Origin of the sequence: Stenotrophomonas sp. (assembly GCF_031995405.1) — a bacterium.
Classification (GTDB): Bacteria; Pseudomonadota; Gammaproteobacteria; order Xanthomonadales; family Xanthomonadaceae; genus Stenotrophomonas.
In genome coordinates this window covers 1-48,168 of record NZ_DAMAGC010000021.1, presented here as the reverse complement: position 1 = coordinate 48,168, position 48,168 = coordinate 1, and the positions used below count along the sequence as shown (strand labels likewise).

The following is a 48,168-nucleotide window of genomic DNA, read 5'->3' as shown; positions in this document are numbered from 1 at the left end:
CGCACGGCCTCCACCCTGCCAGCCCGTTTGTGAATCGGCATTTCGCTGCAATCGGCACGCGCACGCGCGCTTAACCACCTGTACGCAGCCGTCGATTACCGCAGTGGTTAGGGACGGGTGAGCGCGGAGTAACACACGCATTCAACCGGCCCGGATTTAACCGGATGCGAACGAAATCTCAGGGGTCGCTGGCGTTTTTTTCGCCTGAGCGCGAACTGAACAGAAGCCACCCCGCCGCAACACCGAACAGCGCACCGGCCACTTCCAGCACCACGCGCGAACCGAGCTCGTTCGGATCGTGGACGGTCGCCAGGAACAAGCGCGCGTACAACGGCGACTCCAGCCGCATGATGCCCATGTAGAACAGCTTCCACGCGTCGATGCCGGCCGAAGCGATCACCGCGATCACGCAGGCCCAGCCGATCGCGTGCCCGGCGTTCCAGCCAACGGCGCGGCACAGCCACTGCCACAGCGCGTACACCAGCAGGCCGACCAGCAGCGCGATAAGGCCCGCTTCCAGCGTTCCGAGCAATCCAAAGTGCAGCGGCAGGTTCATCGTGGTCCGGGCGGTCGGTGAGCGCACAGTGTAGCGGCCCACCCTGGCGCCACGGGGGTCAACGCACAGGGACGTCGTAGGCGGTGTGCGGGTCCGGCTCGGGCGTGAGGGTGTAGTGCCACCATTCCTGCGGGTAATTCTCAAAGCCCTGGCGGCCCATCACCTGGCGCAGCTTCTGCCGGTTGAGGTACTGCTGCGGGGTGACGTCGGGCGCGTCGGTATGCGCACGCGGGCCGAAGAAATCGAAGTCGGTGCCCATGTCCAGCGCGGTGCAGGTGCCGCTGCGGCAATCCACCAGGGTCAGGTCCACGGTGGCGGCGCGACTGTGCCCGGAGGTCTGGGCGATGTAGCCGCCGAGCAGCGCCGGCTTGTCCAGGCCCGGATACTGCTGGGCCTTGCGCGACTGTTCCAGCGGATCGTTGGTCCAGTCCACGAAGGCCTGCACCGACTGCGCGGGGCGGTAGCAGTCGAACAGACGCAGGCCGTAGCCGTCGGCACGCAGGTCCGCTTCAACCCTGGCCAGCGCGGTGGCCGCAGGCTTGAGCAGGTAGCACTTGGCGGCGTCGTAACCGGGTACACGGCGGCCGGTGAAATTGTTGGCCCCGGCATAGCGCAGGTCCAGGTCGATATCCGGGGCGAGGCTGCGGATGTCGACCATGCCGGCCTGTTCGGGGGTGCGCACCAGTGCGATCTGCACCGGCTGGGCGGCCGCGCCGACGGCGACGAACAGGGCGATCAGTGCCGCACTACGGGCAATCGCCGATACGGGTGAACTGCAGGTCCTGGTAGTCATAACTGAAGTCGATATCCGGGTCGATGGCACGCAACGTAAGCGTTGAGGGTGTGCCCGGCCCAACCTGCAGCCAGGGCTCGGCATCCGCCCCGAGGGTATCCCACTGCACCAGCCAGCGGCTACCGAGCTGCATCACCCGGCCCTGGAGCCTGGGCGATTTGTCCACGCTGAAGCGGAGGTGCCCACCTTGTGGGCACAGGCTGGCCGGCCCCAGCCACGGGTCGCGGTAACGGCCCTGCCAGGCGCGGGTAGCGCGCGGGTCCGCCGGGCGTCGCGCGCGCGTATCGGGCCGCACCTGGCCGGCGTCGGTGCGCTGCTGCTGTTCCTGCTGCAGCAGGCGTGCGTAATCGAGGACACCGCGAGCCTGCGCCGGCGCGGTGTAGTGCTTCAATGCGGCCTGCATCAGCGCGGTGCGTGCATCCTCGGCGTCACCGTTGATCAGGATCACCACGCCCACCTTGCGGTCCGGCAGCAGCGCCAGGGAGGAGTACATGCCCGACAGCGTGCCGGTGTGGGCCACCTTCCACTGCCCGTCCATGTCCGACAGGCGCCAGCCGTAGCCGTAGGCGTAAAAATGCGCGTTGTCCCACTGCCGCTGGCGCGCACCGAGCGGCATCGGCATGTGCGCGGTCCACAGCGCGCGCCGTTGCGCCGCACCCAACCAGCCCGGCACCACCGCCGGGTCCAGCAGCACCTGCATCCAGCGGGTCATGTCCTTGAGGCTGCAGCGGATGCCGCCGGCGGCCATCGACGGCAGGTCCGGGCTTGTATCGCCATCGGCCTGGACCACGACGTTGCGCCCGTCGCGACGGGTATGCGGTTGGGCGACGTTGCCGACCTTGGCCACCGACCACGCACCGACCTGGCAGCGGTCCATGCCCAGCGGCACGAACACTTCCTCGCGCAGCAACTGGTCGTACGGCTTGCCGGCGGCCGCCGCGGCCACTTCACCGGCCACCACATACATCAGGTTGTCGTAGGCGTAGCCACTGCGGAAGCTGGTGACCGGCTTGAGGTGGGCCAGCCCGGCGATGATGTCCTGACGGGTGAAGGCGTTGGGCTCGGGCCACAGCATGAGATCACCGGCGCCCAGCCCCAGGCCGCTGTTGTGGATGAGCAGATCGCGCACCTGCATCTGCCTGGTTACCCAGGGATCGTGCATGCGGAACTGCGGCAGGTACCTGATCACCGGATCGTCCCAGCGCAGCACGCCGCGGTCGACCAGCCGCGCCAGCAGGGCGGCGGTCATCGCCTTGCTGTTGGAGGCGATCTTGAACAGGGTGTCGGGGTCGATGGCTTCGCCACGGCCGCTACGTCGTTCGCCAGCGGTGCGCTGGTAGATCACCTGACCGTCTTCCACCACCGCCATCGCCAGGCCCGGCAGTGCGTACTGCTGCCGGGCCTGGTCGAACATCGGATCGAACGCGGCCGGTGACGCGGCGGCCATGCCGGCGGCCATCGCCAGCACCGCCGTCCACGTCGCCTGCGTCATGCCGGTCATGTGCTCAGTAGTTCCAGGTCACCGTGAGCTGCGCATAGCGCGGCGACTGGAAGCCGGTGCCATAGCCATACAGCGGATTGGGCGTCCCGATGCTGTCCTGCGGCTCGTAGTCCTGGTCCACCGAGACGATGCGCTGCTGGTTGAGCACGTTGTAGACGGCCAGTTTGACGTTGATATCCAGTGGCACCGGGATCTTGTAGGCCACGCTCATGTCCAGGTCGTAGGTCCAGGGCGTGCGCCCGTCACCTCCACGCGGGGAATGCACGAACACCCGCTCGGACGGCACCGTGGCCTGGCAGTTGGACACGCACACGTAGTAGCTGTGGAAATCGGTGGCGTCGAACGGGTTGCCGGCACCGAAGCGGGTGATCGGGCTGCCGGACTGCACGCCCAGCGTCGCGGCGATCGTGAGGTTCTCCGTCAGCGCATAACTGCCGCGGAACTTGAACTGATGGCGGCGATCGTTGGCCAGGTAGCCGTAGCCGCGATAGTTGACCCACGGGTTGTCGAAGTTCTCGGTGCGGCCGGAATCGGCGAAGTCGGTATCGGAGTTGACCGGTCCTTCGGCGTTGCCGCGGCCGTAGGCCAGCGTGTAGGACGCATTGAAGCCCCACGTGCCGTCCCATGCACGATCCACCTGCAGCTCCAGGGCCTTGTAATCGCGCTTGGGCTTGACCCAGCCGCGCTGGCCGACGTAGTTGCCGTCGTCGTCATACAGCGCCCAGCCTTCGCGGGCGGTGTCGATATCGATCCAGGCATCGTTGCTGCCGTCGCAGTCGCTGTCGCCCCACACGGTGTTGGTGCGGCCGGGGTTGCCCATGATCCAGACGCCGTCGATCGCCCCGCACTGGCCGGTCGCGGTGATGTTCATGTCATCGATGGCGTTGTGCAGGCGCCGGTAGGTGACGCTGGCGCCGACCGACCACGATGCGCTGAGCATGTGCTGGAAGCCCAGGATGGCCTCATCCTGGTAGACCGGATCCATGTCGCGGTTCACTTCGGCGCGCAGGTCCGGCACGCTGCCGTCGCCCTGCGAGTTGTCCACCGGCCCGATCTGGCCGCCCAGGTTGGGGACGTTGTTGGGCGCGCCGCTGTAACCGAGGAATTCGTACCAGGTGCGCTCGTCCAGGAAGCCGCCGGCCTGTTTGATGTTGATCACGTTGGCCACGGGCAGGAAATACCGCCCCAGGTTACCGAACACCTTGGTGGTGCCATCGCCGCGCAGGTCCCACGAGAAGCCCAGCCGGGGCGCGATCATGTCGTCGATCTTGATGTAGCTGTCGCCGTCGCCGCCCTTGTTGTCGAAGCCCTCCAGGCGTGCGCCGATGTTGAGCAGGAAGTTCGGCGTGACCTGCCAGTTGTCTTCGAGGTAGTACGCCGAGTTGATGGTCTCGAACGATCCGGCCACTTCGTAGCGGCGGGTGCGCGCGACCAGTCCGCTGGCCGGTACCACGCCCCCGTTGAGCGAGCTGCCCGGGGTGCGGTAGTAGATGTCGTAACGCAGTCCACCCGGGCCGGGGTAGGCACGCTCGTAGTCGGAGGTGTTCTCTTCGCGGTCCATGCCGAAGCGCAGCAGATGGTTGCCGAGGGTCCATTCGAAATCGGCGCGGGCGGCCTTGCGCGTATCCAACGCCGATTCCAGCTGCGAACTGCTGGTGCAGCTGCGGTCGCCCTGCAGGTCGGTGGGTACGCCCTGGCTGGCGGTGCGGTTGTCGAACACGCGGTTGCAGTTCTCATCCATGAGGCTGCTCTGGGTGCGGTTGCGCTTGTTCTCGCCGTACATCAGCTTCATGGTCAGGTCGTTGTTGACCTGCCAGCTGTAGGTACCCGACCAGTTCTTTCCCCCTACCGTGTTGTAGACCTGGTTGGTGCGCTCGCCCACGGCCAGGCCGGTGTCGTAGTCGTACCGGTAGACGTCGGTGACGGTATCGCTTTTGTCGGAGAAACCGAACAGCGACAGCATCTGGTTGTCGGTGATCTGCCAGTCCAGCTTGCCGCCCCAGAACGGATCGTCGGCGGTGCCGCGGTTGAGCACGGTGCCGGCATCATTGGTGGAGTTGGGGGTGTAGTCGCGCGCTTCGTACATGCCGAAGAAGAACAGCTTGTCCTGCACCAGCGCACCGGAGGCGAACACGTTCAGCGCACTGCGCGAATAGTCATCGCGGCTGGCGGTGATGTAACGGCTGTCGTCGCGGTCGTAGCGGTCGCGCGCCTGCGACTGCCACGCACGCGGCTCCAGTACCAGTTCCGCGCCGGCCTTGAAGTCGTTGCTGCCCGAGCGCGTCACCGCGTTGATGACGCCGCCGGTGCTGCGCCCGAACTCCACCGAGTAGCCGCCGGTCTTGACCTGGAACTCCTGGTAGAAGGAGAACGGCACCGAGGAGAAGCCCACGCGGTTGTAGAAGTCGGTGACGTTCAGGCCGTTGATGTAGACGGTGTTCTCGGCCACCGAGGAACCGCCGAAGGAAATGCCCTGCCCGCCCAGCGATCCCTTGCCCTTCACCGCACCCGGTGCCAGCAGCGCCACGGCGGTGATGTCGCGGTCCACCGGCAGCCGCGAGAGTTCTTCGCGGGTGATGTTGGTGGCCGATTCGGTCGACTTCACATCCACCATCGACACCACCTGCGGCGCACGCACCTGCACCGTGCCCAGGGTGCTGACGCCACTCACCGGCACGTTCACCGTGGTGGCGCTGCCCAGGCCGACATTGACCTGGCCAACCCGCGCCGGGGCCCCGCCAGCGACGGCCACCTCCAGCTCGTAGGTGCCCACCGGCAACAACGGGATGCGGTAGCTGCCATTGGCCTCGGCCTTCACCGAACGCACGAATCCGGTGGACGGATTGCGCACGGTGACCGTCGCGTTGTCCAGGCGCTGCCCCGAATCGGTGACCAGCTTGCCAACCACTGCGCCGTCCTGGGCCATCGCCATGGGCGCGACCGAGCCCAGGCAGGCCCCCAGGGCAACGCACAGCGCCGCCCGCTTCAATCGATGTGCATTCATTCCCTGCTCTCTCCTGCAGATATGGAATCGTGGGTACCGCCGTTTACCGCGTCGCCTCCAGTGGCACCACGTGCGACTGGAAGTCGTAGTTCCATTGATCGAAGTACAGGTTGCCGCCGTCCCACTCGACCTCGCCGCGCTGCGAGTCCACCGTGTCCGAGCGGAAATGCTGTTTGGCCGGTTGCGGCGGCTGCTGGAAATCGTCGTTGAAGGCGATGCGGTAGGCATCAAGCCCACCGAAGTAGAAATCGCGCAGTGCCGGCTGCGGGCTGTCCAGGCGGCCGGTGGTGACATCCATCGGCATCCAGCCATACGGCGCCAGGTACAGCGCGCCCCAGTCGTGCAGGTTGTTGTAGCCGACCGCGTCATCGGCGTAGACCATGCCCGACTGCCAACGCGCGGGGATGCCATTGAGGCGCAGCAGGGCGATCAGCAGCAGCGTCTGCTGGCCGCAGTCGGCGTGGCCGGCGTGCAGGGCGTAGTCGCTGATGTTGGAAATCGTGGCGTACTCGCGCGCGCCGGCCCAGGGAATCTGGTCCACCGCGTCGAACAGCTTCTGCGCGATGCGGTATGGGTGGGTTTCAGTGCCGACCACGCGCTGCGAGAACGCGCGCAATGCCGGGGTGAACAGCACATGCGGCGCGCGTTCGGCCAGGAACGGCTGCAGCGCCGGGTCCTTCGGCGTAGGCAGGACCTTGGCCGGATCGATCGGGATGTGCCGGGCGTACACGGTGACCGTGTAGCGGATCTGGAATGCAGTGGGCGTGCCGGCCACCGCCGTGCGCTCCAGGTAGGCGGTGCGCTGCAGGGCGCTTTCCGGCGCGATGCGCGCCCCCGTCGGGGTACTGGCGATCCACTGGATGTCTTCCTGCTGGCCGGCGATCGCGCGCGGATACGGAATCCAGGCGCGGACGGTCTTGCCCGCAGGTACGGCATCGGCCTTCACCACCAGCGACTGGGTCACCTCCACGCGACGCGGCACCACGCTGGTGGCCCCGCTGGCGCGGGCGGCCGCGACGATCTCTTCATGGTGGGGGCCGAGCGTCTCGAAGGGGCCGTCGGTTGGCAGTGGCGCATCGGGCGCACGCCGGGCGCGTGCTTCGGCGCTGATGCGGAACAGGTTGGACGGCGCGCGCTTGAAGTAACGACGCTGGCCATCGATGTCCAGGTGTTCGATCAGCCCGGCCGCGTCCCAGCGCGCGAACTCGGCATCGCGCAGGTCCGGGATCTGTCGGCGCAGTTGCGCCTTGGCCGCGTCGGCATCCAGGGTGAAGTCCAGGCGCATGCGGCGCATGCGCTCGCGCTGGAAGACGAAGTCCTGGCGAGTGGCATCGCCAAGCGCGGCATCGTGCAGCGCCGCATCGATCTGCGCGTCGGCGCTGGCGAAGGCACCGCGGTCGACCTGCGCGATCACCTCCGGCAGCGAAGCGCCGGCCCAGGCGCACAGCGGCGCCAGCGCCAACAGCAGACAGGCTGTGGCGCGCCAGCGGGCGAAACGGAGCGAACGCGGTTTGCGTGAAGCGAAATCCACGGCGACACTTCCCAGGTGCGGGTGGTAATCGCTGTGTAACACGGGCCCGATAGCCGGTCAATAATTTATTCTTGCTTTCGATGAAAAAAGGAATAAATATTCCTGACGCTTCCGAGGAGGGTGACCGCTTGAGGATCCTGGCTTCCCCCAACCGCCTCGCGCGGTCATCCTGGCTGGCCGGCGCACTGCTGGCCGCCCTGCTTGTCACCGGCCATGCCGCCGCCGAGGCCCCACGTGCCCAGGCCGACGCCGACCTCGGCGGGGTCATCGGCCTGCGCGAAGCCTATCTGGCGCCCGGCTTCTGGGCGCAGCGCGCGCCCAACGCCGACCAGCCCATCCTGGACCGCGCCGGCGTGGCCGCGCAGAACGCGCGGATGCGTGCCGAAGACCGCTCCATCCATGATCTGCGCGCCCTGCCGGCACAGCTGCCGCGTGCGCGGGTGCTGGCCGCGATCGACGCCCTGTCGACCTGGCCCTCCAAACCGCTGTACGGCGTGGACGGTCAGGACATCAGCGCCGCCCAGCGCAGCGCGACCGTGGCCAACCTCGCCCTGGACGCGGTTCCGACCCAGCGCCCGCTGCAGTACGGCCTGGTCACCCACCGCGCCGCGCTGCGCGCGTTTCCGACCGCGCTGCGGGTGTTCACCACACCGGGCGATACCGATATCGACCGCTTCCAGGAATCGGCGCTGTTCCCCGGCGACGCGGTGGCGGTGCTGCATGAGAGCGCCGATGGCCGCTGGCTGTTCATCACCAGCGAGCGCTATTCGGCGTGGATCGAGAAGCGCTTCGTCGGTCTCGGCGATGCGGCCAGCGTGCTCGGTTACGGCCAGCGCGGTCCATACCGCGTGATCACCGGCGCCACCGCCTTCACCGCCTATACCCCGGAGGAGCCGCGGGTGTCGCGCCTGCAGCTGGACATGGGCGTGCGCCTGCCGGTGATCGCCGACTGGCCGCAGGACAAGACCGTCAACGGCCAGCAGGCGCATGCCGCCTACGTGGTGCAACTGCCCGTGCGCAATGATGATGGCCGCCTGGCGCTGGTACCGGCGCTGCTGCCACGCTCGCAGGACAGCGCGCCCGATTACCTGCCCCTGACCCCGCGCAACCTGCTGACCCAGGCGTTCAAGTTCCTCGGCGAACGCTACGGTTGGGGCCACGACTACGACACCCGCGACTGCAGCGGCTTCGTCTCGGAGATCTACCGAAGCGTCGGCGTGCTGGTGCCGCGCAATACCAGCGCCCAGGCGGTCAGCCCGGCGCTGGACCGGATCGCCTTCGATCCGAAGGAGGGGAAGGCCAGGCGCACGGCGGCGGTGAACCAGCTGCAGGTCGGCGACCTGGTCTATATCCCGGGCCACGTGATGGTCGCCATCGGCCATGTCGACGGGCGCACCTGGGTCATCCACGACACCGCTGGCGGCAGTTGGAACGGGGCCGACGGTACGCGCGTGCAGGCCCATCTCAACGGCGTGTCGGTGACCCCGCTGGAGCCGATGATGGCCAGCGACACCGTGAGCTACATCGACCGCATCACCAATATCCAGCGCCTCCGAGCCAAGACTCCTGAATGAAAATCACCGATATCGAACTGGGCATGCTGCGCGTGCCGCTGAAGACCCCGTTCAAGACCGCACTGCGCACCGTGGACACCGTCGAGGACGTGGTGGTGCTGGTGCGCACCGACAGCGGCCACACCGGTTACGGCGAGGCCCCCGCGACGGCGGTGATCACGGGCGACACCCACGGCTCGATCATCGAGGCCATCGACAGCTTCATCAAGCCGCGCCTGATCGGCCAGGACGTGGCCAACCTCAACCGCGTGTGCGCGCTGATCCAGACCGCGCTGGAGCGCAACACCAGCGCCAAGGCCGCGGTGGAAATCGCGGTGTACGACCTGTGGGCGCAGCTGCACGACGCGCCGCTGTACCGCATGCTCGGCGGTGGCGATCCGGTGATCACCACCGACATCACCATCAGCGTGGACTACATCGACAAGATGGTGGCCGATTCGCTCTCGGCCATCGATCGTGGCTTCGAGTCGCTGAAAATCAAGGTCGGCAAGGACATCGGGCTGGACATCGAGCGGGTCAAGGCGATCCATGCGGCCGTGCAGGGCCGGGCATTGCTACGGCTGGATGCCAACCAGGGCTGGACCGCCAAGCAGGCGGTGCACGCGATGCGCGCCCTGGAAGAGGCCGGGGTGGTGCTGGAACTGCTGGAGCAGCCGGTCAAGGCGGCCGACATCAGTGGGCTGAAGTACGTCACCGACCGGGTCAACACGCCGGTGATGGCCGATGAGAGCGTGTTCAATCCCGGCCAGGTGGTCGACCTGATCCAGCAGCGCGCGGCGGACATCATCAACATCAAGCTGATGAAGACCGGCGGCCTGTCCAATGCGATCCGCATCGCCGACATCGCCGCGATCTACGGCGTGCCCTGCATGATCGGCTGCATGATCGAGTCGAGCATCAGCGTGGCCGCGGCTGTGCACCTGGCGGTGGCCAAGAGCGATGTGATCACCAAGGTGGACCTGGACGGCCCCTCGCTGGGGCAGTTCAACCCGGTCACCGGCGGGGTCAACTTCAACGAATCGGAGATCACCATCAGCGATGCGCCGGGCCTGGGCATCACTGAAGTACGCGGGCTGGAGATGATCACGCCGCCGCGGTGGTAGCCCCGACATCCACGCGGTTGGCATCACCGCGTCCACCTGCCCGGGCGCGCCGACCCGGGCTGGAGCCACCCCATGGATGGCTGCGCTTTCGCGCGCTCCCGCCCTGTGCAGCCGACCAACAGTCGGCTCTACCGGGTGCATTGCGTATTCTCTCCCTAACGGACCTGACGCCCTTTCCATGCCGCCCTTGGTGAAAATCCGCTCCGAGCGTGACCACATGTCGGCGATCGAACGCCGCATCGCCGACTTCATCCTCGACAACGCCCACCTGCTGCGCGACTACTCGTCCCAGCAGCTGGCCAGCGCGTTGGGGATCAGCCAGTCCAGCGTGGTCAAGTTCAGCCAGAAGCTGGGCTTCAAGGGCTATCCGGACCTGAAGTACTCCATCGGCGAGGCGGTCGCCCGTGCCGGCAGCGATACCCAATCGCGCCCGCCGGCACCGGCCGATGTGAATGGTTACGCGCAGATCGCCGAACGGCTGCGGCTGGGCAAGGCCGCCGCCGAGGAAGAAACCCGGCTGGCCAATCCGCAGCCCGACGTGGAAGCCATCGTGCAGCTGATCGACACGGCGCCCAAGCTGTTCGTCTACGGCCTGGGCGATGACGGCCTGTACGCCCGCGAGTTCGCCATGCGGCTGTCGCTGCTGGGCATGCTCACCGTGCACCACGCCGACCCGATCCTGATGATGGCCAACCTGTCGGCCGCGCGCGCCAACGATGCGATGCTGGTGTTCTCCGAGTTCGGCAAACTGCCGCAGCTGTTCCAGCTGTCGCGGCAGTTCCAGGACATGGGCGGCAAGGTGATCTCGATCACCCGGCACAGCGCCAACCCGCTGCGCGCGCACGCCGATGCCTCGCTGGTGGTGTGCGCGCACGACCCGGCGTCGCACGTGGCCCAACTGCTGTACCGTGCCTCGTTGCAGTCCCTGCTGGACTTCGTCTTCGTGCTGTTGTGCCATGCCAACCCGGACCGCCACCGCCAGCTCGGGGTGAACCTGGAACGGATCGAACACCTGATCGACACCTGATCGACACCTGGTCTTTTGGAGTCCGCCACGATGCTGCCGTTGTTCCGTTCCGTTTTCGCCGTCGTGCTGGCCGCCAGCGCCCTGCCCGCCACCGCGCTCACGCCGGCGGTGGGGCCGTTGCAGGACCACCGCCAGATGATCGTGGTCACCACCGAGGGCTGGGATGCCACCCGGGGCCGGTTGCAGGCCTATGTGCGCACGCCGAAGGGGTGGGCGCCCCACGGTGACGCATTCGACGTGGCCGTGGGCCGCAACGGCAGCGCCTGGGGCGTGGGCGTACTGCCGGCCCAGGGCGTTGCCCCGCATCAGCCCGGCGACCCGGTAAAGCCCGGAGACCCGATAAAAAAGGAAGGCGATGGCCGCAGCCCGGCCGGCATCTTCAGCATCGGCCCGGCCTTCGGCTATGCGCCCAAGATCGCCACCGCACTGCCCTACCAGCCGATGCAGGCCGGCAGCTACTGCATGGACGTCCCCGATTCGCCGTACTACAACCGCATCGTCGATGCCGAGGCGGTGGGTGCCGACGCCGTGGAAGGCTCCACCGAACCGATGCGGCTGGATCTGCACAACAAGGGTGATGTGCGCTATCGCGAGGGCTTCGTGATCGAGCACAACCCCAAGGCCGAACCGCGCCGCGGCAGCTGCATCTTCGCCCACCTGTGGCGTACGCCCGGTGAGCCGACCGCAGGCTGCACGGCGATGCAGCCCGAGCACATGCGCAGCCTGCTGGCCTGGCTGGACCCGGCCCAGCGTCCGTTGTTCGTGCTGCTGCCGCGCGCCCAGTACCAGCAGCTGCAATACGACTGGAACCTGCCGGCACAGCAGGAAACCACGCGATGAGCGCCCCGGCCGATCCGCAACTGGAACGCGCGGTCAGCCGCTGGCAGATCGTGGGGCTGTCGATCAACGATGTGATCGGCAGCGGCATCTACCTGCTGCCCGCCGCCACCGTTGCCCTGCTCGGGCCCTTCAGCCTGTGGGGCGTGGTCGCCGCCGGCGTCGTGGTGGCGCTGCTGGTGCTGTGCTATGCGCAGGCGGCCAGCTATTTCGACGAGCCCGGCGGCAGCTACCTGTACGCACGTGAGGCGTTCGGGCGGTTTGCCGGGTTCGAGATCGGCTGGATGATCTGGCTGACCCGGATCAGCTCGGCGGCGGCGCTGAGCAATGCGCTGGCCGATGCGGTGGCACGCTTCTGGCCGTGGGCCGGGCATGACCTGGGCCGCGTGACGATCATCGTGGTGTCGCTGGGCTTCCTTACCGCCGTCAACGTGGCCGGGGTGCGCTCGGCCGCACGCACCGGGGTGATCCTGGTGATCGGCAAGCTGGTGCCCTTGCTGTTGTTCGTGGCGATCGGCGCGTTCTACGTGGACATGGACCTGGCCTTCTCCGGGGCGCGCCCGGACCCGCATGACCTACAACGCATGGGCGAAGCCGCGTTGCTGCTGCTATACGCCTACGCCGGGTTCGAGAACATTCCGGCTGCTGCCGGCGAGTACAGGAATCCGCGCCGCGATATCCCCTTCGCCCTGATCACCATGATCGTCAGCGTCACCGTCATCTACGGGGCGGTACAGCTGGTCGCGCAGGGCACCCTGGCCGGCCTGGCCAGTTCCCCGACACCGCTGGCCGATGCGGCCTCCCGCTTCGGCGGCGAAGCACTGGCGCTGATCCTCACCATCGGCGCCACCATCTCCATCCTCGGCACCAACAGCAACACGATGATGATGGGGCCACGCTTCCTGTTTGCGCTGGCCCGCGACGGCTACGGGCCCAAGCTGCTGGCGCAGGTGCATCCGCGCTTCCGCACGCCGGCCGCGGCGATCATCACCCAGGGCCTGATCGCGCTGGCGCTGGCACTGTCCGGTTCGTTCGTGCAGTTGGCACTGCTGTCGATGACCACGCGCCTGTTCGCCTATATCGGCACGGCCGCTGCGGTGCTCGTGCTGGCACGGCGTTTCCGCGACCGCCCCGGCGCATTGAAGCTGCCCGGTGGCCCGCTCATCCCGATCCTCGCACTGCTGTTGTGCGTGGCGTTGTTCGTCAGCGCCAGCTGGCAGAACATGGCCGCCGCCGGTATCGCCTTCGTGGTGGGCGCGGTGATCTACAAACTCCCGCGCAAGGAACCGCTGGGCTGAACCGCGCCTGCGCGGTGAATGGCACTTGATCTGTCATTCACTCCGCCGGTCCGCTGCCTTAACCGGCATCTGGATAGGGTGGAGGCTCACCCAACCGGAGCTACCACATGCCTACTGATTATCAGATTCCCGGCCGGGTGCCGGAAGACGGCGTGCCGCGGCAGGCCGTGTCGGACTACTGGCGTGAGCGCTTTCCGAGCGAGCCGTATTACGACAACACCCAGTTCTTCGATGACTACGAGCCGGCGTACCAGCTCGGCCACCACTCGCGCGCCGACGATGTCATCCGCGCGTACGAGCAGGTGGAAGCCGAGTTGCAGACGCGCTGGGCGCAGGAACACGGCAAGAGCAAGCTGACCTGGGAACAGGCCCGCAATGCAGTGCGCCGTGGGTGGGATGAATCCACCGCGCTGCGCCAGGCGCACTTGGACAAAGGCGTGCCGCGCGGTACCTGAGGCAGCGCGCGAGACGCCTGACAGCGTTACTCGCTGCTCGGCAGCGGCGGAATGCTGCGCTCATCGGCACCCGTGGCCATCAGGTCGCGGGTGTTTTTCTGCACCGCCACCGCGCCAAACAGGCTCAGTGCGAACGCCATGCCGTAGAAGCCCTTCTCGCTCAGCAGCAGCGTGGCGTTCCAGAGCCCCACCAGCAGCAACAGCAGCGACACCAGCAGTGCGAACCAGCACAGCGCGTAGTACAGGCCACTGACCGGAATGCCTTCGACGCGGTCGCGCACGCTCTTCTGCAGCGACACCGCCGCGAACAGGCCGAACAACAGCAGGGTCAGGTAGTAGCCCTTTTCGTTGAGCACCATCTCCGCATTGAACAGACCGACCAGATAAGCCGCCGCGCCCAGCAGAAGCGCGGCCCACGAGGCGGCGATGAATGCCGGGGAGGGTTTATGCACCTGTTGCTTCATTGATCCAACTCCATTTGATGGCGGCACGCCGCACTTGCCACCCCACGGGCGGCCCGCGGCAACGTTAGCCGATCCCGGCGCGCGCGCCTACGGGGGATGACGTATGGTCCACGCCGTGTTGATGGGCATGCTGTACAACCATGGCTGGCCATCGCATCCCCCTACGGAGATCCCCAATGACCCGCAAGCTGCTGCTTTCGCTCGCCGTCACCCTCACCCTGCCGCTGTTCACCACCGCCTGCGTGGCCGCCGACAAGGCCGCCGCCCCCGTGCTGGAAAAGGCGCAATGGCCCTTCGCCGCCACCGAAGTGGCCAGATTCGACGAGCCCTGGGCGATGAGCTTCCTGCCCGACGGCAGCCTGCTGGTCAGCGAGAAGGCCGGCACCTTGGAGCACGTGGACCTGAAAACCGGCAAACGTGCTGGCATCAGCGGCCTGCCCAAGGTGGCCTACGGCGGTCAGGGCGGGTTCGGCGACGTGCTGCCGCACCCGCAGTTCGCCCGCAACCAACTGCTCTACGTCAGTTATGCCGAACCCGGCGAAGGCGACATGCGCGGTGCCGCGGTGGCGCGCGCGCGTCTGGCGCTGGCGCCCGATGGCAGCGGCAGGCTCGAAGACCTGAAGGTGATCTGGCGGCAGACGCCCAAGGTGGACGGCAAGGGCCACTTCGGTCATCGCCTCGCCTTCGGCCCGGACGGCAAGCTGTGGATCACCTCCAGCGAACGCCAGCAGTTCGACCCGGCCCAGGACATGGGCAGCAACCTCGGCAAGATCGTGCGCCTGAACGACGACGGCAGCGTGCCGGCCGACAATCCGTTCGCCTCCCAGGGCGGCGTGGCTGCACAGGTGTGGTCGCTGGGCCATCGCAATGCGCTGGGCATCGCCTTCGATGCGCGCGGCAAGCTATGGGTGCACGAGATGGGGCCGGCCGGTGGCGATGAGCTCAACCTGATCGAACGCGGCGCCAACTACGGCTACCCGATCGTGTCCAACGGCAACCATTACGACGGCCGCGAGATTCCCGACCACGTCACCCGCCCGGAATTCGCCGCGCCGAAGGTGACCTGGACGCCGGTGATTTCGCCGGCCGGCTTCATCATCTACAGCGGCACGCAGTTTCCGCAGTGGAAGGGCAGTGGCTTCATCGGCGGATTGTCGTCCAAGGCGCTGGTGCGCGTGGCCTTCGACGGCGACAACGCGCACGAAGCCGAACGCTACGACATGGGCGAGCGCATCCGCGAAGTGGAACAGGGTCCGGACGGCGCGATCTGGCTGCTCGAAGACGGCAAGAACGGGCGCCTGCTGAAGCTCACGCCGAAGGCGTGAGGCCGATACGCCCGCCCTTCCCGGTGATGACGAGGGAACGGGCGGGCGGCGCCGGTCAATCCTGCACGGTGATGACCTTGACGTCCGAACGGGTGCAGTCCTTGTCCAGGCACTTGCCGCCGATCCAGACCTGGCCCTTGCCGATCATCGCGCCTTCCCAGTTCACGAACAGCCCATCGAAGGTCTGCGCGGCAATCGCCTTGGCGATCTCCGGGGTGATGATCTGGCTGTACTCGCGCTTGAACGTGGCCGCATCGGCCACCTGGCGCTTCTTGCCGCCCACATGCACCAGCAGCGGATAGCGCATCAAGGCCGCCACGGCATCGGCATCGTTGGCGGCCACACCGCGCTGCAGGTCGTTGAACAGCGTCTCGTACGCGTCGGCATCGCCGAGCAGTTTGTCGATGCGCTGGCGGGCGTCGCCTTCGCCCTCTTCGGTGTCGATGGCATCGGACGCATCGGGGCTGCCATTCGGCGGTGCCTGCGTGGCGGCATCCGGCGCAGGTTCGGCACCGGCATTCACCGCATCGGGCGACAGGCCGGCGGCCGGGACGTCCTGACCGGGCGTGGCGGTGGTCGCCGGTGGCGAGGTGGCCGGTGCAGCAGCGTCCGCCGCGGGCGGTGCCGGCTGCGAGCAGGCAGCCAGCAACAGGGTGGGTAACAGGATTCGGGTCACACGCATGTTGGGCTCCATCGACGTCGCGAGGGCGCCAGCGTAACCGCGATTACGTCAGCCGCCGATGATGGTCATTCAACCCGCCTGCCGCCGGTGTCGGCAGCGACCAACCGTAGAGCCGACCGTTGGTCGGCTGCTTCTGCGGGCGTAATCACGCGTCCAAGCACGGCAGCCGACCAACGGTCGGCTCTACGTCAGCCTGCCAGCAACTCGAAGATCACCGGCTCACCGCTGGCCGAGGAGGCGCACACCCACAGCTCGAACTGGCCCGGCTCGGCGCGGAACACGCCATCGCGGCCGGTGAAGCCCAGCGCGTGGCGATCCAGCGTGAACTGCACCTCGGTGCTCTGGCCGGGCTGCAGCGCGACCTTGCGGAAATCCTTCAGCTCACGCACCGGCCGCACGCGGCTGGCCACGCGGTCGTGGATGTACAGCTGCACCACTTCTTCGCCGGCCACGGCACCGGTGTTGGTCAGCGTGGTGGTGATGGTCAGGGTGTCGTCCCAGCCCAGTGTGTCGCTGCTCAGCTGCGGCACGCCGTAGCCGAAAGTGGTGTAACCCAGGCCGTGGCCGAACGGGTACAGCGCCTCGTTCGGGATCTCGCGCCAGCGCGCCTTGAACTCGGACATGGTCGGCAGTTCCGGGCGACCGGTGCGCGGGTGGTTGTAGAAGAACGGCTGCTGGCCGGACACCTGCGGGAAGCTCACCGGCAGGCGGCCGGACGGGTTGTAATCGCCGAACAGCACATCGGCCACCGCATGCCCGGTCTGGGTGCCCAGGTACCAGGTGATCGCCACGGCCTGCGCATTGCGCACCGCGCCCTGCAGGGCCAGCGCGCGACCATTGCGCAGCAGCACCACCAGCGGCTTGCCGGTCATCGCCACCGCTTCGGCCAGCGCCTGCTGCGCGGCCGGCAGGGTGATTTCCACGCGCGACTGCGCTTCACCGCTGTAGCGCTGCGGCTCGCCCAGCGCCAGCACCACCACATCGGCGCGCAGTGCGGCCGCCACGGCCTGCTCGATGCCATCCTGCACGGCCACTTCCAGGTCGCAGCCGGGCACGATTTCCAGCAGCGACGCATCGCCGATGGCCTCACGCACGCCGGTCTCCAGACTGACGTAACGCGACTTGTCGCCGAACAGCGTCCAGCAACCTTCGATGTTGTCGCGGTCCTGCACGAACGGGCCGATCAGCGCGATCTTTTGTCCGGTCTTCTTCAGCGGCAGCACCGCGTCGGTGTTCTTGAGCAGCACGATCGAACGGCGCGCGGCATCGCGCGACAGTTCATCGTGCGCGGCGATATGCGCGGTGGATGCTTCGCGGTCCAGGTCCAGCGAACGATAGGGGTCGTCGAACAGGCCGATCGCATCCTTCAGGCGCAGGATGCGGCGCACCGATTCGTCCAGCGTGGCCATCGGAACCTCACCGCTTTCGATCAGGCCCGGCAGGTGCTCGGCATAGAAGCCGCTCTGCATGCTCAGGTCCAGGCCGGCGGTGAACGCCTTGGCGGTGGCGTCGCGGTCATCGGCGGCATAGCCGTGCGCGACCAGCTCCATGTCGGCGGTGTAATCGGAGATCACCACGCCCGGGAACTTCCACTCCCCGCGCAGGATGTCGGTGAGCAGTTCGGCGTTGGCACTGGCCGGCACGCCGTTGATGTCGTTGAAGGAGGACATCACCGTCAGCGCGCCCGCCTCGAAGGCGGCCTGGAACGGCGGCAGGTGCACATCGCGCAGGGTCTGCGGCGAGATGTCGACCATGTTGTATTCCATCCCGGCCATCACCGCACCATAGGCGGCGAAGTGCTTCGGCGTGGCCAGCAGCGCATCGGCGGCACGCAGGTCCGGGCCCTGGAAGCCGCGCACGCGAGCCGCGGCAAAGCGGCAGCCCAGCACCACGTCTTCACCGGCGCCCTCGGCGCCACGGCCCCAGCGCTGGTCGCGGGCGATGTCCACCGCCGGTGCGTAGGTCCAGTGCAGGCCGGCGGCCGTGGCTTCCACGGCGGTGGCGCGGGCGGTGCGCTCGGCCAGGTCCGGCTCGAAGCTGGCCGCTTCGCCCAGCGGGATCGGGAACACGGTGCGCATGCCGTGGATGACATCGGCCGCCAGGATCACCGGAATGCCCAGGCGGCTTTCCTCCAGCGCGACCTGCTGGATGCGGCGGCCGGCTTCCACGCCGACGCCGTTGAACAGCGATCCCACCTTGCCCTCGCGCACCTGCTGCAGCACCTGGTCGGCGTTGAGCACGTTGGCTTCCGGGTTCACGTCCGGGGCAAACGGCCGGACCATGTCGGCGAACACACCCAGCTGGCCGACTTTTTCTTCGACGGTCATCTTGGCAATGAGGGTTTCGATACGATCGGCGGCCACCGGCTGTCCTTATGAAAACGTTTACAAGGCCGGGATTCTAGCGTTCCCGGACCCGTTGTGAATGATTTTGGCGTTCATTTTTCTTCCCCCGGGGAAGAACCCCGTCGCCGCTAGCGCGGCAACAGGGGCTCAGGAGCTTACTCCGGCGCGGCCAGGCGCTGCTGCCCGGCCATCAACATCGCATCGCTGGATTCCTGGAACACCCGCAGCCCAAAGGCCGGGAGGGTCGCCAGCAGGTGGTCGAACACATCGGACTGGATGCCCTCGTACTCGCCCCAGGCGGTGGTGCGGGTGAAGCAATAGATTTCCAGCGGCAGGCCCTGGGTGGTGGGCTGCAGCTGCCGTACCAGCAGCGTCATCTCCGTATGGATGCCCGGATGCTGCTGAAGGTAGCGCTCCACATACGCACGGAATGTCCCCAGGTTGGTGACCCGACGCGCATTCACCGCCGCCACGCCCCTGGCCTGCAGCCCGGCGTTCCACTGCTGCAACTCGGCCTGCTTGTCGCGCAGGTAATCGCCAAGCACCGCGAACTGCTCCAGCTGCGCCAGCATCGGCGCATCGACGAAGCCGACGCTGTGCTGGTCCAGGTACAACGCACGCTTGATCCGGCGCCCGCCCGCTTCCTGCATGCCGCGCCAGTTCTTGAACGACTCGGTCACCAGCTTCTTGGTCGGGATGGTGGTGATGGTCTTGTCGAAGTTCTGCACGGTGACGGTGTGCAGGGCGATATCGATGACATCGCCATCGGCGTTCTGGCTGGGCATCTCGATCCAGTCGCCCAGCCGCACCCGGCCATCGCCACTGATCTGCACGCTGGCCACCAGCGACAGGATGGTGTCCTGGAAGATCAGCATGAGCACGGCGGTGGCCGCGCCAAGGCCGGTGACCAGGTAGCGCAGTTCAACGCCGGCCAGGGTGGCCACGATCGACAGCCCGGCGATGGCGAAGATGACGATCTTGGCGACCTGCAGGTAGCCCTTGATCGGCTTGTTGCGTGCGTCCGGGCGGCGCTCATAGATGTCGTTGGCCGCGTCCAGCGCGTGCGAAATCGCCAGCGTCACGGTCAGGATCGCCCAGGCCTGGCAGGCCCCGATGACGAAGGTGACCAGTGCCGGCGGAAGGTCCGGCACCACGGTGATGCCGGCGGCGATGACCTGGCTGGGCACCACGTTGGACAGCCGCGAGATCACCCGCAGCACGTTGCTGCCGCGGTTGCCGTGGGCGGCGCCGCCCGGCAGGCGGTTGATCAGCCCCCGCAGGCCGCGCAACAGCACCTTCTTGGTGACGAAGTTGGCCAGCCAGGCGGCCAGCGCCAACGCGGCCAGCACCAGCAGGGTGTAGGCCCAAGGCCAGGGTTCCAGGGTCTGCTGCAGGCTGTCCAGCCACCGGGTTGCCACTACCGCATCCAACATCGTGTATCGATCTCCGTTCGGGGTTATCAGGGGGTTGCAGGATCCTGCGCGCTGCGCTCGATGATCACCCCGACCGCGCGCGCGCCGCGCACCGCACCGGGCTTGCTCAGCTTCAGGCGAAGCCACTGCACATTGAATTCGCGCAGCACGATCTCGGCGATGCGCTCGGCCAGGGTTTCAACCAGGCCGAAGTCGGACTCGCGCACGAACTGCTCGATGCGCTTGCTCACGGCCTTGTAGTTGAGGGTATCGGCGATGTCGTCGCTGGCCGCCGGGCGACGGTTGTCGAAGCCCATTTCCAGGTCGAAACGCAGGGTCTGGCGGATCCGCCGTTCCCAGTCGTAGATGCCGATCAGGGCATCGATCTCGAGCCCTTCGATGAATACCTTGTCCATAGCCATGCCACGTGGAAGATGCCGGACATGGTAACGGGCCGGCCCCGAACGTGCCGGGAACCGGGGGCCGGCGCCGTGGTGCAGCGCCCGGAGCGGAAAAGACAAAGGGCCCCTTTCGGGACCCTTTGCTTACTTCTTGTCCCCGGGGGGAGATGGATTCCCATCCGCGAGTCCCGGTGGCGCGTAGGGCGAAAATTACGGGCCCGGCGCGGCCGCGTCAACCTTTGTTGACGCAAAACGGGACCGGGCGCGTGGTTTGCGACGCGTCAATTGAACGCGGCAATCGAATGATGAAAAACGGTACCTAGAACGTCCGCACAACGGCCGGATTCCCGATGCCCGCCATCTGGCCACGCTCGTAGTCTCGATCGTCACCAGGGACCAGGGATGCCGACACCATGCAGATCGAGGATCCCGTGAAGCGGGCGTTGTCAGCCGACCGGATGGGCACCTACGAGAACGCCGTAGCCAGCATCGATGCCTGCAGCACCCCGCTTGAACTGTACCTGTGGAATGCCCGCGTCTCCGCCGCCTTCCTGATACCGCTGCATATCGGCGAGGTGGTCATCCGCAACGCGGTTTCAGACGCACTGACCCGGATTCACGGACCACGCTGGCCGTGGGTGCAGGGCTTCGCCGACAGCCTGCCCAGTCCAGCCAGCGGCTACAACCCACGCCGCGAGCTGCTTCGCGCGGCCGCACGCTGCAGCCACGGCACCCCGCAGGTCATTCCCACGCTCAGCTTCGTGTTCTGGCAGAAGATGTTCACGCAGCGATTCGACGTGCGGGTGTGGTCGCGTTGCATGGGGGCCGTACTTCCCGGTGCCAACACCGCTGCGCCCCGGCATGTCACCCGCGCACGCATACACAATGATCTGGAGCAGATCCGGCGGCTGCGCAACCGCATCGCCCATCATGAACCCATCTTCGCGCGCGCTTTGGACGAGGATTTCGCTGCCATCCAGCGGGTAGTGGCGCTGCGCTGCACACGCACCGCCGATTGGATGGCCGGGCATGAGGCCGTCACCCCGCTGCTTCGCCATCGCCCGCCCTGACTGGCGGAGTATTTACACCGCCGGCAGCGTCGCCATGTCCCAGCGTGGGGTGACCTGCACCTGCGGCGGGTTGTGCTGGCCGGCCTGCAGGCGCAGGGCGCCGGCGAAGGCGATCATCGCGCCGTTGTCGGTGCACAGCGCCGGGCGCGGGAAGCAGGCGCGGCCGCCGCGACGGGCGGCCATCTGCTGCAGCTTGGCGCGCAGGCGCTTGTTGGCGCCCACGCCACCGGCCACCACGATCACATCGGTGCCGGCCGCATCCAGCGCGCGCTCGCATTTGACGGCCAGCGTGTCCACCACCGCATCTTCAAAACCGCGGGCGATGTCGGCGCGGGTCTGCTCGCTCTGGTCGCTGTCGCGCCAGGCCAGCAGCACCTGGGTCTTCAGGCCGGAGAAGCTGAAATCCAGCCCGGGGCGATCGATCATCGGGCGGGTGAACTTGAACCGGCCCGGGGTGCCGCGCTCGGCCAGCGCGGCCAGCTGCGGTCCGCCCGGATACGGCAGGCCCATCAGCTTGGCGGTCTTGTCGAACGCCTCGCCGGCCGCATCGTCCAGGGTCTCGCCGAGCAGGCGGTACTGGCCGATCCGGTCCACCGCGACCAGCTGGGTATGCCCACCGGAGACCAGCAGGGCCACGAACGGGGCCTGCGGCGGGTCGTCTTCCATCAGCGGGGCCAGCAGATGCCCCTCCATATGATGTACGCCGACCGCCGGCACCTCCAGCGCCCAGGCCAGCGACCGGGCCACGCCCGCCCCGACCAGCAGCGCCCCGACCAGCCCCGGGCCGGCCGTATAGGCCACCCCGTCGATGTCGGCCACGCCCATCCCGGCTTCGGCCAGGGTCTGGCGGATCAGCGGCAGCAGCTTGCGCACGTGGTCGCGGCTGGCCAATTCAGGCACCACCCCGCCGTACTCGGCATGCAGGGCGATCTGGCTGTAGACCGCATGGGCGCGCAGGGCGTCCGGGCCGGCCAGGTCGGTGTCATACACCGCCACGCCGGTCTCATCACAGGAAGATTCGATACCAAGGACTCGCATAACGGGTATTATGGACCGCTTGAGGCCCCGGCAGCGTTACCGCCAGCCCACCCGACACCACCTGTGGCCAAGAAGTTCGCCGGGGTGGGTTGCAACTTCTTTTGCCGCCGCTATAATGTGCGGCTCTCACCGGGTGTGACCCGGTTCTACTGTGTCCCGGAGATTCCATGCCCAGCGTTAAAGTCCGCGAGAACGAGCCCTTCGAGTTTGCGCTCCGTCGCTTCAAGCGCACCTGCGAAAAGGCCGGCGTGCTGGCCGAAACCCGCAAGCGCGAGTTCTACGAAAAGCCGACCCAGGAGCGCAAGCGTAAAGCTGCTGCTGCTGTGAAGCGTCAGCTGCGTCGCTCCTCGCGCGACGTCACCAAGCGTCAGCGCCTGTACTGATCTACGCAACTTCGATGCGGCAGGCCCTGTGTCTGTCGCGGCGGAGCCGAAGCCGGAACGCGCGAGCGTTGCCGGCTTTTTGCGTTCCAGCCTGTCGGGGTCCCTCCCCGCTCTTTTGACCGATACGAGGTGTTCCATGAGCCTGAAACTGCAGCTCACCAACGACATGAAGGCGGCCATGAAGGCCGGCGAGAAGCACCGTCTTGGCGTCATCCGCCTGATCAACGCCGCCATCAAGCAGCGTGAAGTGGACGAGCGCATCGAGCTGGACGACGCCGCTGTACTGGCCGTGCTGGAAAAAATGGTCAAGCAGCGCAAGGATTCGGTCAGCCAGTTCGAAGCGGCCAACCGTGAAGACCTCGCCGTGATCGAGCGCGAGGAAATCCTGGTGATCGACCAGTACCTGCCGGCCAAGCTGGGCGAAGCGGAGATCGTGGCCGCCATCCAGGCCGCCATCGCCGAAACCGGTGCCGCCAGCCCGGCCGACATCGGCAAGCTGATGGGCGCGCTGAAGCCCAGGCTCGCCGGCCAGGCCGACATGGGCCTGGTGTCCAAGCTGGTCAAGCAGCAGCTGGCCGGCTGATCCCGCCGCCACGCCGCAGTGAAAGGGCCCGCATCTCGCGGGCCCTTTCAGTTGCAGCAGGCCCGTTGTTACGAGGCCTGGCGGCAGTTGCGCAGCGTCATCGAGCTTTCCTCGATCGAACTGATCTCGCCTTCCAGCTTGGCCCAGTCACGCTCGCGCAGCATGGTGAAGTTGGCGGCCTGGTCCGACGCGAATTCGCAGCGGATGGTGTAGTTGTTGTTGTTGAACGTGTCGTTCTGGCGGACGCGCAGCAGGCCGCGGGTCGGGGTGACCAGATAGTTGATCGAGCCGACGTCGCCGGGCTTGGTCGAATACGTGTTGGTGTTGACCGTATAGATCTGGCCGTCGATCTGATAGCGCCGCCCCACGTACTTCGCGTACAGCGGCAGGAAGGTGGCCGAGCGATCGCCCTTGTCTTCCTTGTTGGTGGTGGTCCCCAGCAGCATGTCCTTGAAGGCGCCGGCACTGCGGTACAGCGCCATGGTGTCTTTCACTTCCTTGCCCATTTTCTTGGACAGGTCCGGAGCGGCCACCGTCTCTACGGCCGGCATTGGATACTGCGAACGCCCCGCCGCAGCGAGCGCATCGCCCTGGCTGCCTGCCTTCAGCTTGCCAAGCATCTCGCACATCGACTGCTTGGCCGCCTGCGGCTCGATCGTCTGGCCGCGGGCCAGCTTGGTCGCCAGGGTGACGCGGCCGGTGCGGTCGGCCGTCGCAACCATCACCAGCGGGGTGCGCAGGCCTTCTCGCTGGATCAGGTACTGATCGCCGCTGTCGCCGTCCACCAGCTGGCCGCCGACCTCGAACTTGTCATCGCCGCCGATCTTGCGCAGCTGGTCCAGCGCGCTCTGAACCTTCAACCCCGGCAAGGTGAGATCGGCCATGTAAAGCGCGCCGTTGCGCGGATCCCCTACCGTCTTGAAGGCCTTTTCGCAGGCCGGGGACGCCATCGCTGGCCCTGCAGCGGCCAACAGCACCATCGTCGTGTAGACCATTCCTTTCATGAAGCGTCCTTTCTGCTGTGAAGGTGGAAAACCGGGCAAAAGGATAACGCGATATCCATCAAGATCTTGACCTGATCGAACCACTTCACCCGGCTCAACCCGGCGATTTGCTAGAACGGAGGCCTCGCTCCCGATCTGACGCCGTCCATGCCGCATACGCGCCCTTCCCTGTCCACCGTCCGCAAACACCTAGCGCGGCTGGAGCAGAGCTTCCCCGCCGTACTGCTGCGCCGCTTCATCGATGCAGACGTGATGACCCAGGCCGCCGCGCTGGCCTTCTACGCCCTGCTGTCGATGGCGCCGCTGCTGGTGCTGCTGCTGTGGCTGACCGCCTCGCTGTACCCCCCGGCGCAGCAGGCGCTGCTGGGCCAGATCAATGACGTGGCCGGCACCAGCGCCGCCTCGGTGGCGGAGACCGTGCTCAGCAACGCCAACAACCAGCCCGACATCGGCACGCTGGCCGGCGTGTGGAGCACCCTGCTGCTGTTCATTGGTGCCACGGCGGTGTTCGCCCAGCTGCAGAACGCCCTGAACCTGATCTTCAACACCAGCGGCGAGCGCCTGGACGGCCTCGTGGCCTGGTTGCGCAAGCGCGTGTTTTCGTTCGGCGTGGTGCTGGCGCTGGGCTTCCTGCTGATCCTGTCGATGACTGCCACCACCATGCTGCAGGTCGCCTTCGCGCAGCTGCCGTCGGTGCTGCCGGCCATCGGCTACCTGACCAGCCTGGCGCTGTACACGGTGGGCTTCGCCTTCCTCTACCACTACCTGCCCGACCGCCGCGTGGCCTGGCGCCAGGCGTTCATCGGCGGGGCGATCACCTCGGGTCTGTTCGCCGTGGGCCGCTATGCCATCGGCCTGTATATCGCCACCGTGGCCCCGGGCAGTGCGTACGGCTCGATGGGCGCGCTGGTGATCTCGCTGGTGTGGATCTACTACGCCACCGTGGTGTTCTTCGTCGGCGCGCTGATGACCGCGGTGATCGACGAGCGCCTGCGCGCCCGTTTCCACCTGGCCCAGGCCGGCATTGCCGCACCGGATCCGGGCGCAGCCACCGGCAGCTAGTAGACTAGTCCGACCCCCGCTTCCGTGCATGGCCGCCATCGGCCCTGCCCTCGCCTGCTGCCCATGGCCCGTATCCCCGACGCATTCATCGACGACCTGCTGGCCCGCTCCGACATTGTCGAGGTGGTGGGCAGCCGCGTGCCGCTGAAGCGCCAGGGCAAGGAATATGCGGCGCGCTGCCCGTTCCATGACGAGCGCTCGGCCTCGTTCACGGTCTCCCCGACCAAGCAGTTCTACCACTGCTTCGGCTGCGGCGCGCACGGTACCGCGATCAGCTTCCTGATGAATTACGACCGCCTCGAATTCCTCGATGCGGTCGACGAGCTGGCCAAGCGCGTGGGCATGGAAGTGCCGCGCGATACCCAGCCGCGCACCGCCCAGCAGCAGGACGACAGCCGCGAGCTGTATTCGGCGCTGGATGCGGCCACGCGCTTCTTCCAGAAATCGCTGGAGGAAAGCGACAAGGCGCGCGCCTATCTTGACCAGCGCGGCGTGGACGAGGAGAACCGCGCGCGGTTTGCGATCGGCTATGCGCCCGATGGTTACAGCGCATTGAAGGACGCGCTGGGCAAGGACGAGCGGCGCATGAAGCTGCTCGATCGTGCCGGGCTGTTCTCCAAGAACGACCGCGGCCATGTCTACGACAAGTTCCGCGACCGGGTGATGTTCCCGATCTTCGACCGCCGTGGCCGGGTGATCGCCTACGGCGGTCGGGTGATGGAGAAAGACGACGGCCCCAAGTACCTCAATTCGCCCGAGACCGCGCTGTTCCACAAGGGCCGCGAGCTGTACGGCCTGTGGCAGGTGCGCCAGGCGAACCAGAAGATCGAGCGGCTGATCGTGGTCGAGGGCTACATGGACGTGGTCTCGCTGTTCCAGTACGGGGTCACCCAGGCGGTGGCCACGCTGGGCACGGCGACCACCCCGGAGCATGCCGAACTGCTGTTCCGCAACGCGCCGGACGTGTTCTTCTGCTTCGACGGCGACGCCGCTGGCCGCCGCGCCGGCTGGCGCGCGCTGGAGTCGGTGTTGCCGCGCATGAAGGATGGCCGCCAGGCGTTCTTCCTGTTCCTGCCCGATGGCGAAGACCCGGACACCATCGTGCGCAAGGAAGGCAGCGAGGCCTTCGACGTGCGCCTGAAGCAGGCCACTCCGCTGTCGCAGTTCTTCTTCGACGAGCTCACCCGCGAGGTCAACATGGCCACGCTGGATGGCAAGGCGCGGCTGGCGGAACGGGCCAAGCCGATGCTCGCGCAGATTCCCGACGGCGCCTTCGGCGACCTGATGAAACAGCAGCTGGCCACGCTGACCGGGCTGGGTGCGCGGCCGAGCGCGGCCACGCCGTCCGGGCGTGCGCCCTCGCGCCCGGTAGCCCCGACGCAGCGGCGCAGCCTGGTCCGCGCCGCCATCGCGATCCTGCTGCAGCAGCCGTCGCTGGCGATGACCCTGGAAGGCCACCACTTCGCCGGGCTGCGCCTGCCCGGCATCGAGCTGTTGACCGAACTGCTGACCCTGGTCGAACAGCGCCCGGACATCACCACCGGCGCATTGCTGGAGCATTTCGAGGGCCGCGAGGAACAGGCGTCCCTGCAGAAACTGGCCGCCCATACCCAGCCGGGCGATGAGGCGATGTGGACCGAGGAACTGCACGATGCGGTGGCCCAGCTGGAAAAACAGCTGATGCGGCAACGCATGGACGAGCTTCAGGCAAAGCAGAGCCAGCAGGGCCTGGACGATACTGACAAGTACGAGCTGCGCGAACTGCTCAAGGCGCGCAGCACCATCCGCTTCTAGACGACGGAGCAGCCGTGGCGTCCTCCACCGTGAATCCCGCCGCAGCGTTGTTCCGCTACTGCCGCCCCTGCGTTGTCGCCTGCCTGCTGGCGCTGGCCCTGCCCATCTGGGCCGGGGAGCTGCCCTTCGCGCAGCCACGGCCGCAGCTGTACACCGCCGGCCAGCCCAGCGCCGCCCAGCTGCAGCAGGCGGCCGAGGCCGGGGTCACCACCGTGATCGACCTGCGCCAGCCCGATGAGGATCGCGGCTTCGATGAAACTGCGGCAGCCGAACGGCTCGGCCTGCGCTATGTGCGCATCCCGGTGGCTGGCGCCGCCGGCCTGACCCAGGCCAACGCCCGCGCGCTGCGCGCCACGCTCGCCCAGAGCACCGGCCCGGTGCTGCTGCACTGCGCCTCCGGCAACCGTGCCGGCGCGCTGCTGGCGGTGCTGCAGGCGCAGGACGGGGCGAGCGTCGAGCAGGCGCTGGAGTTGGGCCGCCGCGCCGGCATGACCTCACTGGAAGCGCCCACCCGCGTACTGCTTGAACAGGACGCCGCGCGATGAACGCACGTGTCCCATCCCACCTTCTTCCCTGCTCTACAGGAGCCTGCCCACCATGACCCGCTGGTGGTCGCGCCTGCGACCGGACAACTTCACCCTCGCCCTGCTCGGCACCGTGCTGCTGGCCTCCTTCCTGCCGATGCACGGCGCGGCGGCCATGGTGCTGGACGATGTCACCAACGTCGCCATCGCCCTGCTGTTCTTCCTGCACGGCGCGCGCCTGCCGCGCGAATCGATCATGGCCGGTGTGCTGCACTGGCGCCTGCACCTGACCATCCTGGCCTGCACCTTCGTACTGTTCCCGCTGCTGGGGTTGCTGTTCAAGCCACTGGATGGCTGGCTGCTCACCCCGGAGCTGTATATCGGCGTGCTGTTCCTGTGTGCGTTGCCGTCCACCGTGCAGTCCTCGATCGCGTTCACCTCGATCGCGCGCGGCAACGTGCCGGCCGCAGTGTGCAGCGCCTCGCTGTCGAGCATCCTCGGCGTGTTCCTCACCCCCTTGCTGCTGGCCCTGCTCGCAGGCACCGAAGGCGGCATGCACAACCCGGTGCAGGCCATCGCCAGCATCATGCTGCAACTGCTGGTGCCGTTCGTGGCCGGTCATCTGCTGCGCCCGTGGATCGCCGGCTGGGTGGAGAAGCAACGCGCGCTGCTGCGTTACACCGACCAGGGCACGATCCTGCTGGTGGTCTATTCCGCGTTCGGCGAAGCCGTCAGCGAAGGCCTCTGGAGCAAGACGCCGCTGCTGTCGCTGCTGACCGTGGCGGTCGTGGCCGCCGTGCTGCTTGGCATCGCGATGCCGCTGATCCGCTTCATCGCCCGCCGGCTGGGCTTCAACCGCGAAGACGAGATCACCATTCTGTTCTGCGGGTCCAAGAAGAGTCTGGCCACCGGCGTGCCCATCGCCAAGGTGCTGTTCGCCGGCGGCAGCCTGGGCGCGATCGTATTGCCGATCATGATCTACCACCAGATACAGCTGATCGTCTGCGCGATGATTGCCCAGCGGTATGCGCGTGATACACAGTCCTAGAGCGAATTACGGCGCGCGGTTCGGGCGTTGGTAGCGTAAGTGTCAGACCGTGGCAACCCGAAAAATGCGCAAGGAACCGGTGCCAACCACGCGTCGGCACCGGCTCAACCGACGTTAGTCCGGTCAATCGATCACGTTCGCGGCTATAGCTTGTATCAACCGCGCACTATGATTCACATCGCCCTCGCCAGTCGCAATGAGCGAATGGCTCTTTTCCGCCGTGGCCCATGACAACTCCACGCGATTACGGCCCTGGCCGTCGATGCTCAGCTGCAACTGCGCTGGTAGCCCGTTCACGGTAACATTCTGTGCTTCTTCGATGACCTCGATCCGGGCACCTGCCGCACGGAAGTTGTCCTCGCTGAACTCGACGATGCCCACCCCGTCAAGCCGATAGTAGCGGGTCAGTCCCGATGACCGAATGCCATCCAACGCGCCGCTGGGTTCCATACCGATCAGCTCGGCCGCGCCTAACGGACTCGCCTGCAGGTTGCTGGGCGGACTTGGAAGACGCTGGCGCAGCTCGGCATCGGAACGACGAGTGCGCGGCAGGCTGGCAAGCAGCGCCTGCTGTGTAGGAATGACCCCGTCCGGAAGTTGAACCAGTCCGCTCCGGACGCGCTCAATCTCAATGCGCAACTGCGTCTTTACTTCTTCTGGAGCATCCAACAGGTTGAGTGGGAGCACGCGGTATGTTCCGCTTTCCGTAGCGGTTCGCAGACGTCCCGTGCTGCTGTCTTCGACCGCAGCCTGCAGCGCGCGCTCATGTAGCCATCGACCAATACCGTCAGTGGCGTTTGTATCTGAGGCGTGCGCCGTAGTGCTGGACAGCACGATCAGCATGGAAATGGCCGGTAGGCTTTTCATTGAGATCACCACTCCGTAAGTTCGCAATTGACTGCCGCCGTGCTTTGGGTAAAAACCCGCCCTTGCAGAATCCAGGTGTGATAGCCGTAGACCGTCATCCGCTCAGGGTCCGATTGATCACCTGCCCTGAACCGCCACGCGAGATGACCGTTGTTGGGCGCGCCCAGTACATGCTTCGGATCCACGTTTCCCTGCGGCACATGCCTACTTGCCGCTGATCCCTGAAAGTTTCTGAACTGCGGCCTTTCATAAGTGATCGACTCATTTATCCAGCCTAAGCAGTTGGCGCGACTGAGTGCTTTTACTGCTGCAGTTGCATCTCCGCAGATTGCCCCCGCCAAGATCAGCGAGCCAAAGCCAGCGCGTTTAAAATGGTTCATCTATATCCCAAGGTGTTCTCGCGAGTCATCTCGCACCTTTCGTATAGGGCTTCATCTGATGGCAAGCTGAGCAACGGATAGCAGTAAGTAGAATTCAACACCTCACTTACCTCAACGCGCGGCAGATTCTTACAGCCAAGCAACCGCTTTGCGTGCGCGTCGCTCAACCGATCTGCCTTGCGCCGTAGCATTGATTGATGATCAAGCGATACGAGCAACTCGTGGCCTTCCAATTGGGCGCACGACCCAGCAGGTTCCCGCGCCGGCCTTCCCAATAGAACTGGGAACGGGGAGTTGCTCGGTGTATCGGTTGCAGGCGGGCCCGTCTTCTACGCATCGAAGGAAGACGGTCAGCTCCGATCGGCGCGTCGTCAAAATTGCGCGTCGCGCATCGGGCAATTCGCCGTACGCAAGCAGCACGCTGCAGTAGATCTCATGCCGATCATTCGGACATGTGGCCGGCGGCCGCCTGGGGACGCTCTCACCGGTCGGTCAAGGTGCCCACGCTCAATACCGGCATCCATATCCACAGGTCGTACTGCCGATCAGCACCGGCATCTTCTTTCGCCGCGCGTGGCGCACGCCGGGTCAGCGGCCGCGCGCGACAAGGCTGAGCACAGCCCCAGAAATGACCGCGTAGCGCTTCCAGGCGCACGCTGTAGAGCGGCAGATCCAGCAGGTACGACGCCATCGTTCGTTGCTGCATCTCCGGCGGCGCGTCTGCCGGTCGGGTGCGCATCGCATGCACGTTGCCGGTCAGCACCAGCATCCGTGCACTGGCCGGCAGGGCGTTGAACTGCTGGCGCAGATGGGCGGCCATAGCCGCATCGCGCTGGTCACTGCTGGTGGCGGTACCCGTCTCTTCGTCATAGCCGGCTACACCTACATCGCGTCCTTGGGCCCGCAAAGTACGTACCGCCTCGATCAGCGCCAGCATGTCGCGGCTGCGCCGCCCATCGTGCTGGTCGTCCTTGACCACCCAGAACGGCGAGGCCCGCAGCGCCCGGCGCGCGTCGGCATCACCGTCCGAGCGCAGGTAACGTGCCAGTGCGACGTTCTCGCTCATCGGCAATTCCAGTGCGAGCCGCACCGCGGTGTTGTCCCGGCTGTAGCGCGCCATCAGATCGGCCACCAGCAGCGGCGTTTCGGCGGTGCCGTGGTATTCGCCGAGTACGATCAGGCGATGGTCGCCGGCATGCGCCACGATCTGCGCGGCGGTGTCATCGGCCGCCGGTGCGGGCGCGGCGAGCGCGGTACTGCACAGCATCGAGATCAGTGCCACGATCATCCATATCCATCGCTTCATGCCGTCACTCCGTGTTCGGTCATGAAAGCAATGGCGGCAGGATGAGGGGATTCAAGGACGAATACGAACTCAGCCCCGACCTCGGATGGAGCGGCAGGATCGTGTCCCACATGACTGCCGACCGTGCGTCCTGCTCGATGGTAGGCATGACCCATGCCGGCGCATGCCTCTGATGCCACGGCAAACGCCGATCTCCAGCAGCGGTCATGCTGCCAACGTGCCGACCACCGCTATCGGCAGTCGTTTGGCAAACGACCCTGCCAGGGCAGGTACAGACGATAGCGTCCGGTACGCACTGTCGCCGCCGCAGGCGCGCGCCAGGCAGCTGCGCGATGCGTCACCCCATCGCCCGCGGCCCGCCGCTTACAGCCAGGGCAGCATCCAGTGGTCCACCATCAGGAACGCGAACAGCGCCATCAGGTAGACGATGGAATAGCCGAACATCTTCATCGAGAACAGCTCGTCCGGCGGGTTGAGCATGCGCCAGGCGTACCAGAGGAAGACCGCGTTGAGCACGATCGCCCCGCCCAGGTAGAACATGCCGCTCATGCCCACCACGACCGGCAGGATGCTGACGATGGCCAGCGCGATCGAATACACCATGATCGACTTGCGCGTGTAGACCACGCCATGGGTCACCGGCAGCATCGGGATCTCCGCCTTGGCGTAGTCCTCGCGACGGAAGATCGCCAGTGCCCAGAAATGCGGCGGGGTCCAGATGAAGATGATCAGCACCAGCAGCGACGCGTAAGCCCAGTCCCACGGGCCCTGCATGCCGGTGATCGCCGCCCAGCCGAGCATCGGCGGGGTGGCACCGGCCAGGCCGCCGATGACGATGTTCTGCGAGGTCGCGCGCTTGAGGTACACGGTGTAGATCACCGCGTAACCGATCAGCGAGGCGAAGGTGAGCACCGCCGTGATGACATTGACCCAGACCACCAGGATGGTCATCGACAACGCGATCAGCAGGCCGGCGAACACCAGCACCTGCCAGGGCTTGACCTTGCCCACCACCAGCGGGCGCCACGAGGTGCGCGCCATCTGCGCATCGATGCGCGCGTCCAGCAACTGGTTGATCGCCGCGGCAGCCGAGGCGGCCAGCCAGATGCCGAGGAAGCCCAGCGCGCCGTCCAGCGCCTGCTGCGCGGTCGGCAAGCCGGGGATGGCCAGGAACATGCCGACCAGTGCGGTGAACACGATCAGGGCGACGACCTTGGGCTTGGTCAGGTCCCAGTACTGACGGTAACTGGCCATGCCGTCAGCCCGCCTGCACGGCAGAAGTTGCTGTGCCGGTCCTGCCGTCCGCATCCGGCGCACGCAGACGCGCCAGCAGGCTCACCAGCACGAACAGCAGCGCCACCGCACCACCGCTGTGGGCGACGGCCACTTCCAGCGGCACCGCCAGCTTGACGTTGAGGATGCCCAGGGTGATCTGCAGCACCACCAGCAGGCCCAGCGCGCTGGCCCAGCCGCGCATGCTGGGCAGCTTGAACAGGCGCACCGACAGCCACAGCAGATAGACCGCCACCACGATCGCCATCATCCGGTGCGCCAGCTGGATCGCGATCCGCGAGGCGCCATCGAGCACGCCACCTTCGTAGTCCACGCCGATGCCACGCCACAGGGTGAAGCCTTCCTTGAAATCATGCTGCGGCCACCACTGGCTGACGCAGCGCGGGAAGTTGTCCAGCGAGGCGCTGCCACCACCGCACGCCAGCGCGGCGTAGTTGGCACTGACCCAACCGCCCAGGGCAATCTGCAGCACCAGCACGGCCACGCCGAGCCGGAGCAGCGACTTCAGTTTCGGCGCTTCCACCAGCGTGATCGGCATGTGCGTGGCGCGCCACGCCATCCACACCAGCAGACTGAACATCAACATGCCGCCGAGCAGATGACCCATCACCACGATCGGCTTGAGCAGCCAGGTCACCGTCCACATGCCCAGCAACGCCTGGAAGATCACCACGGCGAGGGTCAGCAAAGCGGCACGGGCCAGGTCGATGTTGTTCCAGCGCAGCGCGGCGATCAGCAGAATGGCCTCGCCGAGAACGGCCAGGACACTGGCCGGCACGTGCAGGCCCGTCATGTAGAGCGGTATGCCGGTGGCCACCAGTACGCACGCGGTCACCACCGCCGTGCTGCCCCACCGACGACGACGCGTGGCCAGCAGCGCCAGGGTAAGGATCTCGATGCCGAGCGCGCCGGCCAGGAAGCGGTGAACCTGCTCGCGCCACGCCTTGTGGGTTTCCAGCGGACGGATCTTGGCCGCTTCATGACCCACCACGTCGGCGGCATGCTGTGGCCAGGTGACCCGGCCATAGCAGGTCGGCCAGTCCGGGCAGCTCAGGCCCGCATCGGACAGGCGCACGAACGAACCGAACATGATCGTGCTGGCGGTCATGATCAGCGCAAACCACGCCAGACGGTGGAAATTGCGGTGCAGCACCGGGCGTGCGGAAAGGCTCATCTAAACGGAACTCACTTCAGTTTCAGCAGCGTGGCCAGGTCTTTGCGCAGACCGGCCATATCGAATCCCGGTGCGTAGCGCATGATCACGAAACCGTTGGGGTCGATCACATACACCGGCGTGCCGGCGGCGTCATCCACGGCGGGAAGGGCAGAACGCAGGGCCGGCTGGTCGCGCAGCGCGCGCAATGCGGGCAAGCCCTGGACCTCGGCCGGCGGCGTGCCCAGCCACAGGATCTCGACATTATCGGCGTTATGGCCGAACAGCTGCCACACCTTGCCCAATCCCTGCGACAAAGTGACGCACTCGCTCGTACAGCCTGCAGACGGCGCCACCAGGATGCGCCAGGTGCGCGCGTCGGGGTTCCACGGATAGACCTGGCCGTCGGCGAGCAGCGGCGGGCGCTGGCGCAGGTCCACCGGCGGCTGCAACAGCTGGCCGCTATTGCGGTGCGCGGTGGGCTGCCAGCCGGAGAAACGCAGCACGCCGGCCAGCGCCATCGCACCGAAGAACAGCGCGAACAAGGCGATCAACGTCCAGCGGCCGCGTGAGCGCGAGGGCAGCCGATCCTGGGAAGTGGCATTCATGGGCGGCATTTTCTCATGTTGGGGCGCTCAGCGCCGGGAACCGGCGGCAGGGCGGCGACGTTGGCGGAATTCCAGGATCAGCGCCACTACCAGCACAGTCAGCGCCAGCCCGAACCATTGCACCGCATAGCCGAGATGGCGGCTGGGCGGCAGCGTGTTGGGCAGCAGCTCCAGATCACGCGCATAACCACCGGGCAGGGCCGGATCCAGCCGCAGCACACGCTGCGGCAGGGTGTGCGCAGGCAGCGTGAGCGCGGTGGCGAGGGCGTCGGCCGGCATGCGGCTGGCCAGCCACACCCCGGGCTGGTCGGTGGCCGACAGCACCGGCCCCAGTTCCAGCCCGGTGGCCGGCGCCGGCGCCAGCAGGCCGGCCACGTGCGCCGACCCGCTCAGCGCGGGCAGATGCGGCACCACCCGGTCCGGCGGCATCGGCACCCAGCCCCGGTCGACCAGCACGCGTGCACCGTCGTCGCTGCGGAACGGTTGGTACACCTTGATGCCCGCGCGGCCTTGCCGGGTCTGGTTGTCGAGCAGGATCAGGCCGGGCAGGTACGTCCCCTGGTCCTCGATCCAGCGCAGTACCGGTGGCGCGGCCAGCGCCTGGCCCAGCCGCATGCGCTGCGCGCGCGCGGGCACCTGCTGTGCCAGCAGGGCCTCTTTCTGATGCATGCGCTGCAGTTGCCAGCGGCCCAGCTGGCAGAAGCCGACGATCACCACGACCGCCGCCACCCAGCCAATCAGGCGTGTGTGCTTGCGCATCATGACAACGGCGACCAAACGCGGTGATATAGGCGTACCCGCCCTGCCATCGAGCCGCGCATGAATGATTCGTTGAAGACCCTGCTGGTAATCGCGTTTCTGATCGTCATCGTCTGGAATCTGGGCGCCGGGCTGTATTACCTGCTGGTCGATCGCGGCCAGACCAAGCGCACCGTCAATGCGCTCACCCGCCGCATCGCGGTGTCGGTGGCGCTGATCGCGCTGGTGGCCATCGGCATCTACACCGGCTGGATCAAGCCCCACGGCATCGGCGGCTGAAACCGCACCGGCGTCGGTGCGGCACGGTGTCGCCCCGACGCTACAGCACGTAGACGAACAGGAACAGCATCAGCCACACCACATCGACGAAGTGCCAGTACCAGGCGGCCGCCTCGAAACCGAAATGGTTGTCGCGGGTGAAGTGCCCCTTGGCCGAGCGCAGCCACATCACCCCGAGCATGATCGTGCCAAGCAGCACGTGCGCACCGTGGAAGCCGGTGAGCATGAAGAACGTCGAGCCGTAGATGCCCGAGCCCAGGGTGAGGTTGAGTTCCTTGTAGGCGTGGATGTACTCCTCGGCCTGCAGGGTGAGGAAGAACGCACCCAGGACCACGGTCAGGCCCAGCCAGATCAGCAGCTGGCGGCGATGTCCGGCCTTGAGCGCGTGGTGGGCGATGGTCAGGGTGACGCCGGAGGTGAGCAGGATCAGCGTATTGATCAGCGGCAGTCCCCAGGCCGGGATGGTCTGGAAGTGGCCGCCGATCGCGCCCGGACCGTTGGTCGGCCACGCCGCCGAATAGCCGGTCCACAACAACTCGTTGGTCATCACCCGGTCGCCCTCGCCGCCCAGCCACGGCAGGCCCAGGTTGCGGGTGTAGAACAACGCGCCGAAGAAGGCGCCGAAGAACATCACTTCGGAAAAGATGAACCAGACCATGCCCATGCGGAACGAGCCGTCGACCTGGCGGTTGTAGCTGCCGGCCTGGGATTCGCGCACCACATCGCTGAACCACCAGAACAGGGTCAGCACCAGCATCGCGATGCCGGCGTAGAAGGTCCACTTGCCCCAACTGGAATCGTTGAGCCAACTGGCCACGCCGACCATGGTCACCATCATCGCAATGGAACCGATGAACGGCCATTTGCTGTGCGTGGGCACGAAGTACACGGTGGCATCGGGACTTTGCTGGGCCATGGTCTCGGGATCCGGTGCGTATCAGGGAGCGGCGTGCGCGCCAACCGGCACCGCAGCGGCGGCGGGCAGCTGCGCGGACAGCGCGTCGTTCTTGTAGAAGGTGTAGGACAGGGTGATGGTCTTGATGTTGGCCGGCAGGTCCGGGTCGACGATGAAGCGCACCGGCATGTCGCGCTTCTCGCCGGCCTGCAGGGTCTGCGCGGTGAAGCAGAAGCACTCGGTCTTGCTGAAGTAGCCCGAAGCCTTGGCCGGTGCCACCGATGGCACCGCGCTGCCCACCAGCGCGCGGTCGCTGTCGTTGCGCGCGAAGTACAGCGCCTCGTTGAGTTCACCCGGCACCACGTCCATGGTCAACTGCTCGGGATGGAACGCCCAGGGCAACTTGGAGTTGACCCCGCCATCGAATTCCACCCGCACGGTGCGCTTGCCGGTGGCGACGGCGCCGCCGGCAGCCGCCCCCGGGCCGCGCTCCAGCCGCACCCCGAACACCTTCTCGCAGGCGATCCGGTACAGCGGCACCAGCGAGAAGGTCAGCACGAACACCGCCAGCGCCACCCCGATCAGGCGGGGCAGCCCCGCCGTGCGCGAGGGAGTGGCCGGGCGGGCCTCGCTCATCGCCCGATCACCCCGGTGAGGATGAAACCGACATACACCGCCACCGCCACCAGCCCGACTTTCCAGGCGGTGCGCTGCGCGCGGCGACGTTGCAGGGCCTGTACATCCAGGGAGTTCGAAGGGGTGTCCATGCGGGCCTCAGTGGGTCACATCGTCGTGGGCCAGGTCACCTGGGCGGATGATCGGCGGCGTGGTGAAGGTGTGTGCCGGGGCGGGCGACGGAATCGTCCATTCCAGCCCACGTGCGCCTTCCCAGGAACGTGCGGCAGCCTTCTCGCCGTTGCGCAGCGAGGCCAGCAGGATCGCGGCCATCATGAAGGGCGTGGCGAACATGCCGAACGCACCGATCGAACTGATCATGTTCCAGTCGGCAAACGCCACGCTGTAATCGGGGATGCGCCGCGGCATGCCGGCCAGGCCGAGGAAGTGCTGCGGGAAGAACAGCAGGTTGACGAACACGATCGACCACCAGAAGTGGAACTTGGCCCACTTCTCGCTGTACATGCGCCCGGTCCACTTGGGCCACCAGTAGTACACCGCCGCGATCAGCGCGAACACCGCGCCGGTGACCAGCACGTAGTGGAAGTGCGCCACCACGAAATAGGTGTCGTGGTACTGGAAGTCGGCCACCACGATGGCCAGCATCAATCCGGAGAAACCGCCGATGGTGAACAGGATGACGAAGGCCACCGCCCACAGCATCGGCGCTTCGAAGGTAAGCGAGCCGCGCCACATGGTGCTGACCCAGTTGAACACCTTCACCCCGGTGGGAATGGAGATGAGCATCGTGGCGAACATGAAGTAGATCTCGCCGCCCAGTGGCATGCCCACGGTGAACATGTGGTGGGCCCAGACGATGAACGACAGGAACGCGATCGCCGCCACCGCATAGACCATCGCCTGATAGCCGAACAGCGGCTTGCGGCTGAAGGTGGGGATGATCTCGCTGACCACGCCGAATGCCGGCAGGATCATGATGTACACCTCCGGGTGGCCGAAGAACCAGAAGATGTGCTGGAACATCACCGGGTCGCCGCCGCCGGCCGCGTTGAAGAAGCTGGTGCCGAAGAACTTGTCGGTGAGCAGCATGGTGACCGCACCGGCAAGCACGGGCATCACCGCGATCAGCAGGAAGGCGGTGATCAGCCAGGCCCAGCAGAAGATCGGCATCTTCAGCAGGTCGATGCCCGGTGCGCGCATGTTGAGCACGGTGGCGATGATGTTGATCGCGCCCATGATCGAACTGACGCCGGCCACGTGGATGGCGAACACGCTGAAGGCCACGTTGTAGCCGCCCTGCAGCGACAACGGCGGGTACAGGGTCCAGCCGCCGGCAGGCGCGCCACCGGGCAGGAACAGGGTCACCAGCAGCAGGCTGAAGGCCACCGGCAGCAACCAGAACGACCAGTTGTTCATGCGTGGCAACGCCATGTCCGGCGCGCCGATCTGCAGCGGGATCATCCAGTTGGCCAGGCCGACGAAGGCCGGCATCACCCCACCGAAGATCATCACCAGCGCGTGCACGGTGGTCATCTGGTTGAAGAACTCGGGCTTGACGAACTGCAGGCCCGGTTGCATCAGTTCGGCGCGGATCACCACGCTCATGGCCGCGCCGATGATGAACATGATGAAGCTGAAAAGCAGGTAGAGCGTGCCGATGTCCTTGTGGTTGGTCGAGAACAACCAACGCTCCACAAAGCTCTGCTGATGCCCGTGGTGCCCGTCGTGGTCAACTGCGGAATGCGCCATCGCAACTACACCTCACTGGATCCGGTGGTACCCACGCCTGCCGGTTGGCAGGCGCAGCTCGATTTCAGGCGTTGCTCTCTGCCGGCGCCGCAGCGGCAGCTTCGGGTGCGGCGGCCGGGGCCGCCTCGACCGGAGCCGGTGCTGGCGGAGCCGCTTCCGGCGCCGGCGCCGGTGCGGGCTTGCGCGAGGCCAGCCACTTCTTGAAGTCTTCCTTGGACACCGCCTCGACCACGATCGGCATGAAACCGTGGTCCTTGCCGCACAGCTCGGCGCACTGGCCGCGATACACGCCGGGCGTTTCGATGTTGGTCCAGGCCTCGTTGATGAAGCCGGGAATGGCATCCTGCTTCCAGCCCAGCGCCGGCACCCACCAGGCGTGGATGACGTCGTCGGAGGTGATCACGAAGCGCACCTTGGTATCCACCGGCAGCACCAGGCGGTTGTCCACCTCCAGCAGGTAGTGCGGATTCGACGCCAGCGTGGGTACCTTGCCGCTCTGCCGGACCCGGTCGGACTCGCGGTCCAGGCGACTGGTGAAGGTCACGTCCTCGCCCAGGTACTCGTACTTCCACATCCACTGGTAGCCGGTGACCTTGACGGTCATTTCCGAATCGCGGGTGTCATAGAACTTGATCAGGTTGGCCGTGGCCGGCCACGCCATCACCACCAGGATGATCACCGGGATCACCGTCCAGACGATTTCCGCCTTGGTGTTGTGGCTGAAGGTGGCCGCGACGGCCCCCTTGGATTTGCGGAACTTGAAGATGGCATAGAACATCGCGCCGAATACGAGGATGCCGATGATCGTGCACACCCACAGCGAGAACAGGTTGGATTCCCAGGCCAACCGCGAGCTCTGGGTCACCCCCTTGCCCATGTTCAACTGCCACGGTTTGGGGTCGGCCGCCTGGGCCCACGCCAATGCGGGCGCCAGCAGCGCGGCCCCGCTTGTTGCTGTCTTCCCGAACGTACTGCCCCACTTGATGCGTTGCTTCATTGCCTAGACCCTTAGCGTCGTCGGTTGCAGCCATCGCTGGCCGCGAGCAAGCCTTCTAGTTTCTGAGCCAGTGCCCTGCGTTCGGCCGGTGCGAGGAACGCCCCCACTTCCACCTGCCTGCCACTGGACGCCAGCCGGACCCTCTGCTCGTCGGCGATCAGGCGTACCCAATGCGGATGCGCGCTGAACACCGGCGAGTGCCCGGGTGCGGGGATGACCTCCACACACGCCGGAACCACCCGGATTTCTTCCTGCCGTTCTCCACTACGCCACACACTACGCAGTGCCGCTGCCAGCAACAGGCTGTACAGCAGCGCGAACAACGGGGCGAATACGTTGCCGGCGAGCCAACCCAGGCCGGCCGCCAACCCCATCACCCCGCACAACACAGCAAACAACAGGACGAACTGCCGGGCATCGAGCGCCCGTGGGGGACGCAGCCGCAGTCGCGTCCCTGATCCGTCCGGAGCTGTCAGCACCTCGATCATGTCGCAACCGCGTTTTCCTGCCGCGGGAAACGTCTCGATGGTAGCCCTGCACTCGCGACAGTAGCAAGGGTCCATTCACACTTTCGGGAATGGTGCAATACAGCATGGACATCGGCAGCACTTTTGCCGAAATCGGCATAAATCCTCAAGGCTGCGGGTTGTCCGTCGAATCCCTTTGTATGAAAGGCTATCGCCACTATCGACCGCGCTCCTGAAATTGCTTGTCGGATCAAAAAAACGATTAAAATGGTCAAGTTTTCCACGAGCCGACCGGCATGACCGCACCCTCCGCACCGATTCCTGCCCCGGCCCCGTCCGGCGCTCTCCGTCCGCCGCTGCTGTCGCCCGAGCTGCCGACGCCTCCCCCTGCGTTCCGCCAGGCCATCACCGATGCCTGGATGAAGGACGAGGCCAGCCATGTGCGCGAGCTGCTGGAGCAGGCCCGCCTGCCGGCCGCCGAACAGGCGCAGGTGCAGGCCGTGGCCGCCGACCTGGTGGCGCGCGTTCGCGTGCGCGCCAAGGACCAGGGCGCGATCGAAGCGTTCATGCGCCAGTACGACCTGGGCAGCGAAGAAGGCGTGCTGCTGATGTGCGTGGCCGAAGCGCTGCTGCGCATCCCCGACCAGGACACCGCCGACAAGCTGATCCGCGACAAGCTCGGCGATGCGGACTGGAAGAAGCACATGGGCGGCAGCGACTCGGTACTGGTCAACGCTTCCACCTGGGGCCTGATGCTGACCGGCCGGCTGGTGCAGATCAACGACGCCACCCGTGCCGACGTACCCGGTGCGTTCGCACGTCTGATCGGCCGCGTGGGTGAGCCGGTGATCCGCCTGGCCGTGCGCCAGGCGATGAAGATCATGGGCCACCAGTTCGTCATGGGCCGCACCATCGACGAAGCGCTGTCGCGCTCGCACAAGGGCGACAACGCCAGCTACCGCTATTCGTTCGACATGCTCGGCGAAGGAGCGCTGACCATGAAGGACGCCAAGCGCTACCTGGAAGACTACCGCCGCGCGATCCACTCCATCGGCGGTGACCACAAGGCACGCGGTGGCCGCCCCGATGGCGACGTCAACGCGGCCCCGGGCATCTCGATCAAGCTTTCCGCGCTGTACCCGCGCTATGAGCACGCCAAGCGCGCGCGTGTGATGGCCGACCTGGTGCCGGGCGTGCTGGAACTGGCGCAGCTGGCCAAGTCCTATGGCATCGGCTGCACCGTGGATGCCGAGGAAACCGACCGCCTGGAGCTGTCGCTGGACATCATCGAAGCGGTGGTCACCGACGCCTCGCTGGTGGGCTGGGAAGGCTTCGGCGTGGTCGTGCAGGCCTACCAGAAGCGCACCCCGTACACGATCGATTACCTGGCCGACCTGGCCCGCCGCATCGGTCGCCGGCTGCAGGTGCGCCTGGTCAAGGGCGCGTACTGGGATGCGGAGATCAAGCGTGCGCAGATCGATGGCCTGCCCGCCTACCCGGTGTTCACCCGCAAGCAGAACACCGACGTGTCCTACCTGGCGTGCACCCGGCGGCTGTTCACCCACGCCGATGCGCTGTACCCGATGTTCGCCACGCACAACGCGCACACCATCGCCGCCGTCAAGACGATCGCCAAGGGTGGCCAGTACGAGCACCAGAAGCTGCACGGCATGGGCGATGACCTGTACGCCGAAGTGGTGCCGGCCGATCGCCTGAACGTGCCGTGCCGCGTGTACGCACCGGTCGGTTCGCACGAAGACCTGCTGCCCTACCTGGTGCGCCGCCTGCTGGAAAACGGCGCCAACTCCAGCTTCGTCAACCGCATCACCGACGACAGCGTGGCCATCGACGACCTGATCCGCGATCCGGTCGAGGCGGTGTCCTCCTTCGCATCCATCCCGCATCCGAAAATCCCGCTGCCGGTCGATCTGCTGCGCAGCCAGAACCATGACAGGAAGAACTCCATGGGCGTCAATCTCGCCAACGACAACGATCTGCGCGCTTTGGCCGAGCAGCTCAACGCCGCCGTGAAGCCTTGGCACGCCGCACCGCTGGTGCCCGGCGCCACCCCGACCGGCGCGCTGTTGAACGTGACCAACCCGGCCGACACCCGTCAGGTCGTCGGTCAGTGGCAGCCGGCCGACAGCGCTACCGTCGAAAAGGCGCTGGCCAATGCCGTGGCCGCGCAGCCGACGTGGAACCGCACCCCGGCCGCCAGCCGCGCGGCGATCCTCGAACACGCTGCCGACCAGCTCGAAGCGCGCCTGCCCGAGTTCATGGCGCTGTGCGTCAAGGAAGCCGGCAAGAGCCTGCCCGACGGCATCGCCGAAGTGCGCGAAGCGGTCGATTTCCTGCGCTATTACGCCAAGCAGGCCCGCGAGCAGTTCGGCCATGCAGAGAAGCTGCCCAGCCCCACCGGCGAGTCCAACGAACTGCAGCTGCACGGCCGTGGCGTGTTCGTCTGCATCAGCCCGTGGAACTTCCCGCTGGCGATCTTCCTGGGCCAGGTGGCCGCCGCACTCGCCGCCGGCAACAGCGTCATCGCCAAGCCGGCCGAACAGACCAACCTGATCGGCTACTACGCCGTGAAGCTGCTGCTCGACGCCGGCGTGCCCGAGGGCGTGGTGCAGTTCCTGCCCGGCGACGGCGCCACCGTTGGTGCCGCGCTCACTGCCGACCCGCGCGTGGCCGGCGTGGCCTTCACCGGCTCCACCGACACCGCCCGCGCGATCAACCGCGCGATGGCCGCACGCGATGCCGCCATCGGCGTGCTGATCGCCGAGACCGGCGGCCAGAACGCCTTCATCGCCGACTCCTCGGCGCTGCCGGAACAGCTGGTCAAGGATGCGATCGGTTCGGCGTTCACCTCCGCCGGCCAGCGCTGCTCGGCCGCGCGCGTGCTGTTCGTGCAGGACGACATCGCCGACAAGGTGATGACCATGCTGTCCGGCGCGATGGCCGAACTGAAGGTCGGTGACCCCGGCCTGCTGTCCACCGACGTCGGCCCGGTGATCGATGCCGACGCGCTGCAGATCCTGCAGGACCACGCCGTGCGCATGGAGAAGGAAGCGCGCCTGATCGCCGCCGCCGAACTCAGCGAAGCGGCCGCGCATGGCACCTTCTTCGCCCCGCGTGCGTACGAACTGAAGAACCTGGACCAGCTGCACAAGGAAATCTTCGGGCCGGTGCTGCACGTGATCCGCTGGAAGGGCGACCAGCTCGACGCGGTGATCGATCAGATCAACGCCACCGGCTACGGGCTGACCCTGGGCGTGCATTCGCGGATCGACGAAACCGTGGACCGCATTTCCTCGCGTATCAACGTCGGCAACGTATACGTCAACCGCAACCAGATCGGTGCGGTGGTGGGCGTGCAGCCGTTCGGCGGCCAGGGCTTGTCCGGCACCGGCCCCAAGGCCGGCGGACCGCACTACCTGCTGCGCTTTGCCACCGAAAAGACCGTCACCGTGAACACCACGGCGGCCGGCGGCAATGCCTCGCTGCTGACGCTGGGCGATTGATGCACGGCGTCATGTGTTGAACGAAAAACCCCGCGAAAGCGGGGTTTTTTGTGGATGTCATGCCGCTCGACGAGGCACCGTCAGCAACGGGCACTACGGGGCGTCGATCGACTCGATCTCATCGCGCATGAACAGTTCTTTGCCCATGTAGCGCTCGAACTTGATGCGGCCGAAGCCGGCCGCGTACCAGCCTTCGATGCGGTTGTCCTCGAAGGTCGCGCTGACGTGGCAGGTGTCCTTGAAGGTGCGCGGCTGGCCATCGATCTCCACGTCGACGTTTTCGAAGCCGACGAAGGTGTAATCGGAGAAGCCGTCGAAGTCGAGCGGCTCGACGGTGTCTTCAACGTGATGGGTGCGCTCGCCCTTGCCGGTGTACTGGAAGCGGTCGCCCGGCCTGGCCGTCTGCGGGAACGTCGGCGCAGGCTTGAACATGTCGGTCATCACCGGCTTGGACGCATCGCCGCCCCAGGCGGAGATGCCGTAGCGATCCTGGCCGAGGAACTGGCGGCCGCTGACATCGTAGTAGCTGGCAGTCGCGACGCCACCGCCTGCGCTGTTGACCTTGATCGCAGGCTGACCGGCGAAGGTCGCCTGTTCGATGGTCAACGTTTCATCGGCAGTGGACCAGGACACGCCCGGCTTCAGAGTGAAACACGTGGCGAAATCGGCCGCGCAGGCGGGTGCGGACAGGGAGGCCAAAGCCAACAAAAGGGTGGAACGAAACGCGAGCGGCGACATATGCAGATCCTTGTCAAAACGTCATGACCCACGCCATGCGGGGGCGGTGCGGGATTGTACGCGCTGCATCCGCGCCGATGGCGCCTGAAACGCGGTTTCCCGCCGTTGCCATGGGCCAACTTCATGGCAGAATCCGGCCATCTCGCACTGCCCTGACACCCGCGTGCAGCCCGAGCGCGATGGCCACGCACGTGGCAACGCGTGGCCGATCCGCGATGCGCTCCGCTCCAATCCGCGCCCGCGCGTGCAGGTGGTCGCCACCGTGGACGAACGCCGCTATACGGGCGGCACGATGAGCAGGGACCACCCGATCGCCTGGTGCATGCTTTCGACGGCGGCCGTGGCTGGTACACCGGCCTGGGGCATGACGAAGCGGCGTATGGCGTTCCGGATGTCATCGCGCCGCAGCGGCAGGGGCTGCGTTATGCAGCCGGGCCATCGTGGCACCGCTGAGATGCAGCAAGAGGCGTCGCGCGCGCCCTTATCACGTAGATTGCCCCCTCTTCGCTTTCCTTCACGCCAACCTCGTAGCGCGCGGCGTCAAGCAGCGCTTCCAGCCACGCCGGGATCTTCGCTCCCCAGATATAGCCGGTGAACTCATGCGGGTAGTTCGCTCGACCATTTGGATTGGCCGAATGCAGGTACACCCCGTCGTTCATCGTGTTCGGATACAGCTCCGCCCAACACTGCACCTCGCGCGCGTCTGCGTCGAGCGAGCGCCGCGCATGGTCGAGCAGCCGGAGGGCAGAGTGCGCGACCGCCTCCCGGTCGGAGGGGTCACGTGCTGCTTTTCCATACCAATCCGGATGCACGTGCCAGAAATCGAACCAGGCCGATGTCGCAAGCATCTTTTGAAGATGGCGAAGGTTCTTCGCTTCTTCGCGCGCCCAGTAGGCGCGCATCTTTTTCAGGTATCGGCGGTCCATGTCGACGGCATGCAGGAAGGGTAAACAGTCTATGGCAGGCACCGCTCCGTAGTGGGTTTGCACACGCGGTGGAGGTTACTCCGCACCGGGTGCGGGCAAATGGACATGTGGAGACTGTGCCGATCTGCTCCCTCACGGTCGGATCCGTCGTCGGGACCGCGATCCCACCCGACTGCGTCGCCGTTGCGCCAGCCATGCAACGCGACCGGCGATGGCTGGATTGAATGCCACGGGCGAGCCGCCTTGAAACAAAAGGCCCCGCTTTCGCGGGGCCTTCTGCCACTCAGACAACCGGTGCGGCTACGTCGATCAGAACTTGTAGTTGACCGACGCGGCCAGCACGTCGCCGCGCACCTTGTACTTGCCGGTGAGCGAGTTGCCCTGGTTGTTGGTGGTGCCGGCGATGTTGACGTCCGGATCCTTGGTGAACAGGTGGGTGTAACCGAAGTTGTATTCGATGTTCGCCGACGGGGTCCAGCCCACGCCCAGCGACAGCCACTTGCGGCTGGTGTCGGGCACGCGCACGTCGCGGTGGGCGTTGGTGGTCGGGGTCTGGTCCAGCGCGACACCGCCGCGCAGGGTGACGGTATCGCTCAGCTTGAAGTCGGTACCCAGCGAGACGAAGGTCGTGTCGCGGTAGCCGAATTCCAGCACCGAGTCCGGCTGCGCCGAGGCATAGTCGATGGTGACCTGGTCGAACGCGGTCGACCAGGCGGTACGGGTGACATCACCCATCACGGTCCAGCGGTCGTTGACGTTGTGGGTCACGCTCAAGGTGGCCGAGGCCGGCAGGGTCAGGGTGGCCTTGCCCGAGGTGCTGGTGAAGCGGCCCGGCTGGGCAATGGCCAGCACGGCAGCGGCGTTGGACGGCACGTCAAAGGTAGCGTCGCCACCGGTGATCTTGTGCTCGACCTTGGAGCGGTAGCTGATACCGATGTGGGTGTTCTCATCGGGGCTGAACAAGCCACCGACGGTCCAGCCCACGGCGTTGTTGTCGCCTTCCACGGTCAGCTTGCCATCGGCGCTGCCCGGGGCGAAGCCCGGCACGCGCGACTGCGCCAGCGCGGTGCCGAAGTCGATGTTGTTGCTCAGTTCGATGGTCAGGTGTTCAACGAACACCGACGCGCCGAAGGACACGTACGGGTTGACGTCGTAGGAGGCGGCAAAGCCCAGGTCGATCGCCTTCAGGTCGGTCTTCAGGCCGCTGTAACGGCCGACCCACGCGTTGTCGTACTGGGTCTTGAAGCCGAACGGCGCGGTCAGCGACACGCCGAAGTGGGCCTGTTCGCCGATCGGCATGTGGAAGTACGCCGCCGGGACCGGAGCGATCATGCCGGCGTCGCCGCCGTCACCGCCGGTCTGCGGCTGGCCGGTCGGCTTGCGGCCGGTGCCGCTGTACTTGGCCGAGAAGCTGATGGCGCTCAGGTCACCCTGGATCTGGGTGCCCTCGAGCTGGCGCATGCCAGCCGGGTTGACGGCGATGATCGAGGCGTCGCCCTCGGCGCTGCCGGAACCGGCGAAAGCGCGGCCGAGGCCCTTGGCGCTGTTTTCCTTCAGCTGGAAGGCGGCGGCGTTGACGTGGCCGACAGCCAGGACACCGGCAATGCCGACGGCCAGGGCGGTGACGCGGGCAAGCGTGGAAGCGGTATGCATGTTTGGTTCTCTCCGGAATTGCGGTGGTGTTTGGCAACGTGCGCCTGCGTCATCCCTGCCTTTCGGTGGAGACAACGCGCCGGATTCCCCTCCCGACATACGACGCCGTATTGGAGTATACCCAGACCGGTTAATGAAACAATAACGGAATGCCCCGGTATGGCTATTCAGGCTGAACCCGTCAATTCCCCACCGCGGGCGCCGCCGCGCTAGGCTAGCGCACCCATGTTCGTGTCGATCCCCTCCCGCAAGAAGTCCGCCTTCCGCTGGGCTACCCCGCTGCTGTTCGCCGCCCTGTGGGCGGCGTTCCTGTGGTCGATCTCGCGCCCGGACGATGCCCGCCGCAGTTTGTGGCTGGACTGGGGCGCCCTGTCGACCGGGCTGACCCACCCGCTGGACTGGTGGGCCACCCTGCAGGACGGCAGCGTGCTGCGCCTGTTCACCGCGCTGTTCCTGCACGCGGACTGGTCGCACCTGCTGGGCAACCTGGTGTTCCTGCTGATCTTCGGGTTACCGGCCGAACGCGTGCTGGGGCCGTGGCGGCTGATCCTGCTGTTCCTGGTCGGCGGGGCGATCTCCAACCTGACCGCGATCTACACCATGGGCAGCCCGGACCAGATCATCATCGGCGCCAGTGGCGCGGTGTCGGCGCTGATCGGCGCTTACCTGGCCCTGTTCCCCGGTGCGCGGCTGGGCGTGGTGATCCCGCTGGGTCTGTTCCTGGAATTCGTGCGGGCGCCGGCCTACCTGCTGATCGGCGTCTGGGCGGCGCTGCAGGTGGTGTTCGCCTACATCGGCCCGAGCTTCGGCATGGTGGCCTGGTGGGCGCACATCGCCGGCTTCGTGTTCGGCCTGGCCTACGGGGTCTACGTCCGCGCCGCCATCGCCCGGCGGCTGCGCAAGCGCCACGGTTTCTAGGCCGCGTCGACGCATGACCCGCTGGCGGGCATCCGTCCGCTTTGGCACAGGGGGGGGTAGTGCCGGCCGCTGGCCGGCTCCACGGATAATCGGATCAACCCGGGTAGTGCCGGCCGCTGGCCGGCTCCACGGATAGTCGGATCAACCCGGGTGATGCCGGCCGCTGGCCGGCGTCTCATTCGGTTGGATTCATGCAGAGCCGGCCAACG

45 protein-coding genes are annotated in these 48,168 nt (G+C 66.5%); 17 read left to right on the top strand and 28 right to left on the bottom strand.

The window, feature by feature from the left end; all coding sequences use genetic code 11:
• Positions 1 to 178: 178 nt before the first annotated feature.
• The 5 genes from RTO53_RS05805 to RTO53_RS05785 are packed head-to-tail and all read right to left on the bottom strand — an operon-like array spanning position 179 to position 7,301.
• Positions 179 to 556, bottom strand: a complete 378-nt coding sequence (locus RTO53_RS05805) for a hypothetical protein (protein WP_312236913.1) — start codon at positions 554 to 556, stop codon at positions 179 to 181.
• Positions 557 to 614: 58 nt separating this feature from the next.
• Positions 615 to 1,349, bottom strand: coding sequence for a M15 family metallopeptidase (locus tag RTO53_RS05800; RefSeq protein WP_312236912.1), 735 nt, complete (start codon positions 1,347 to 1,349; stop codon positions 615 to 617).
• Positions 1,303 to 2,850, bottom strand: a complete 1,548-nt coding sequence (locus tag RTO53_RS05795; RefSeq protein ID WP_312236911.1) for a serine hydrolase — start codon at positions 2,848 to 2,850, stop codon at positions 1,303 to 1,305. Before RTO53_RS05795 ends, RTO53_RS05800 begins: the two co-directional genes overlap by 47 nt.
• Before the next feature lie 4 nt (positions 2,851 to 2,854).
• Positions 2,855 to 5,854 carry a TonB-dependent receptor gene (locus tag RTO53_RS05790; protein ID WP_312236910.1) on the bottom strand — a complete coding sequence of 1,000 codons (3,000 nt, stop codon included), beginning with the start codon at positions 5,852 to 5,854 and terminating at the stop codon, positions 2,855 to 2,857.
• A 43-nt stretch (positions 5,855 to 5,897) separates the two neighbouring features.
• Positions 5,898 to 7,301 (bottom strand): transglutaminase domain-containing protein, encoded by a 1,404-nt coding sequence (locus tag RTO53_RS05785; protein WP_312236916.1) that lies wholly within the window; start codon positions 7,299 to 7,301, stop codon positions 5,898 to 5,900.
• Positions 7,302 to 7,513: 212 nt separating this feature from the next.
• Between RTO53_RS05785 and RTO53_RS05780 the strand changes: the two genes are divergently transcribed.
• From RTO53_RS05780 to RTO53_RS05755, 6 genes are all read left to right on the top strand, one after another.
• The gene (locus tag RTO53_RS05780) at positions 7,514 to 8,959 is read left to right on the top strand and encodes an SH3 domain-containing protein (protein ID WP_312236909.1); all 1,446 of its coding nucleotides are present in this window, start codon (positions 7,514 to 7,516) and stop codon (positions 8,957 to 8,959) included.
• Positions 8,956 to 10,062: a dipeptide epimerase gene (locus RTO53_RS05775; protein ID WP_312236908.1), complete on the top strand. Its 1,107-nt coding sequence runs from the start codon at positions 8,956 to 8,958 to the stop codon at positions 10,060 to 10,062. The genes RTO53_RS05780 and RTO53_RS05775 overlap by 4 nt, the downstream gene beginning before the upstream one ends.
• Before the next feature lie 178 nt (positions 10,063 to 10,240).
• Complete coding sequence (locus RTO53_RS05770; protein WP_312236907.1) at positions 10,241 to 11,089, top strand: MurR/RpiR family transcriptional regulator; 849 nt, start codon at positions 10,241 to 10,243, stop codon at positions 11,087 to 11,089.
• 30 nt (positions 11,090 to 11,119) lie between these two features.
• Entirely contained in the window at positions 11,120 to 11,929 is an 810-nt protein-coding gene (locus tag RTO53_RS05765) for a L,D-transpeptidase family protein (RefSeq protein WP_312236906.1), read from the top strand.
• Entirely contained in the window at positions 11,926 to 13,224 is a 1,299-nt protein-coding gene (locus RTO53_RS05760; RefSeq protein WP_312236905.1) for an amino acid permease, read from the top strand. The genes RTO53_RS05765 and RTO53_RS05760 overlap by 4 nt, the downstream gene beginning before the upstream one ends.
• Positions 13,225 to 13,331: 107 nt before the next feature.
• A complete protein-coding gene (locus RTO53_RS05755; RefSeq protein ID WP_312236904.1) occupies positions 13,332 to 13,679 on the top strand; it encodes a hypothetical protein in 348 nt (115 codons plus the stop codon).
• Between the two features lie 26 nt (positions 13,680 to 13,705).
• Here the strand turns inward: RTO53_RS05755 and yiaA are convergent, their stop codons facing one another.
• Complete coding sequence (gene yiaA, locus RTO53_RS05750) at positions 13,706 to 14,143, bottom strand: inner membrane protein YiaA (protein WP_312236903.1); 438 nt, start codon at positions 14,141 to 14,143, stop codon at positions 13,706 to 13,708.
• Positions 14,144 to 14,319: 176 nt separating this feature from the next.
• Here yiaA and RTO53_RS05745 point away from each other — a divergent pair, with 176 nt between their 5' ends.
• On the top strand, positions 14,320 to 15,468 hold the full coding sequence (locus RTO53_RS05745) for a PQQ-dependent sugar dehydrogenase (RefSeq protein WP_312236902.1): 1,149 nt from the start codon (positions 14,320 to 14,322) through the stop codon (positions 15,466 to 15,468).
• A gap of 55 nt (positions 15,469 to 15,523) precedes the next feature.
• Here RTO53_RS05745 and RTO53_RS05740 read toward each other — a convergent pair whose 3' ends face one another.
• The 4 genes from RTO53_RS05740 to folB form a co-directional block, all read right to left on the bottom strand.
• Positions 15,524 to 16,150, bottom strand: a complete 627-nt coding sequence (locus RTO53_RS05740; RefSeq protein WP_312236901.1) for a hypothetical protein — start codon at positions 16,148 to 16,150, stop codon at positions 15,524 to 15,526.
• 188 nt (positions 16,151 to 16,338) lie between these two features.
• Positions 16,339 to 18,513 carry a glycoside hydrolase family 3 N-terminal domain-containing protein gene (locus RTO53_RS05735; protein WP_312236900.1) on the bottom strand — a complete coding sequence of 725 codons (2,175 nt, stop codon included), beginning with the start codon at positions 18,511 to 18,513 and terminating at the stop codon, positions 16,339 to 16,341.
• Between the two features lie 137 nt (positions 18,514 to 18,650).
• On the bottom strand, positions 18,651 to 19,928 hold the full coding sequence (locus RTO53_RS05730; protein WP_312236899.1) for a mechanosensitive ion channel domain-containing protein: 1,278 nt from the start codon (positions 19,926 to 19,928) through the stop codon (positions 18,651 to 18,653).
• A gap of 26 nt (positions 19,929 to 19,954) precedes the next feature.
• The gene (gene folB, locus RTO53_RS05725; RefSeq protein ID WP_312236898.1) at positions 19,955 to 20,323 is read right to left on the bottom strand and encodes a dihydroneopterin aldolase; all 369 of its coding nucleotides are present in this window, start codon (positions 20,321 to 20,323) and stop codon (positions 19,955 to 19,957) included.
• Positions 20,324 to 20,721: 398 nt separating this feature from the next.
• On the opposite strand from folB, the gene RTO53_RS05720 reads away from it, so the two are divergent.
• The gene (locus RTO53_RS05720; protein WP_312236897.1) at positions 20,722 to 21,378 is read left to right on the top strand and encodes a hypothetical protein; all 657 of its coding nucleotides are present in this window, start codon (positions 20,722 to 20,724) and stop codon (positions 21,376 to 21,378) included.
• Between the two features lie 12 nt (positions 21,379 to 21,390).
• On the opposite strand, the gene tsaD is transcribed toward RTO53_RS05720, so the two are convergent.
• Entirely contained in the window at positions 21,391 to 22,416 is a 1,026-nt protein-coding gene (gene tsaD, locus RTO53_RS05715) for a tRNA (adenosine(37)-N6)-threonylcarbamoyltransferase complex transferase subunit TsaD (protein WP_312236896.1), read from the bottom strand.
• A gap of 167 nt (positions 22,417 to 22,583) precedes the next feature.
• Here tsaD and rpsU point away from each other — a divergent pair, with 167 nt between their 5' ends.
• Both rpsU and RTO53_RS05705 read left to right on the top strand, forming a co-directional pair.
• Complete coding sequence (rpsU, locus tag RTO53_RS05710; protein WP_002808376.1) at positions 22,584 to 22,799, top strand: 30S ribosomal protein S21; 216 nt, start codon at positions 22,584 to 22,586, stop codon at positions 22,797 to 22,799.
• A gap of 136 nt (positions 22,800 to 22,935) precedes the next feature.
• Positions 22,936 to 23,382 (top strand): GatB/YqeY domain-containing protein, encoded by a 447-nt coding sequence (locus RTO53_RS05705; RefSeq protein ID WP_312236895.1) that lies wholly within the window; start codon positions 22,936 to 22,938, stop codon positions 23,380 to 23,382.
• A 68-nt stretch (positions 23,383 to 23,450) separates the two neighbouring features.
• Here RTO53_RS05705 and RTO53_RS05700 read toward each other — a convergent pair whose 3' ends face one another.
• Positions 23,451 to 24,386: a hypothetical protein gene (locus RTO53_RS05700; protein WP_312236894.1), complete on the bottom strand. Its 936-nt coding sequence runs from the start codon at positions 24,384 to 24,386 to the stop codon at positions 23,451 to 23,453.
• Between the two features lie 147 nt (positions 24,387 to 24,533).
• Here RTO53_RS05700 and RTO53_RS05695 point away from each other — a divergent pair, with 147 nt between their 5' ends.
• The 4 genes from RTO53_RS05695 to RTO53_RS05680 all read left to right on the top strand — a co-directional run bounded on the left by RTO53_RS05695 (position 24,534) and on the right by RTO53_RS05680 (position 28,814).
• Entirely contained in the window at positions 24,534 to 25,448 is a 915-nt protein-coding gene (locus tag RTO53_RS05695) for a YihY/virulence factor BrkB family protein (RefSeq protein ID WP_312236893.1), read from the top strand.
• A gap of 63 nt (positions 25,449 to 25,511) precedes the next feature.
• Positions 25,512 to 27,242, top strand: a complete 1,731-nt coding sequence (dnaG, locus tag RTO53_RS05690; RefSeq protein ID WP_312236892.1) for a DNA primase — start codon at positions 25,512 to 25,514, stop codon at positions 27,240 to 27,242.
• Between the two features lie 86 nt (positions 27,243 to 27,328).
• Entirely contained in the window at positions 27,329 to 27,787 is a 459-nt protein-coding gene (locus RTO53_RS05685; protein WP_312236915.1) for a sulfur transferase domain-containing protein, read from the top strand.
• A gap of 52 nt (positions 27,788 to 27,839) precedes the next feature.
• A complete protein-coding gene (locus RTO53_RS05680; RefSeq protein ID WP_312236891.1) occupies positions 27,840 to 28,814 on the top strand; it encodes a bile acid:sodium symporter family protein in 975 nt (324 codons plus the stop codon).
• A 123-nt stretch (positions 28,815 to 28,937) separates the two neighbouring features.
• Here the strand turns inward: RTO53_RS05680 and RTO53_RS05675 are convergent, their stop codons facing one another.
• From RTO53_RS05675 to RTO53_RS05645, 7 genes are all read right to left on the bottom strand, one after another.
• Positions 28,938 to 29,681 carry a hypothetical protein gene (locus RTO53_RS05675; RefSeq protein ID WP_312236890.1) on the bottom strand — a complete coding sequence of 248 codons (744 nt, stop codon included), beginning with the start codon at positions 29,679 to 29,681 and terminating at the stop codon, positions 28,938 to 28,940.
• Positions 29,682 to 29,686: 5 nt separating this feature from the next.
• Positions 29,687 to 30,061: a hypothetical protein gene (locus RTO53_RS05670; protein ID WP_312236889.1), complete on the bottom strand. Its 375-nt coding sequence runs from the start codon at positions 30,059 to 30,061 to the stop codon at positions 29,687 to 29,689.
• Between the two features lie 481 nt (positions 30,062 to 30,542).
• Complete coding sequence (locus RTO53_RS05665) at positions 30,543 to 31,328, bottom strand: calcium-binding protein (protein ID WP_312236914.1); 786 nt, start codon at positions 31,326 to 31,328, stop codon at positions 30,543 to 30,545.
• Between the two features lie 402 nt (positions 31,329 to 31,730).
• Complete coding sequence (cyoE, locus tag RTO53_RS05660) at positions 31,731 to 32,621, bottom strand: heme o synthase (protein ID WP_312236888.1); 891 nt, start codon at positions 32,619 to 32,621, stop codon at positions 31,731 to 31,733.
• 4 nt (positions 32,622 to 32,625) lie between these two features.
• Positions 32,626 to 33,834 carry a COX15/CtaA family protein gene (locus RTO53_RS05655; RefSeq protein ID WP_312236887.1) on the bottom strand — a complete coding sequence of 403 codons (1,209 nt, stop codon included), beginning with the start codon at positions 33,832 to 33,834 and terminating at the stop codon, positions 32,626 to 32,628.
• An 11-nt stretch (positions 33,835 to 33,845) separates the two neighbouring features.
• Positions 33,846 to 34,430 carry a hypothetical protein gene (locus RTO53_RS05650; RefSeq protein WP_312236886.1) on the bottom strand — a complete coding sequence of 195 codons (585 nt, stop codon included), beginning with the start codon at positions 34,428 to 34,430 and terminating at the stop codon, positions 33,846 to 33,848.
• An 18-nt stretch (positions 34,431 to 34,448) separates the two neighbouring features.
• Positions 34,449 to 35,183: an SURF1 family protein gene (locus RTO53_RS05645; protein ID WP_312236885.1), complete on the bottom strand. Its 735-nt coding sequence runs from the start codon at positions 35,181 to 35,183 to the stop codon at positions 34,449 to 34,451.
• A gap of 57 nt (positions 35,184 to 35,240) precedes the next feature.
• Here RTO53_RS05645 and RTO53_RS05640 point away from each other — a divergent pair, with 57 nt between their 5' ends.
• Positions 35,241 to 35,459 carry a twin transmembrane helix small protein gene (locus tag RTO53_RS05640; RefSeq protein WP_070208839.1) on the top strand — a complete coding sequence of 73 codons (219 nt, stop codon included), beginning with the start codon at positions 35,241 to 35,243 and terminating at the stop codon, positions 35,457 to 35,459.
• A 40-nt stretch (positions 35,460 to 35,499) separates the two neighbouring features.
• Here RTO53_RS05640 and RTO53_RS05635 read toward each other — a convergent pair whose 3' ends face one another.
• From RTO53_RS05635 to RTO53_RS05610, 6 genes are all read right to left on the bottom strand, one after another.
• Entirely contained in the window at positions 35,500 to 36,375 is an 876-nt protein-coding gene (locus tag RTO53_RS05635) for a cytochrome c oxidase subunit 3 (RefSeq protein ID WP_312236884.1), read from the bottom strand.
• 21 nt (positions 36,376 to 36,396) lie between these two features.
• Positions 36,397 to 36,990, bottom strand: coding sequence for a cytochrome c oxidase assembly protein (locus RTO53_RS05630; protein WP_312236883.1), 594 nt, complete (start codon positions 36,988 to 36,990; stop codon positions 36,397 to 36,399).
• Positions 36,987 to 37,121: a hypothetical protein gene (locus RTO53_RS05625; RefSeq protein WP_312236882.1), complete on the bottom strand. Its 135-nt coding sequence runs from the start codon at positions 37,119 to 37,121 to the stop codon at positions 36,987 to 36,989. The genes RTO53_RS05630 and RTO53_RS05625 overlap by 4 nt, the downstream gene beginning before the upstream one ends.
• 7 nt (positions 37,122 to 37,128) lie before the next feature.
• Positions 37,129 to 38,739 (bottom strand): cytochrome c oxidase subunit I, encoded by a 1,611-nt coding sequence (gene ctaD / locus RTO53_RS05620; protein WP_312236881.1) that lies wholly within the window; start codon positions 38,737 to 38,739, stop codon positions 37,129 to 37,131.
• 64 nt (positions 38,740 to 38,803) lie between these two features.
• Complete coding sequence (gene coxB, locus RTO53_RS05615; protein ID WP_312236880.1) at positions 38,804 to 39,736, bottom strand: cytochrome c oxidase subunit II; 933 nt, start codon at positions 39,734 to 39,736, stop codon at positions 38,804 to 38,806.
• 11 nt (positions 39,737 to 39,747) lie between these two features.
• The gene (locus RTO53_RS05610; RefSeq protein WP_312236879.1) at positions 39,748 to 40,224 is read right to left on the bottom strand and encodes a DUF2244 domain-containing protein; all 477 of its coding nucleotides are present in this window, start codon (positions 40,222 to 40,224) and stop codon (positions 39,748 to 39,750) included.
• A 275-nt stretch (positions 40,225 to 40,499) separates the two neighbouring features.
• Here RTO53_RS05610 and putA point away from each other — a divergent pair, with 275 nt between their 5' ends.
• Positions 40,500 to 43,724 (top strand): bifunctional proline dehydrogenase/L-glutamate gamma-semialdehyde dehydrogenase PutA, encoded by a 3,225-nt coding sequence (gene putA, locus RTO53_RS05605; protein ID WP_312236878.1) that lies wholly within the window; start codon positions 40,500 to 40,502, stop codon positions 43,722 to 43,724.
• A gap of 93 nt (positions 43,725 to 43,817) precedes the next feature.
• Here putA and RTO53_RS05600 read toward each other — a convergent pair whose 3' ends face one another.
• The 3 genes from RTO53_RS05600 to RTO53_RS05590 form a co-directional block, all read right to left on the bottom strand.
• Positions 43,818 to 44,357, bottom strand: a complete 540-nt coding sequence (locus RTO53_RS05600) for a hypothetical protein (RefSeq protein WP_312236877.1) — start codon at positions 44,355 to 44,357, stop codon at positions 43,818 to 43,820.
• A 527-nt stretch (positions 44,358 to 44,884) separates the two neighbouring features.
• Entirely contained in the window at positions 44,885 to 45,388 is a 504-nt protein-coding gene (locus RTO53_RS05595; RefSeq protein WP_312236876.1) for a hypothetical protein, read from the bottom strand.
• Between the two features lie 309 nt (positions 45,389 to 45,697).
• Positions 45,698 to 47,041, bottom strand: a complete 1,344-nt coding sequence (locus tag RTO53_RS05590) for an outer membrane protein transport protein (protein WP_312236875.1) — start codon at positions 47,039 to 47,041, stop codon at positions 45,698 to 45,700.
• A 225-nt stretch (positions 47,042 to 47,266) separates the two neighbouring features.
• Between RTO53_RS05590 and RTO53_RS05585 the strand changes: the two genes are divergently transcribed.
• On the top strand, positions 47,267 to 47,959 hold the full coding sequence (locus RTO53_RS05585; protein ID WP_312236874.1) for a rhomboid family intramembrane serine protease: 693 nt from the start codon (positions 47,267 to 47,269) through the stop codon (positions 47,957 to 47,959).
• The last annotated feature ends 209 nt before the right edge of the window (positions 47,960 to 48,168 follow it).

Excerpts from the sequence above, each read along its gene's own strand:
- RTO53_RS05805 (WP_312236913.1), bottom strand. The coding sequence starts at position 556 with ATGAACCTGCCGCTGCACTTTGGATTGCTCGGAACGCTGGAAGCGGGC.
- RTO53_RS05680 (WP_312236891.1), top strand. The coding sequence starts at position 27,840 with ATGACCCGCTGGTGGTCGCGCCTGCGACCGGACAACTTCACCCTCGCC.
- RTO53_RS05675 (WP_312236890.1), bottom strand. The coding sequence starts at position 29,681 with ATGAAAAGCCTACCGGCCATTTCCATGCTGATCGTGCTGTCCAGCACT.
- RTO53_RS05745 (WP_312236902.1), top strand. The coding sequence starts at position 14,320 with ATGACCCGCAAGCTGCTGCTTTCGCTCGCCGTCACCCTCACCCTGCCG.
- RTO53_RS05590 (WP_312236875.1), bottom strand. The coding sequence starts at position 47,041 with ATGCATACCGCTTCCACGCTTGCCCGCGTCACCGCCCTGGCCGTCGGC.
- RTO53_RS05720 (WP_312236897.1), top strand. The coding sequence starts at position 20,722 with ATGCAGATCGAGGATCCCGTGAAGCGGGCGTTGTCAGCCGACCGGATG.
- RTO53_RS05700 (WP_312236894.1), bottom strand. The coding sequence starts at position 24,386 with ATGAAAGGAATGGTCTACACGACGATGGTGCTGTTGGCCGCTGCAGGG.
- RTO53_RS05650 (WP_312236886.1), bottom strand. The coding sequence starts at position 34,430 with ATGCCGCCCATGAATGCCACTTCCCAGGATCGGCTGCCCTCGCGCTCA.
- tsaD (WP_312236896.1), bottom strand. The coding sequence starts at position 22,416 with ATGCGAGTCCTTGGTATCGAATCTTCCTGTGATGAGACCGGCGTGGCG.
- RTO53_RS05790 (WP_312236910.1), bottom strand. The coding sequence starts at position 5,854 with ATGAATGCACATCGATTGAAGCGGGCGGCGCTGTGCGTTGCCCTGGGG.
- RTO53_RS05755 (WP_312236904.1), top strand. The coding sequence starts at position 13,332 with ATGCCTACTGATTATCAGATTCCCGGCCGGGTGCCGGAAGACGGCGTG.
- yiaA (WP_312236903.1), bottom strand. The coding sequence starts at position 14,143 with ATGAAGCAACAGGTGCATAAACCCTCCCCGGCATTCATCGCCGCCTCG.
- RTO53_RS05670 (WP_312236889.1), bottom strand. The coding sequence starts at position 30,061 with ATGAACCATTTTAAACGCGCTGGCTTTGGCTCGCTGATCTTGGCGGGG.
- RTO53_RS05655 (WP_312236887.1), bottom strand. The coding sequence starts at position 33,834 with ATGAGCCTTTCCGCACGCCCGGTGCTGCACCGCAATTTCCACCGTCTG.
- RTO53_RS05665 (WP_312236914.1), bottom strand. The coding sequence starts at position 31,328 with ATGCTGTGCAGTACCGCGCTCGCCGCGCCCGCACCGGCGGCCGATGAC.
- cyoE (WP_312236888.1), bottom strand. The coding sequence starts at position 32,621 with ATGGCCAGTTACCGTCAGTACTGGGACCTGACCAAGCCCAAGGTCGTC.
- RTO53_RS05645 (WP_312236885.1), bottom strand. The coding sequence starts at position 35,183 with ATGATGCGCAAGCACACACGCCTGATTGGCTGGGTGGCGGCGGTCGTG.
- coxB (WP_312236880.1), bottom strand. The coding sequence starts at position 39,736 with ATGAAGCAACGCATCAAGTGGGGCAGTACGTTCGGGAAGACAGCAACA.
- RTO53_RS05705 (WP_312236895.1), top strand. The coding sequence starts at position 22,936 with ATGAGCCTGAAACTGCAGCTCACCAACGACATGAAGGCGGCCATGAAG.
- dnaG (WP_312236892.1), top strand. The coding sequence starts at position 25,512 with ATGGCCCGTATCCCCGACGCATTCATCGACGACCTGCTGGCCCGCTCC.
- RTO53_RS05730 (WP_312236899.1), bottom strand. The coding sequence starts at position 19,928 with ATGTTGGATGCGGTAGTGGCAACCCGGTGGCTGGACAGCCTGCAGCAG.
- RTO53_RS05765 (WP_312236906.1), top strand. The coding sequence starts at position 11,120 with ATGCTGCCGTTGTTCCGTTCCGTTTTCGCCGTCGTGCTGGCCGCCAGC.
- RTO53_RS05775 (WP_312236908.1), top strand. The coding sequence starts at position 8,956 with ATGAAAATCACCGATATCGAACTGGGCATGCTGCGCGTGCCGCTGAAG.
- RTO53_RS05595 (WP_312236876.1), bottom strand. The coding sequence starts at position 45,388 with ATGGACCGCCGATACCTGAAAAAGATGCGCGCCTACTGGGCGCGCGAA.
- RTO53_RS05740 (WP_312236901.1), bottom strand. The coding sequence starts at position 16,150 with ATGCGTGTGACCCGAATCCTGTTACCCACCCTGTTGCTGGCTGCCTGC.
- rpsU (WP_002808376.1), top strand. The coding sequence starts at position 22,584 with ATGCCCAGCGTTAAAGTCCGCGAGAACGAGCCCTTCGAGTTTGCGCTC.
- RTO53_RS05610 (WP_312236879.1), bottom strand. The coding sequence starts at position 40,224 with ATGATCGAGGTGCTGACAGCTCCGGACGGATCAGGGACGCGACTGCGG.
- RTO53_RS05770 (WP_312236907.1), top strand. The coding sequence starts at position 10,241 with ATGCCGCCCTTGGTGAAAATCCGCTCCGAGCGTGACCACATGTCGGCG.
- RTO53_RS05800 (WP_312236912.1), bottom strand. The coding sequence starts at position 1,349 with ATGACTACCAGGACCTGCAGTTCACCCGTATCGGCGATTGCCCGTAGT.
- putA (WP_312236878.1), top strand. The coding sequence starts at position 40,500 with ATGACCGCACCCTCCGCACCGATTCCTGCCCCGGCCCCGTCCGGCGCT.
- RTO53_RS05625 (WP_312236882.1), bottom strand. The coding sequence starts at position 37,121 with ATGGACACCCCTTCGAACTCCCTGGATGTACAGGCCCTGCAACGTCGC.
- RTO53_RS05760 (WP_312236905.1), top strand. The coding sequence starts at position 11,926 with ATGAGCGCCCCGGCCGATCCGCAACTGGAACGCGCGGTCAGCCGCTGG.
- RTO53_RS05795 (WP_312236911.1), bottom strand. The coding sequence starts at position 2,850 with ATGACCGGCATGACGCAGGCGACGTGGACGGCGGTGCTGGCGATGGCC.
- RTO53_RS05585 (WP_312236874.1), top strand. The coding sequence starts at position 47,267 with ATGTTCGTGTCGATCCCCTCCCGCAAGAAGTCCGCCTTCCGCTGGGCT.
- folB (WP_312236898.1), bottom strand. The coding sequence starts at position 20,323 with ATGGACAAGGTATTCATCGAAGGGCTCGAGATCGATGCCCTGATCGGC.
- RTO53_RS05640 (WP_070208839.1), top strand. The coding sequence starts at position 35,241 with ATGAATGATTCGTTGAAGACCCTGCTGGTAATCGCGTTTCTGATCGTC.
- RTO53_RS05695 (WP_312236893.1), top strand. The coding sequence starts at position 24,534 with ATGCCGCATACGCGCCCTTCCCTGTCCACCGTCCGCAAACACCTAGCG.
- RTO53_RS05630 (WP_312236883.1), bottom strand. The coding sequence starts at position 36,990 with ATGAGCGAGGCCCGCCCGGCCACTCCCTCGCGCACGGCGGGGCTGCCC.
- RTO53_RS05635 (WP_312236884.1), bottom strand. The coding sequence starts at position 36,375 with ATGGCCCAGCAAAGTCCCGATGCCACCGTGTACTTCGTGCCCACGCAC.
- ctaD (WP_312236881.1), bottom strand. The coding sequence starts at position 38,739 with ATGGCGCATTCCGCAGTTGACCACGACGGGCACCACGGGCATCAGCAG.